Origin of the sequence: Sphingomonas faeni (assembly GCF_024273235.1) — a bacterium.
GTDB classification, from domain to species: Bacteria; Pseudomonadota; Alphaproteobacteria; order Sphingomonadales; family Sphingomonadaceae; genus Sphingomonas; species Sphingomonas faeni_A.
Map to the genome: position 1 here is coordinate 1 of NZ_JANBVH010000037.1, position 42,171 is coordinate 42,171.

Annotated in this window: 39 protein-coding genes and 6 pseudogenes; 19 read left to right on the plus strand and 26 right to left on the minus strand. The window is 64.5% G+C overall.

All coding sequences use genetic code 11. The features are described from left to right. Window positions 1–79: 79 nt before the first annotated feature. Complete coding sequence (locus NLI89_RS17100; protein WP_254688138.1) at window positions 80–1,102, minus strand: IS110 family transposase; 1,023 nt, start codon at window positions 1,100–1,102, stop codon at window positions 80–82. Between the two features lie 109 nt (window positions 1,103–1,211). Between NLI89_RS17100 and NLI89_RS17105 the strand changes: the two are divergent. Next, window positions 1,212–1,574: pseudogene (locus tag NLI89_RS17105) on the plus strand (helix-turn-helix domain-containing protein); the annotation flags it as partial. Between the two features lie 232 nt (window positions 1,575–1,806). Here the strand turns inward: NLI89_RS17105 and NLI89_RS17110 are convergent. Next, window positions 1,807–2,819, minus strand: a pseudogene (locus NLI89_RS17110) (IS110 family transposase). A 221-nt stretch (window positions 2,820–3,040) separates the two neighbouring features. On the opposite strand from NLI89_RS17110, the gene NLI89_RS17115 reads away from it, so the two are divergent. The 3 genes and pseudogenes from NLI89_RS17115 to NLI89_RS17130 form a co-directional block, all read left to right on the plus strand. Beyond that, window positions 3,041–5,365, plus strand: a complete 2,325-nt coding sequence (locus NLI89_RS17115; RefSeq protein WP_254688146.1) for a heavy metal translocating P-type ATPase — start codon at window positions 3,041–3,043, stop codon at window positions 5,363–5,365. 25 nt (window positions 5,366–5,390) lie between these two features. Then, window positions 5,391–5,727, plus strand: a pseudogene (locus tag NLI89_RS17120) (MerR family DNA-binding protein). Between the two features lie 222 nt (window positions 5,728–5,949). Next, window positions 5,950–6,147: pseudogene (locus tag NLI89_RS17130) on the plus strand (KUP/HAK/KT family potassium transporter); the annotation flags it as partial. A gap of 396 nt (window positions 6,148–6,543) precedes the next feature. Here the strand turns inward: NLI89_RS17130 and NLI89_RS17135 are convergent. After that, window positions 6,544–6,933: a cupin domain-containing protein gene (locus tag NLI89_RS17135; RefSeq protein ID WP_254688139.1), complete on the minus strand. Its 390-nt coding sequence runs from the start codon at window positions 6,931–6,933 to the stop codon at window positions 6,544–6,546. A 123-nt stretch (window positions 6,934–7,056) separates the two neighbouring features. Between NLI89_RS17135 and NLI89_RS17140 the strand changes: the two genes are divergently transcribed. Next, a complete protein-coding gene (locus tag NLI89_RS17140) occupies window positions 7,057–8,013 on the plus strand; it encodes a manganese catalase family protein (protein WP_254688140.1) in 957 nt (318 codons plus the stop codon). An 850-nt stretch (window positions 8,014–8,863) separates the two neighbouring features. Here NLI89_RS17140 and NLI89_RS17145 read toward each other — a convergent pair. Next, window positions 8,864–9,382, minus strand: coding sequence for an Hsp20/alpha crystallin family protein (locus NLI89_RS17145; protein ID WP_254688141.1), 519 nt, complete (start codon window positions 9,380–9,382; stop codon window positions 8,864–8,866). An 89-nt stretch (window positions 9,383–9,471) separates the two neighbouring features. After that, window positions 9,472–9,948: an Hsp20 family protein gene (locus NLI89_RS17150; RefSeq protein ID WP_254688142.1), complete on the minus strand. Its 477-nt coding sequence runs from the start codon at window positions 9,946–9,948 to the stop codon at window positions 9,472–9,474. A gap of 757 nt (window positions 9,949–10,705) precedes the next feature. On the opposite strand from NLI89_RS17150, the gene NLI89_RS17155 reads away from it, so the two are divergent. Then, window positions 10,706–11,692, plus strand: a complete 987-nt coding sequence (locus tag NLI89_RS17155; RefSeq protein WP_254688143.1) for an aldo/keto reductase — start codon at window positions 10,706–10,708, stop codon at window positions 11,690–11,692. Continuing rightward, a complete protein-coding gene (locus tag NLI89_RS17160; RefSeq protein WP_254688144.1) occupies window positions 11,689–12,534 on the plus strand; it encodes an SDR family NAD(P)-dependent oxidoreductase in 846 nt (281 codons plus the stop codon). The genes NLI89_RS17155 and NLI89_RS17160 overlap by 4 nt, the downstream gene beginning before the upstream one ends. A 170-nt stretch (window positions 12,535–12,704) precedes the next feature. Here NLI89_RS17160 and NLI89_RS17165 read toward each other — a convergent pair whose 3' ends face one another. The 3 genes from NLI89_RS17165 to NLI89_RS17175 form a co-directional block, all read right to left on the minus strand. After that, complete coding sequence (locus NLI89_RS17165; protein ID WP_116463046.1) at window positions 12,705–13,229, minus strand: RES family NAD+ phosphorylase; 525 nt, start codon at window positions 13,227–13,229, stop codon at window positions 12,705–12,707. Window positions 13,230–13,231: 2 nt separating this feature from the next. After that, window positions 13,232–13,630 carry a hypothetical protein gene (locus NLI89_RS17170; protein WP_116463045.1) on the minus strand — a complete coding sequence of 133 codons (399 nt, stop codon included), beginning with the start codon at window positions 13,628–13,630 and terminating at the stop codon, window positions 13,232–13,234. A 288-nt stretch (window positions 13,631–13,918) separates the two neighbouring features. Beyond that, entirely contained in the window at window positions 13,919–14,473 is a 555-nt protein-coding gene (locus NLI89_RS17175; RefSeq protein WP_116463044.1) for a hypothetical protein, read from the minus strand. A 431-nt stretch (window positions 14,474–14,904) separates the two neighbouring features. Here NLI89_RS17175 and NLI89_RS17180 point away from each other — a divergent pair, with 431 nt between their 5' ends. Continuing rightward, a complete protein-coding gene (locus tag NLI89_RS17180; protein ID WP_115381507.1) occupies window positions 14,905–15,105 on the plus strand; it encodes a hypothetical protein in 201 nt (66 codons plus the stop codon). Here the strand turns inward: NLI89_RS17180 and NLI89_RS17185 are convergent. The 6 genes from NLI89_RS17185 to NLI89_RS17210 all read right to left on the minus strand — a co-directional run bounded on the left by NLI89_RS17185 (window position 15,090) and on the right by NLI89_RS17210 (window position 21,787). Next, the gene (locus NLI89_RS17185) at window positions 15,090–15,497 is read right to left on the minus strand and encodes a hypothetical protein (RefSeq protein ID WP_115381509.1); all 408 of its coding nucleotides are present in this window, start codon (window positions 15,495–15,497) and stop codon (window positions 15,090–15,092) included. The two genes, NLI89_RS17180 and NLI89_RS17185, sit on opposite strands and share 16 nt — an antisense overlap. Before the next feature lie 76 nt (window positions 15,498–15,573). Then, window positions 15,574–16,800: a Fic family protein gene (locus NLI89_RS17190; RefSeq protein WP_116463043.1), complete on the minus strand. Its 1,227-nt coding sequence runs from the start codon at window positions 16,798–16,800 to the stop codon at window positions 15,574–15,576. A gap of 153 nt (window positions 16,801–16,953) precedes the next feature. Continuing rightward, window positions 16,954–19,947 (minus strand): MobF family relaxase, encoded by a 2,994-nt coding sequence (mobF, locus tag NLI89_RS17195; protein WP_116463042.1) that lies wholly within the window; start codon window positions 19,945–19,947, stop codon window positions 16,954–16,956. Further along, window positions 19,944–20,756: a hypothetical protein gene (locus NLI89_RS17200; protein WP_115381515.1), complete on the minus strand. Its 813-nt coding sequence runs from the start codon at window positions 20,754–20,756 to the stop codon at window positions 19,944–19,946. Before NLI89_RS17200 ends, mobF begins: the two co-directional genes overlap by 4 nt. Continuing rightward, window positions 20,753–21,070, minus strand: a complete 318-nt coding sequence (locus tag NLI89_RS17205) for a hypothetical protein (RefSeq protein ID WP_116463041.1) — start codon at window positions 21,068–21,070, stop codon at window positions 20,753–20,755. Before NLI89_RS17205 ends, NLI89_RS17200 begins: the two co-directional genes overlap by 4 nt. Window positions 21,071–21,415: 345 nt before the next feature. Next, window positions 21,416–21,787 carry a hypothetical protein gene (locus NLI89_RS17210; protein WP_116463040.1) on the minus strand — a complete coding sequence of 124 codons (372 nt, stop codon included), beginning with the start codon at window positions 21,785–21,787 and terminating at the stop codon, window positions 21,416–21,418. 77 nt (window positions 21,788–21,864) lie between these two features. On the opposite strand from NLI89_RS17210, the gene NLI89_RS17215 reads away from it, so the two are divergent. Then, on the plus strand, window positions 21,865–22,038 hold the full coding sequence (locus tag NLI89_RS17215; protein WP_162527087.1) for a hypothetical protein: 174 nt from the start codon (window positions 21,865–21,867) through the stop codon (window positions 22,036–22,038). 30 nt (window positions 22,039–22,068) lie between these two features. On the opposite strand, the gene NLI89_RS17220 is transcribed toward NLI89_RS17215, so the two are convergent. The 3 genes from NLI89_RS17220 to NLI89_RS17230 are packed head-to-tail and all read right to left on the minus strand — an operon-like array spanning window position 22,069 to window position 23,638. Continuing rightward, entirely contained in the window at window positions 22,069–22,356 is a 288-nt protein-coding gene (locus tag NLI89_RS17220; protein ID WP_116463039.1) for a hypothetical protein, read from the minus strand. Further along, window positions 22,353–22,748 carry a hypothetical protein gene (locus NLI89_RS17225; RefSeq protein ID WP_115381523.1) on the minus strand — a complete coding sequence of 132 codons (396 nt, stop codon included), beginning with the start codon at window positions 22,746–22,748 and terminating at the stop codon, window positions 22,353–22,355. The genes NLI89_RS17220 and NLI89_RS17225 overlap by 4 nt, the downstream gene beginning before the upstream one ends. Window positions 22,749–22,801: 53 nt before the next feature. Then, the gene (locus NLI89_RS17230; protein ID WP_133177347.1) at window positions 22,802–23,638 is read right to left on the minus strand and encodes a hypothetical protein; all 837 of its coding nucleotides are present in this window, start codon (window positions 23,636–23,638) and stop codon (window positions 22,802–22,804) included. 161 nt (window positions 23,639–23,799) lie between these two features. Here NLI89_RS17230 and NLI89_RS17235 point away from each other — a divergent pair, with 161 nt between their 5' ends. Then, window positions 23,800–24,963 carry an IS110 family transposase gene (locus tag NLI89_RS17235; protein WP_145147057.1) on the plus strand — a complete coding sequence of 388 codons (1,164 nt, stop codon included), beginning with the start codon at window positions 23,800–23,802 and terminating at the stop codon, window positions 24,961–24,963. Window positions 24,964–25,412: 449 nt separating this feature from the next. Here NLI89_RS17235 and NLI89_RS17240 read toward each other — a convergent pair whose 3' ends face one another. Both NLI89_RS17240 and NLI89_RS17245 read right to left on the minus strand, forming a co-directional pair. Then, window positions 25,413–25,781: a protealysin inhibitor emfourin gene (locus NLI89_RS17240; protein ID WP_133177346.1), complete on the minus strand. Its 369-nt coding sequence runs from the start codon at window positions 25,779–25,781 to the stop codon at window positions 25,413–25,415. Further along, window positions 25,778–26,302, minus strand: a complete 525-nt coding sequence (locus NLI89_RS17245) for a hypothetical protein (RefSeq protein ID WP_133177345.1) — start codon at window positions 26,300–26,302, stop codon at window positions 25,778–25,780. Before NLI89_RS17245 ends, NLI89_RS17240 begins: the two co-directional genes overlap by 4 nt. Before the next feature lie 118 nt (window positions 26,303–26,420). Between NLI89_RS17245 and NLI89_RS17250 the strand changes: the two genes are divergently transcribed. After that, window positions 26,421–26,702 (plus strand): helix-turn-helix domain-containing protein, encoded by a 282-nt coding sequence (locus NLI89_RS17250; protein ID WP_115381532.1) that lies wholly within the window; start codon window positions 26,421–26,423, stop codon window positions 26,700–26,702. 562 nt (window positions 26,703–27,264) lie between these two features. Here NLI89_RS17250 and NLI89_RS17255 read toward each other — a convergent pair. The 4 genes from NLI89_RS17255 to NLI89_RS17270 all read right to left on the minus strand — a co-directional run bounded on the left by NLI89_RS17255 (window position 27,265) and on the right by NLI89_RS17270 (window position 31,401). Then, window positions 27,265–27,474: a hypothetical protein gene (locus NLI89_RS17255; protein WP_115381534.1), complete on the minus strand. Its 210-nt coding sequence runs from the start codon at window positions 27,472–27,474 to the stop codon at window positions 27,265–27,267. Window positions 27,475–27,876: 402 nt separating this feature from the next. Then, a complete protein-coding gene (locus tag NLI89_RS17260; RefSeq protein WP_116463034.1) occupies window positions 27,877–29,067 on the minus strand; it encodes a replication initiator protein A in 1,191 nt (396 codons plus the stop codon). Window positions 29,068–29,146: 79 nt separating this feature from the next. Further along, window positions 29,147–30,202, minus strand: coding sequence for a ParB/RepB/Spo0J family partition protein (locus NLI89_RS17265; RefSeq protein ID WP_116463033.1), 1,056 nt, complete (start codon window positions 30,200–30,202; stop codon window positions 29,147–29,149). Between the two features lie 50 nt (window positions 30,203–30,252). Next, window positions 30,253–31,401, minus strand: coding sequence for an AAA family ATPase (locus NLI89_RS17270; protein ID WP_116463050.1), 1,149 nt, complete (start codon window positions 31,399–31,401; stop codon window positions 30,253–30,255). Between the two features lie 93 nt (window positions 31,402–31,494). Between NLI89_RS17270 and NLI89_RS17275 the strand changes: the two genes are divergently transcribed. Together NLI89_RS17275 and NLI89_RS17280 are read left to right on the plus strand one after the other, a co-directional pair. Further along, on the plus strand, window positions 31,495–32,373 hold the full coding sequence (locus NLI89_RS17275) for a site-specific DNA-methyltransferase (RefSeq protein ID WP_238995145.1): 879 nt from the start codon (window positions 31,495–31,497) through the stop codon (window positions 32,371–32,373). A 344-nt stretch (window positions 32,374–32,717) separates the two neighbouring features. Next, window positions 32,718–33,029: pseudogene (locus NLI89_RS17280) on the plus strand (integrase core domain-containing protein); the annotation flags it as partial. A gap of 338 nt (window positions 33,030–33,367) precedes the next feature. On the opposite strand, the pseudogene NLI89_RS17285 reads toward NLI89_RS17280, so the two are convergent. Further along, a pseudogene (locus tag NLI89_RS17285) lies at window positions 33,368–33,481 on the minus strand (transposase domain-containing protein); the annotation flags it as partial. Here NLI89_RS17285 and NLI89_RS17290 point away from each other — a divergent pair. The 3 genes from NLI89_RS17290 to NLI89_RS17300 are packed head-to-tail and all read left to right on the plus strand — an operon-like array spanning window position 33,429 to window position 35,691. Then, window positions 33,429–34,448: an acyl-CoA dehydrogenase gene (locus NLI89_RS17290; protein WP_232474430.1), complete on the plus strand. Its 1,020-nt coding sequence runs from the start codon at window positions 33,429–33,431 to the stop codon at window positions 34,446–34,448. The pseudogene NLI89_RS17285 and the gene NLI89_RS17290 overlap by 53 nt on opposite strands. A gap of 32 nt (window positions 34,449–34,480) precedes the next feature. After that, on the plus strand, window positions 34,481–35,098 hold the full coding sequence (locus tag NLI89_RS17295; RefSeq protein WP_254688147.1) for a PIG-L deacetylase family protein: 618 nt from the start codon (window positions 34,481–34,483) through the stop codon (window positions 35,096–35,098). Further along, window positions 35,095–35,691 carry a class I SAM-dependent methyltransferase gene (locus NLI89_RS17300; protein ID WP_198355651.1) on the plus strand — a complete coding sequence of 199 codons (597 nt, stop codon included), beginning with the start codon at window positions 35,095–35,097 and terminating at the stop codon, window positions 35,689–35,691. Before NLI89_RS17295 ends, NLI89_RS17300 begins: the two co-directional genes overlap by 4 nt. A gap of 95 nt (window positions 35,692–35,786) precedes the next feature. On the opposite strand, the gene NLI89_RS17305 is transcribed toward NLI89_RS17300, so the two are convergent. Continuing rightward, window positions 35,787–37,955, minus strand: coding sequence for a catalase (locus tag NLI89_RS17305; RefSeq protein WP_232474429.1), 2,169 nt, complete (start codon window positions 37,953–37,955; stop codon window positions 35,787–35,789). 274 nt (window positions 37,956–38,229) lie between these two features. Between NLI89_RS17305 and NLI89_RS17310 the strand changes: the two genes are divergently transcribed. Both NLI89_RS17310 and NLI89_RS17315 read left to right on the plus strand, forming a co-directional pair. Beyond that, complete coding sequence (locus NLI89_RS17310) at window positions 38,230–38,529, plus strand: diguanylate cyclase (RefSeq protein WP_232474428.1); 300 nt, start codon at window positions 38,230–38,232, stop codon at window positions 38,527–38,529. A 99-nt stretch (window positions 38,530–38,628) separates the two neighbouring features. Then, window positions 38,629–39,804, plus strand: a complete 1,176-nt coding sequence (locus NLI89_RS17315; RefSeq protein ID WP_116732693.1) for a zinc-dependent alcohol dehydrogenase — start codon at window positions 38,629–38,631, stop codon at window positions 39,802–39,804. Between the two features lie 124 nt (window positions 39,805–39,928). Here the strand turns inward: NLI89_RS17315 and NLI89_RS17320 are convergent, their stop codons facing one another. After that, window positions 39,929–41,827 (minus strand): sensor domain-containing phosphodiesterase, encoded by a 1,899-nt coding sequence (locus tag NLI89_RS17320; RefSeq protein WP_254688145.1) that lies wholly within the window; start codon window positions 41,825–41,827, stop codon window positions 39,929–39,931. 153 nt (window positions 41,828–41,980) lie between these two features. On the opposite strand from NLI89_RS17320, the gene NLI89_RS17325 reads away from it, so the two are divergent. Beyond that, window positions 41,981–42,163 (plus strand): hypothetical protein, encoded by a 183-nt coding sequence (locus NLI89_RS17325; protein WP_116463104.1) that lies wholly within the window; start codon window positions 41,981–41,983, stop codon window positions 42,161–42,163. The last annotated feature ends 8 nt before the right edge of the window (window positions 42,164–42,171 follow it).

Consider the following 42,171-nt stretch of genomic DNA (forward strand, 5'->3'; position numbering starts at 1 on the left):
TCAGACGGGTTGGTCTCACCATTGGCTCGATCGTTACTCATCATCGACTGCCATTACCATTTCGGGTAACCTGGGGTGATTAGGTCAAATTGGCGTAAGGGTGATAGGCCTCCTTGCGGGTCAGCACGACCCAAGCGATCCGAGCGAGTTTGTTAGCCAGGGCCACCGAGACGAGCCGGAAGGGCTTTTTCTCGGAGAGCTTCCTGATCCAGTCCGCCATCGGCGTTGGCTTATCCTTGACGTGGCGCATGACTGCGGTGGCTCCGACGACGAGCAATCGGCGCAGGTATCGGTCGCCCTGCTTGGAGATGCCGCCAAGTCTGGTTTTTCCCCCGGTTGAGTGTTGTTGCGGTGTCAGACCGAGCCAGGCGGCGAACTGTCTGCCTGAAGAGAATTGCTCGGCATCCGTAACGGTTGCAGCTATTGCTGTCGCCGTGACGATACCGAGGCCGGGGATCGTGGCGAGTCGGCGACTGGCCTCACTTTCGGTATGCCAAGTGGCAAGCTGCTGATCCAGTTCCGCAATCTCGGCGCTGACGGCCATGATCTGACGGATCAATATCTCCAATGCCGTACGAGCGTAGGATGGCATGGCATCCCTGTCAGCCATCACCTGCTCGGCCAGCTTGGCGAGGTTGCCGATGCCGGGGTTGGCAACGTGGCCCAGCTCAGCAAGATGCGCTCGCAGGGCGTTGGCGAGCATGGTTCGTTGCCGTACGAGAAGCGATCGGGCGCGATGGGTCATAAGAATGCCCTGCTGCTCGATCGTCTTGACCGGCACGAACCGCATGGTGGGCCGCTGCACGGCTTCGCAGATCGCTTCGGCATCCAGCGCATCGCTCTTCCCCCGCTTCACGTAAGCCTTGACGTACGATGGCGGTATCAGGCGGACTTCGTGGCCCATCGCTGCAAGCGTGCGAGCCCAGTAATGAGCGGTTCCGCAAGCCTCCACCGCGATCAGGCAGGGTGGTAGCTTCGAGAAGAAAGGCACCATCTGCTTGCGGTGCAGCTTCTTTACCAGCACTGTGGTGCCGCTCTCGTCGATGCCATGTGCCTGGAATACGCTCTTCGCCAGATCGAGCCCAATCGTGGTGATCGCCATTGTAAACGCTCCTCTTCCTCTCGGTTGACCGGCCGGCAGCATAGCAACTGGCGGTCGGTGCGGGGGCGTCCACATCATCAGGGTGCTGGCTGGATGGAGGTCGGCATGGATGGGCAAGCCATTATCAATGGATCTGCGTTCGCGGGCATTGGCCGCGGTTGACGAAGGGGTGAGTTGCCGTGCTGCGGCGAGGCGGTTCGGGGTGTCGGCCTCGACGGTGATCCGCTGGCACGACCAGCGTCGCAGCACTGGCGGCTATGCCGCCAAGCCGCAGGGCGGTGACACGCGCTCGCGCCGGATCGAGACGCACCGGGACACGGTCCTGGCGCTGCACGAGGCACGCCGCGATATCACGCTGGACGAGTTACGGCGCGAACTGGGCCAAGCGGGCGTGACAGTGGCGGTTTCGACGCTGCACCGCTTCTTCGCCCGGCACGGGATCACGCGCAAAAAACGTATGGCCCACCCCGTCTGCAAGAGTGAAATTGGACGGCGTGCTGGTCTGCATCAACGTATCCGGTCTCAAGGCATATGCCCTGGCCAAGATGGATCTCGCGCGTCACGGGCCTCATAAAGACGGCGGTGTCGAGCACCACATTTTTGCCCAGGCTGTCGCGACGCGGGGGTCAACCGTTACGCCATCTGTCCTTCACTTCCACAGACATCGTGAGCGGCGTCAGCGCTGAGCCCGCCGCTATTCCTGGTCAGGCTGCCACGAGCGCCTGACTATCAAAACTACGCCCATGCCGCAGCACGGCCACGCGATGCGCGCCAGCTTCGCGGCCAGCGCCACCACCACGACATTGGGATGAGCACGCGCTACAAGCCGGCGCACCCAGTCGCCTGTCGGCGTGGTCTGCCTGGTGAAGTGCGCCATGGCCGCACGCGCCCCGTGGATCAGCTGGACGCGGAGGTATTTGTTACCTCGCTTGCTGATGCCGAGCATCCTGGTCTTGCCACCAGTAGAATGCTGGCGTGGCGTTAGGCCGAGCCAAGCGGCTAGATCTCTCCCCTTCGTAAATGCCGAGGCATCACCGACGGCGGCGAGCAGCGCGGTGGCATTGATGACGCCGATACCGGGGATGGTGGCAAGCCGGCGCGCCTGATCATCGTCACGGGTCAGCGCCGCCAGTTCGTCATCATAAGTCTTGATCCGCCGGTCCATCCTGGCCCACTCATCCCGGAGATCGATGAGCAGCCGGACCGCTCGGTCACTGATCGGAAGCTCAGCGTCCATCAGCTCGTTCAGCCGCTGCACCAGAGATGCCCGGCGTTTGGGCAATATGATGCCGCGCTCGAGGAGCACGGCACGAAGCTGGTTGGTAAGTCGAGTACGTGAGGTCACCAGCCGCTGCCGAGCCCGGTGCAGCACCTGCAGGTCGAGTTGAACCTCGGTCTTCAGTGTCACCAGCCGCATGGTCGGCCGGGTTGCCGCTTCGGCGATCGCTTCTGCGTCACGATCGTCGGTCTTTTGAGCCTTCACGTAGGGCTGGACATACTCCGGCGACATAAGGCGCACCTCATGACCTTGACCTTCGAAGAGACGACCAAGGAAATGGGCGCCGCAACAAGCCTCCATCGCAACGACGCAGCGCGGCAGGTTGGAAACGAACGCGATCACCCGCTCGCGCGTCATCCGCCGTCGTAGTACCACAGCGCCGGTAGCGTCCTGGCCCGCAAGGCTACAGCTGTTCTTACCGAGGTCGATCCCCAGCACAAGCTTTCGGGTCGAAGGAGTCTCACGCCATGAACGGCCCTCAATCCCGCGCCTCTCAAGTCAAGCGCTGCGGCTGCTCCGGAAAGCGCGAAGAAGGGCCTCCGTCGCTAGCGCCGGCCGTCGGGCGTGCGTCCTGCTGTTCCGGTGAATTGGCTGACAAGGCTCTTGCCCTCGAACAAGCTCACGGCAGCGCCAGGCCTGGTGGCTGCTGCTCTGACGGCATGGCCACCGAAGGAACGGCAACGGCCGTGGACCCGGTATGCGGGATGACGGTCGATCCGGCGACGACGGCGCACCACGCGGAGCACGCAGGGCACGCCTATCATTTTTGCAGCGCCGGGTGCCGGACCAAGTTCGTCGCCAACCCCGATACCTATCTCGGCGACAAGCCGAAGCCTGCGCCGACGGCGACGGCGACGGCGACGGCGACGGCGACGGCGATATGGACGTGTCCGATGCACCCGCAAGTCCGCCAGGAAGGGCCCGGGACGTGCCCGATTTGCGGCATGGCGCTCGAACCCGAAGAACCGTCGCGTGACGACGCTCCCAATCCCGAGCTGGTGGATTTCACGCGCCGTCTTTGGGTCGCGGGCGCGCTCACGATCCCGCTGCTCGTCGTCTCGATGTTCACTGAAATGTTCGGGCTGCACGTCGTCAGTGCTGCGGCCTCTCCCTGGGTCCAGCTCGCGCTCACCGCGCCGATCGTGCTGTGGGCGGGCTGGCCTTTTTTCGAGCGGGGGTGGACCTCGATCCGCACCCGTTACCTCAATATGTTCACGCTGATCGCGATCGGGGTGGGCGCGGCCTTCCTCTACAGCGTGGTCGCGACGCTCGCGCCGGGCATTTTTCCCCCGACGTTCCGAATGCACGGGGGCATGGTCCCGGTCTATTATGAGGCTGCCGGCGTCGTGGTGACGCTGGTGCTACTCGGGCAAGTGCTCGAACTGCGCGCCAGGGCAGCGACGGGGCGCGCCATCCGCGCGCTCATGGACCTCGCCCCCAAGACGGCGCGCCGACTGCGCCCTGACGGCTCTGAGGAGGAAGTCGGGCTTGCCGAGGTGGCCGCCGGCGATCGGCTCCGGGTCCGTCCCGGCGAGGCGATCCCGGTTGACGGCGTGGTGGTCGAGGGCCGCTCCTCCGTCGATGAATCCATGCTCACCGGCGAACCCGCGCCGGTCCTCAAGGAAGTCGAGGCGGCTGTGACCGGGGGCACCGTGAACGGCACGGGTAGCCTGGTCATGGAAGCGCGCGCGGTCGGCGCGGATACGATGCTGGCGCGCATCGTCCGCATGGTCGCGGAAGCGCAGCGCAGCCGCGCCCCGATTCAGGCGGTCGCTGATCGGGTGTCGGGCTGGTTCGTGCCGCTTGTCGTGCTGATCTCGGTGGTGACGTTCGTGGTGTGGTCGCTGGTCGGGCCGGAGCCGCGCATGGGCCATGCCCTGCTCAACGCCATTGCGGTGCTGGTAATTGCCTGCCCGTGCGCGCTCGGGCTCGCCACGCCCATGTCGATCATGGTCGGCACCGGAAGTGGCGCGCAGGCCGGCGTGCTGGTCAAGAACGCGGAAGCCTTACAGGGGCTGGAAAAGGTCGATACCCTCGTGATCGACAAGACGGGGACGCTCACGGAAGGCAAGCCCAAGCTGATCGTGGTCGAAACCTTCGGCGCGATCGGAGAGAACGACATGCTCGCGCTCGCCGCGGCTGTCGAAGGGCAATCCGAACACCCGCTCGCTCACGCGATCGTCGTAGCCGCTAAGGAACGAGGATTGCAGCTCGGCACGGTCGCGGACTTCGCCTCGCAGACTGGCATGGGTGTCAGCGCTACAGTGAACGGCCGCTCGGTCGTGATCGGCAACGCCGCGCAAATCAGCCGGATCGGCGCTGACCCCAAGCCGCTCGATGCCGCGGCCGATCGTCATCGTGGCGAAGGGGCGGGCGTTATCTTGGTCGCGATCGACGGCGCTCTCGCGGGTCTGCTCGCGGTCGCCGATCCGGTGCGCGCTTCGGCGCACGACGCCATTGCCGCGCTTCGCAAAGAGGGCCTGCGCGTTGTCATGCTCACCGGCGACAACCGGGGGACGGCCGATGCTGTCGCGCGCGCCGTGGGCGGTCTAGACGACGTGCGCGCCGATCTGCGGCCCGAAGACAAGGCGCGCATCATCGGCGAGCTGAAAGCGGGTGGTGCCAAGGTCGCGATGGCCGGCGACGGCATCAATGACGCCCCGGCGCTTGCCGCTGCGGACGTGGGGCTGGCGATGGGCACGGGAACCGACGTGGCAATCGAAAGCGCGGGCATGACGCTCACGCGTGGCGATCTCTCGGCGATCGTGCGCGCGCGAAAGCTCGCCCGCGCGACGATGCGCAATATCCGCCAGAACCTGTTCTTCTCGTTCCTGTTCAACGGAATCGGCGTGCCGGTCGCGGCCGGGGTGCTCTATCCGGTCGCGGGCATCCTGCTGTCACCGATGCTGGCCGGTGCGGCGATGGCGCTCTCGTCCTTCACCGTCGTCCTCAACGCGCTGCGGCTCAACGCGGTGAAGCTGTGAACATAGGGGCGGCGTCTCCCAACGCATGATCCGCCACTATGAAAAGATCGGGCTGGTGCCCGCGCCAGCGCGGCGCGGGAGCTACCGGGACTATGCCGATGCCGATGTTCACCGGCTGCGGTTCATCGCCAACGCGCGCGACCGGGATTCCCGATCGAGGAAATCCGCACGCTGCTCGGCCTGTGGCCGGATCGGGAACGGTCGAGCGCGGAAGTGAAGGCGTTGGCCGAATCCCGCGCTGCCGAATTGGGCCGCAAGGTGCGCGCCTTGAAGCCATGCGCCGATCAATGACCGGGCTCGCCCAAGCCTGTCATGGCGATGATCGGCCTGATTGTCCGATCATCGAACGCTTGGCTGAATAGCCGAGGCCTTCCTCCGCCCGCTCAAGCGCGACTACGTCCTCGTTAACCGCACGCCCGATGGCCGCACCGTCATGGAGCAGTTGGCCGCCTGGCTGACCCACTACAACGAGGTCAACCGCACAAGGCGCTGGGGTACCGATTGCCCCGCGAGTACATCACGCAAACTCGCGACGCCCCATCAGGCATTTAGGGGCCAAGAAAAGCAACAGGTTGATACGAGCAATGAATAGATCCGGAAGCCACCCAGATGTGGCGCATCGCGACAGGTTCGCACCGTTGGCGCTCGGCGCGATCGGAGTGGTGTTCGGCGATATTGGCACCTCGCCGCTTTATGCATTTCGTGAAGCGTTGGGCCAGGCGGCCGCTACCAGCATAACCGCATCGGACATCCTTGGCGTGCTCTCGCTGGCTCTCTGCGCGCACCGCGGGTGTCGTTCGTGCCTGAGGATGGAACTGCATCATCACAGCACCTCATCAATCAACGGTTGAAAGCGCCACGCATATTGGCCGATAGCCCATCCTACCTGTTCCCAACGACGTTCCGCAACTAGACATCTAGGCGAGATCGGCAAGCGTGTTCTTCGCCTCTGCCCGCGCGATGCCGACGGCGGATGAACGGCGCCATCTGATCCTTCCACACATGCACGATGCGAAGACGGGCGGTGGATTGGCAACGTCGGCATGTGTGGTGGGCGTCCGCATCGGTGACCTTGGGCTTCTTGCGTGGCCCCGGCTGACCCGGCCTATCGACCTCAGCCAGGCCTTGTTGGATCGGCTTCGATAAACGGTGTCCGCCGAACCGGGGCAAGATCTCGCCTAGCCAAGTTGTTCCTCGAGAGTGCGCGTGCGCGAGGTAACCTCGTCGCCGGTGTGCTTAGTGGACGCTGGTTCAATTAGAAGCACCCAGCATTCCTCCTGAGCAACCGGATTGTGGCGTACGCCGCTCGGGACGGTAAGAAAGTCACCTTTCTCAAGATCGACTGCTCCATCCTCGAAATCGATGCGAAGCGAGCCTTTGACGATGTAGAAGAGCTCGTCCTGGCCATCGTGCGCGTGCCAGACAAGCTCACCTTTCAGCTTTGCCGCTTTCAGCAATTGATCGTTCACCTTGCCGATCACCTTCGGCGACCAGTGCTCGGTCACTCGATCGAAGGCCGCAGCGAGCGTTGTCCGGGAGAGCATACAATCCTCCAGCATCAGCGGCATGATCGATCCGCCGATCTGCTGCCGCCCCCCATACCGGCTCCGCGGACGGCTTCAAGGTGGCCGCTCCTTGGAACGCTGTGCCTCTTCGTTCGCTTAAGGCCTGCGATTTCCGGAGCCCGACCCATGTTCATGCACAACAAGCGCCTGCAATACACCGTTCGAGTGTCAGAGCCGAACCCACGTCTGGCAACCATGATGATGGAGCAGTTCGGCGGGGCTGACGGTGAACTCGCGGCGGCGATGCGATATTTTACACAGGGGCTGGGGGAGGACGATGCAGGCCGCAAGGACCTGCTCCTGGACATCGCGACCGAGGAACTTAGCCATCTCGAGATCATCGGCTCGATCGTCGCCATGCTCAACAAGGGTCTCAAGGCACAGCTCGCCGAAGGCACCATGAAGGAAGCCGAGCTTTATCAGATGGTGGGTTCGGCCGGCAGCAGCGCCAAGGAGTCGATCCTGTTCGGCGGCGGTCCAGCACTCTGTGACTCCGCGGGGGTTCCCTGGACGGCGGCCTATGTCGATTCGCGCGGCGAGCCGACAGTCGACCTGCGTTCCAACATTGCCGCGGAGGCCCGCGCCAAGATCGTCTACGAGCGGCTGATCAACATCACGGACGATCCCGGTATCAAGGACGCGCTCGGGTTCTTGATGACGCGCGAAGTCGCCCACCAGAAATCGTTTGAGAAGGCCCTTTACGCGATCGAGAACAACTTCCCCTCCGGCAAGCTGCCGGGCGTCGAAAAGTACGCGAGCATGTACGTCAACACGTCGCAAGGGGAAGGGGACGCCACCGGCCCGTGGAACTCGGGCGACGAATGGGATCGTGTTGATGATCTCGAGCAGGTGATGCCTATCGATGGGGGCGACGGCACCGCCACTGTGAAGCTTGGTTCTGCTGACAAAAAGGTCGGGCAGAAAATGGCGGCGCGGACCATGTCGGATCCATCGTCCGATCCCACCACCGGTGCCGACCTCGGAGCCGGGCCAGGGGCAGGCCGCACCAAGACCGGCGACATGGGCGGTGCTGCGAATATTGAAGAAGCCCCCGCGAAGGCAGAAGCCACGGTTGCCAAGTGAGGAGCATGCCGGCGATCGTGTGAGCGCTGGCCTGTTCATCAAGCGGGGAGGTGAACGGGCGACGGTGGCGGCGCGCTGCATGAATGCTTGGATCTCGCCGGTTGAGCGCGGACGTGTGCCAGCTTGCGATATTGGCCGCCATCACACAACCGGCTACGCACCCGCGCCTCCTGCGGGTGCCGCTACGGGTCGCCGGCGCATGGCGATCCGCGCTTGTCCTCCACGTCCGTAGCGCTGTGAATGCAACCTGTTTGGAAACTGTGATCGCGATCGCTTAGCCATTTCAGGAATTCGGACCTGTCGCTCCGGGTGGTCATCCGTGGCGAACTGGCCGCACCCTGGCTCGAAACTTCCTCGTCCTTCGCCGCGGCTCAGCGACCTGGTCAAATACCGTCGTAATGGCCTTTTTCGCGGCAGCTTCGCTACAGCCGTCTCTGTCGCGACACCCTGGCGATGATGTTCAGGCTATTTGTGCTACCCGTGAAAGCTTCGCGATGGCGAGCCGCGACACAGCGACTGTGCTGGTGAGGCACGCGCCGCTGCCGTCTGGAAGATGCTCGCCGAGCCTTTGAATACGATGGAGGATACGAAACGGTCGGCGGGCTAGCGCCCGATCGGATACTTCGCGGGCCAAACCGTGAAGGATTCAGACAGCGATATCTGAGGCCATGTCGGGCCAGCGGCCCTCACGTTCCTGATTGCAGCAATGGGCCCTTCAGGATGAGGGAGCCGTTTTCGGCTATCGTATGTCGCGCCGGGCTTGATACTTGACTGGAGCTCTCCTGGTGATCGAAGGGATCGTCCGCCATCGAGCCGCCAAGGCCCGGAACCGAAGTCCCGGGCCCGCCGATCACGCCGCTTGCGCGTTTATCGGAATGCGGCGGATATCCTCGTTTGCCGCCTCGGTCTTGGGCAGCGTCACGGTGAGCACGCCGTTCCGGAACGTTGCGCTCGCCCGGTCGCGGTCGATGCCATCGGGCAGGCCGATGCGTCGTTCGAAGCGGCCGTAGCTGCGTTCCGAGTAGCCGCGATCCTTGTCCTCGACCTCGGATCGCTTTTCGCCGCGCAGCGTCAGCACGCCCTCTTCCAGCGAGATGTCGACATCCTTCTCGTCGAGGCCGGGCAGTTCGGCGGTGACTCGGATATCCTGGTCGGTCTCGCCGAGTTCGACGTGCGGCCACGCCAGGCTGCGGCTGACGCCGCCGAGCGACGGCACGCCGAAGCCACGGAAGACATCTTCGAACAGCCGGTTCACCTCACGTTGCAGCGACATGATGGGATGTTCGTCACGGTCGCGTCGCTCGGCGCTGACCGGGGCAGGGGGCCGGTTCTCCTGCCGGCTCCAGGGGATCAGGTCACGGATAGCCATGGTTTCTTTCTCCTCGGCTGGCTTGAGACGCCATGACCCATCGGCCGCCGCCCTGAAGGAGCGGCACCGACGAGCCGGTTGCGTGATGATCAGGCGGCCTCACGTTCTCCGCTTGGCGCCTCGATCCGGTCGTTGGCAGGCGTGCTGCCGCTGATCGCGATCTTGCGCGGCTTCGCCGCCTCGGGGACGACGCGCTTCAGCTGGATGCTGAGCAGGCCATTCTCGAACCGGGCGTCACCCGCCTCGATGAAGTCGGCCAGCTGGAAGCGACGCTCGAACGCTCGGGTCGCGATGCCACGATGCAGATATTCACCCTGCTTTTCGTCCTCGGCGCGCTTGCCGGTGACGGTGAGCTGGTTCTGCTGCGCGACGATCTCGATCTCGTCGGGACGAAAGCCGGAGACCGCGAGCGTGATGCGGTAGCTGTCCTCGCCGTCCTTGACGATGTCGAACGGCGGGTAGCCATCTGCTGCATCGGCGCGAAGGCCGGTTTCGAGCAGGTCGAAGAGGCGGTCGAAGCCGACCGTGGAACGCCGATAGGGCGTGAAATCGAAGTTGGTCCTCATATCCAAATCCTCCAGATGAAGCGATCCGGGCATGAGAAGCGCCAGAGAAGAGCCGGCGCCCTCTATGTCCCACCGGACCCGAACGGCGCCCGGCAACGCTCAGCTAGGCAACGGCTTTTTGTCTTCAAGGCTCCTCCAGCACGATTTTTGTCAAGCGCGGTTCGGATCAGTTGGTGCAGCTTTGGGCAAGCGTATGCACAGTTTGTGGCTGACCGATTGATTGAACGGATGGCCGAAGCGGGATTGTGCCGGACGGGCCGCCCAAGACGCTCTCTGGATCCTCACAGGTGCAATTCTGCCGGACGGCTCTCGACCAGGACAGATTAAGCCGAGGTATCATGGGCGCGGAACCAGTGAGAAAATTGCCGCGTTCATGAGGGCTGATCAGAGACAGGAGGATCCATACTTCGATCGCCAAAACTCTCCGGCACAACGCGCCTGATTTCCAGGGCCGTCGCCCCTTGAGGCTATGGTACGGTTTCAAGGAGCGAGGCCTGCCCACTGCCAGTTTTGCTTTCCCCGCGGGTATCGCGAGCGACATTTCTGACGGTGACCATAAGTCGTCAGCCTAAGTGTGGCCGAAGTGTCGGGGAGCCAAAGCGGCTGGCGCTGCCGGGCGTCCGCCACCGAACGACGATCGATACGCGGGCGATGCAGGCCCCTCCCGTTCTCCTCGGAGGATTAGGACGTGCGCGAACGGTAACGGATACGCGGTCCACCTTTTCTGCTTAATACCATCAACAAAGGAGAATCTGCGATGCGCGTACGCAAGCTTGGACTGGAGGGCCTCGAGGTCTCCGCACTCGGGCTCGGATGCATGGGCATGTCGGAATTCTACGGAGCGCGTGACGAAACCGACGCGGTAGCCACCATCCATCGTGCTATCGACCTGGGTGTTATTTTCCTCGATACCGCCGACATGTACGGCCCGTTCACCAATGAAGTCCTGGTCGGCAAGGCAATTGCTGACCGGCGGGACCGGGTCGTGCTTGCGACCAAGTTCGGGAACGTACGAGGCGAGGGGGGCGAGTTTCTCGGTATCCGCGGGGACGCCGATTATGTCCGGCAGTCCTGCGATGCGTCGCTAAAGCGCCTCGGCGTCGACCACATCGACCTCTATTACCAACATCGCGTCGACCCCGACACCCCGATCGAAGAAACGGTCGGCGCCATGGCTGAGCTCGTGAAGGCGGGCAAGGTACGCTATCTCGGCTTGTCGGAAGCGGGGCCAGAGACGATCCGCCGTGCACATGCCGTCCACCCGATCACGGCGCTGCAAACGGAATACTCCCTGTGGAGCCGGGAGCCCGAAGAGGAGATCCTGCCGACGGTGCGTGAGCTGGGCATCGGCTATGTCGCCTACAGCCCGCTGGGGCGCGGCTTCCTTACCGGGCAGATCCGCAGCATCGATGATCTGGCCCCTGATGATTACCGTCGCCACGCGCCGCGCTTCCAGGGGGAGAACTTCCAGAAGAACCTTGATCTCGTGCGCGAGATCGAAGCGATGGCGCAGGAGAAGGGCTGCACGCCGTCACAGCTCGCGCTTGCGTGGCTGCTTGCCCAGGGAGAGGACGTCGTGCCGATCCCGGGAACAAAGAAACCCGCTCGTCTGGAGGAGAATGTCGGCGCTCTCGACGTGCGGATGACCGACGAGGACCGCGCCCGCATAGACCGGATCCTGCCGCCGGGCGCCGCTGCGGGGACCCGCTACGCCGCGCCGCAGATGCAGGCGCTCAACCGATGAGCGCCGATGCGCTGAAGGGCCAGGTCGCGATCGTCACGGGCGGCGGACGTGGACTCGGCCGCGCCATGGTGCTCGGATTGGCGGCCGGCGGCGTGCGCGTGATCGTGACCGCCGCCCGCGAGGCAACGGAAATCGAAAGGGTGGCAGCCGAGGCCGGTAATGGCGCCATCATCCCGATGATCGCCGACGTCAGAAACGAGCAAGACTGTGCCCACGTCGTCGCCACGGCGCTCGACCGGTTCGGCCGGGTCGATCTGCTCGTCAACAACGCCGGACGCGGCATGAAATATGTCAGCGAACAGTTCCTGACGGAGCCGACACGGTTCTGGGAAACCGACCCTGACGTCTGGCGTATGGTGATCGACACCAACGTGACCGGGCCTTTCCTGATGACGCGGGCGGCTGTTCCCGCGATGATTGCCGCAGGTCGTGGTCGGATCGTCAACATCACGATGAATCACGCGACGATGCGCCGCCGCGGCTTTTCGCCTTACGGACCGTCAAAAGCGGCGCTGGAGTCCGAGACCATCATCTGGGCGCAGGATCTCGAGGGCACCGGCGTGACCGTCAACGCACTGCTGCCAGGTGGCGCCACGGCAACGGGCATGATCCCGGACAGTCTCCCGCAAGAGGCGCGCCAGGGATTGCTAGATCCGCGCGTGATTGTTCCGCCGCTGCTATGGCTTGCCTCCGAGGCGTCATCAGGCGTGACCGGCCGGCGGCTCGATGCTGCGCGCTGGGATCGAGATAGGCCGGATGCCGAGGCCGCAGCCGCAGCCATGGACGACGCAGGCTGGTCAGGCGCCGGATCACGACAACTGCCGAGCTTTTCGGCAAGCTAGCCGATACGAGGATGCGCGATCATCGCCACTTTGATACGATCGATCCCGAGCCCTAAGACCGTATGACCGACCCTCAGCATCAGATTGATTTTACATAATCTATGTTATCGAACTTCGTTGCCGCCGTAGCTTTTGCGTTAATTGCCCTCTCAACTCGGAGCAGCTCGCCTCTACGGGTCCCACGAGCGCTGATCTCTCGGCAGCATAGCGTCAGGGTCGTGCACCGCAAGCCGATCAGCAGCGGTCAGGTTGGCGCTGAAGATCACGAGGCTTGTGCCACCGGGCTGATGGGTTGACGGAAACAGCAGACCCGCAGTACCCGACCGGATCGCCTCATCGCCAAGTTTCCACGACGGTGGCACCTTGTGCTCAACCCTCGCGATCCAGCGCCAATCGCAGTCCCAATCTGCCCAATGAGGCGTCCAATAATCCGAATCGTAGCCGGCCGACAGGTCGACGACGTCGTGTAGATCTAGCTCATAGGCGGCAAGGGTTGCCGGGCGTGGCAGGCTGGAGCCTTGCTTGTACTCGGCTAGCGCGGTCTCCGGCTCGGCCGAAAGGTACAGGGCTTCGACCCCAGGGCGATTGAACCTGCCGCCTGCGCCTGCGGCTCCAGCGCCACTGAGCGGCAGATAGGCCCATTTCGGCGTAAGACAGCGATAGAAATGCCTGGAGCCGGTCGCGATGTGGAGCACGACTACCCGTTCGCGCCGTCAACCAGTTCGGACAAATGAGTCATGACCGCGTCGCTGTGCCCTGCGGCAACAAGCTCGGCAGCCGTTTGGCGCTTGAGCGTTACAATCGGTTCGTTCCTGAACCAGTAGACCGCCTGCTCGATGTCACCTGTCAGCTCGCTTGCAGCCACGATCACGCGCACCATGTCCCGTAACCGATCCTGAAGCCGCTCCGACGCGGGATTGGAGAGCGTGTTGCGGTGGACGCCGGCGATCTCCGCTAGCCGGGACAGTTGGACGCCCAACACATGCGCGACGCGCTTGGGTGAGATATAAGGGGTCTTCGGCTCCTGCAGGCTTGCAACGAAGCCGGAAGCAAGCCGCGTCGCGCGTTGCTCGTCAACTAGGAAGGCGGTAGCCATAACGCGTCTCCGCTGGATTAATGCACAATATATGCACATGCCCTCGTATGTCAACGATCGACGGCTGCGTGTGCTCGCGGAGACTGCCCGGTCTTAGATGATAAGCAGGAGCCGCCGAGCGCGTACGCTCAAGCGGCTCCTGGCCTGGCAAGCAATCCCTGCCAGCGGGTCCCGCACTGGTACTGCTAGCCACGGGCAAACTCAAGTGCGTCACCTCGCCATACGACCGTGATTCAGGATAAGTTAATTGGAAGACTGCGGTTTGTCATTGCCAGCACGGATACAGCTCTACGCCTTGCCTAATGCACGCATCGTATCAGGCAACAGCGTGTACACCGCCTCACGCCGGGCGCCCCGATTGTGGTGATCCACGCGCCAGCCCTCATAGTGGCGCCGGACCAGCCCTGCCCGGACCAGCTCCGACACTGCCCGGCTGACATTACACCGGCCGGAGCGGCGCACCCGCTCCAGCACTATCTGGTCCACTAATCGTGACGCTGCGTCAGGGTCTCCGGGCAGTTGCCCCTGCTCTGCTAGTTCCACCCTCACCTGCTCGGCCAGCGCCACCCGCTTCGGATCGCGGGCTGCCATCGGAGCGAGCGCGTCGCACAACCAGTCGCGCAGCCGAACGGCCCGCCCCTGCTGGACGACGTAGGGTCCTGCCTTGCCCCCCTGCCCTGCCGCACGCGCGATCAGATTCAGGACCATGAAGGCGTAGCGCGGCCGGGTCGACACCTGCGCAATGACATCGATGATCGACGGCAGACCCTCAGCCAGGGGTAGCTGGGAGGGAAGCTGCAGCGGGATTGCCGGGGATGCGGAGAACAAGTCACCCTGGATCATGGGAACAGGAGAAGCACGAAACGCGAATCGTGTGAATCCCATCCGGGCCGGCCGGCGACGTTTCTGTCAGCTGCGACACTTTGCCGCTGGGCAGAGTGTCACCATGGGCACTTCGTAGCTAGCTGTTTCGAGGCGCTCACACCCCCAATCGGCGTTCTCGCAATCAGGTCCCGGCTGCCGTCGCTCCGACCAGCTACGCTTCTATGGGAAGCCGCACCCGCTGCACCTGGTGCTCGATTTTGAAAACGTCGACCGGAACAATGGCTGCATCCGCGTGGCAAGCCAAGATCAGGTAGCCACTGCCCTCACCTTCGCGTGAACACGAGGCCGGCTCCCCGGTCATCCACTGCTATCGCGGTGTCGGTCGCTCTGCCGGACTGGCACTAGCAGTCGTCGCGGACCGGATCGGGCCGGGCAGCGAAGACGAAGCGATGAACCGGCTGCTAACGATCCGTCCAGAGGCGACGCCCAATATCGTAATCGTCAACCATGCGGACGCGGTGCTCGGCCGCGACGATGATCTGCTGCATGCCGTGGCTGCCTGGGAAGCGAGAACACCGGAAGCCGTTCGGCTGCGTGAGGTCCGCCGTTCGTTCGTCGAGCAGCATCCCGAACTCTATGGCAGGCGCTGACTGTCGTCGGGCACCTCACGGGTGTCTGCGGCGTCCGGCTCCAAGCGCCTCCACGACCATCCAGCTCCCGCGAGCACCTCCTCAATCCACTGCGCGACCTGCCCCGGCTCGCCGCTGCAATACCAGGTGAGGTCGTCCCCCTCCTCGCGCACCCAAGCCACGGCATGACCGGCCCGCCGAAAGCCGTAGGAGACCTCCACTCCATCCGGCCCGAACCAACGAGTGTTGGTGAGCGCGCACCAGAGGTCGACGCCGCACGCGCCGTCCGCTCTCACCTGCTCGCCGAGAAGACGGTCGAGAACGGCCTCGAACGCCTTGTAGGGCCGGTAGGCGCGGCTGCTGGGCTGACCTTGAAAGTCGGTGCGGCTAAAGAACGGAAAGGCTGCCTCCATACGTTGGTCCGCACTGGCGCGGTCCCAGGACCATATCACCTTACGCCTTGCGCCACACCGCCGATCGCTCGGGCGGCTAACGCCGGCTTCCCGCGTCCGGAAACAACCCCGGCATCCAGTTCCCCGCCAGCTTGGCTGGAAAGGCGATCTGGAGAGGTGCCCGGGAGCTGTCGGCCGTCAGCACGCCGAGGCTCGTCAGCGCCGAGGTGACCCGGCGCGCCTGGCGTTCGCCGGTGCCGACGATGCTCTCCACCTCGCCACGCGGGAGCTCGCCTCGGTACAACGCTGCGTCGATCACCTGGATGGCCTTGGCCGGCAGCCTTCCCCGATCCGTCTCTTCGGCCGCCCAGCGCCGGATGCGACTGCGCAGCTGCTCGGGCTCGACCAAGCCGGCCATGAAGTCGACCTGGTCGATACAGGTTTTGAGGAAGAAGGTTGTGAAGCTCGCCAGCTCCTCCTCGCTCAGCGTGCCCCTGCCATCGAGGTCGTTGCGGCGGGCCAGGTCGCAGGCGGCAAGGTGTCGCTTGTAGGCCTGCACGTTGCGGCCGAGGCCGCGCGCGATCGACCACACGCCGCCCGTGTCGAACGCATCGAGCAGCATGGCATGCGACATGAGGCGGGCGACCCGACCGTTGCCGTCGAGAAACGGATGGATCCAAGCGAACCGGTGGTGCGCGGCCGCCAGCAATACGATGGCGTCGGTTGCGCCGCGCTTCTGATACGCCCAGGCGAAGTGCTCGAGGAAGCGCGGCACGGCCCCGGGACTAATCGCAATGTGCTGCCCGACCCGGACATCGCGGGTCCGCAAGGCACCGGGCTCGACCGGAACGCGCTCGCCGCCGTCGACCGGTTCGATCCAGAGCATCGACTCGGGCAGATGCTCGCAGAAGCGCCGATGGACCTCACGCAGGCCCTCCACGCTCGTCGCGCGGCCCTCCAGCCCTCCCCCATCAATCCAGCCCTGGACTGCGATGTGCGCGGTCGCTTCCAACTGGAGGTCACGCTTGGCCGGGTCGGCGCTGAAATCGTTCTTCAGCGCCCGTTCGATGTCGACGGGATGAGTGTCATGCCCCTCGATCAGGTTGCTGTAGTAGCAGTTCATCGCCCGGACGAGGTCGGCGAGCCCCATCCGCATGGCGGGTGGCAGGCTGCTGCGGAACGCGGCAGATTTGGCGGTCAGTTCGAGCGCGAGATCGACGGCTTCACGGTATCGTGAACCGCCCTCCCCTATCTTCATGGGCTGCATGGCCCCGATGCCCTCGCCCCGGTCGGCGACCGCCTGGATGTCCGGTTCTTTGGCCATGTCCCGCAGCCTCTAGATCACTCTCTTGCCTCGCTAACGTTGTCCTATGCACGTGATACCGGGCCGCTACAATGTCCGGTTTGGAGGCCGGCAAATCAGTGAACATTGAAAAGAACAAAGCTGGTCCGCCCGCCCATATCGCCTTGCGATCCCTCACATGTCGAAGTCGTAATCGTGGTCGATTTCGATCTCGGGCTCCTTTATCAGCTCTTTCACGGGAACCGGCGCTTGCCGGATAGCCTCCGGGGCTGGTTTGGTAGGCTCGCTGCCAATGGATCGGAGGGCGGCGCTCATTGCGTCCAGCTGGCGACGATCGCTTGCGCCTGGATCGTCCAGTCGGGGCAGCTCGCCCGTGGCTGGATCGAACCGCTCCCTGCCGGAAAGTGAGAGCTCGGGTGCCACGTCGCTTGCGTGCGGAACGTCACCACGATGCGCCTCGATCGCGCTAGCGAGTGCTTTCTTGTCGTCGGTGTGCAGCGACACGTCCTCGCGCGCGCGGGTCTGGAGCACGTAGTAGAGGCTCTCGCTGTTGAGCAGCCTGTCGCGGCTGTCCATCACCGTGATCGCGCGATCGACCGTCATCCCTTGCGCACGGTGCATGTTGATCACGGCGCCATGGCCAAGCCGCTCGCGCATCGGGTCGTCGGGCCCGATCACATGATTCCGGTCACGGCCGGACAGGTGGAGCGTGTCGCCATCGATCGCAGTAAGGGTCACTGCGGCACCGTTCGACATCCCACGCTTCAGGTCGCTGGCCGTAAAGACCAGGCGATCACCCTCGCGCACCTCGATCTCGCCGGGAACGGAGAGCGCGGCCCCCTCCCCTCCCGATCGGAGGCTCTTGGGATCGAAGAGCCCGGTGTGACCGTCACGGGCGAGCTCGAGCATACCGCTCGCCCGATCGATCAAGCCAACCTCGTAGGATCCCGGCACAAGCCCTGACTGGTGGCGGTAGATGTCGAGCCGCATACCCTCAGCCCAGTGCCGGATCTGGCGCAGCTCCTCACGGGTAAGGTTCAGCGTATCCCAGCTCCGCAGGCTCACGGCATCCTCGCCAAGCTTGCCCTGAGCAAGCAGCTCGGCCCTGACCGTTTCCAGCACGGCTTCGCGCAGGACGTGGCCTGAGGTGAGCAAGGCGGTGCGGTCGCGCTCCTCGGGCAAAAGCTTCAGATACTCGACGACGGCCGCTCCCGCCGGATGAGCGCTCTCCTGCACCTTGTCCGCGAGCCGTTCGAAGGCGGCAACGACCCTGCCCTCGCGCGCAAGGGAAGCGGCATCACGGAGCACATCGGTCTTTTGGCGCCGGTTCTCGGTGAGCCGCACCGTCGGAGCTCCCGCCTCCTGCAGCAGCGCGAAGGGTCGCCCCGCCTCAACCGCCGGGATTTGCTTCACATCGCCTACCAAGACCAACTTGGCGACGTCGCCGTTCCGGGCGACCTCGAACAGCCCGGCAAGCTGACGCGAGGACACCATGGAGGCCTCCTCCAGCACCACAACCTTGCCCTTCATCAGCGCCGAAAGTTGCTCGTTCGGCTTGGCCGGGCCGGCGCGGCTACCATGCTCCTTCAGCACGGATGCGAGCGAGCGCACCTCCAGCCCCCGTCCGGTCAGGTCATCCAACAACTTGTTCTGCGGGACCAGTACCAGCATCCGCGCCCCTACTTCCGCGCCAATCTCCCGTACGAGTTCGAAGAGGAACGACTTGCCGGTGCCGGCATCGCCTTGGACGACCTGGATGCGGTTGGTGCCGGACAGCATGGCGTGCGCCGCAACGCGCTGTTCAGCGGAAAGTGTGACCTCGCGCCGATCGGCCGCGCGGTCGAGTGCGGTGTCGACCGAGGCCGCATCGAGGATGGGTGTCCCCTGCCCCACCCCGCCATGCGCGGCCGCAACCAGCGCCTTTTCCGTCACCAGCATGTCGCGGGTCGTGAGCCGGTCTGCGTGCAGGCTGCCACGCGGCCCCGAGATGAGGACACCCGCCTCGCGCAGCCGCTCGATGCGCGCCTCGATACCGCGCACCGTCGCGCCCTTCTCGGCCAGATCGAGGCTGCTCTTCAGCAGGTCCGCGTAGGTGAAGCTCGCTTCTCGCTCGCCGAGGTGCCGAACGCCGGCCGCGACCGCGTAGCCGCTCGCCAGTTCGCCGCTCCGGCGCACCGCATCCGTGCCGTGGAGCAGCGGCTCGGGTCGTGGTCCGAAGGCATGGGTGATGCGCTCGAGCAAAGCGGCACCCCAGGCACGCACAGTGCTCAATACCGACCGCGGCCGCTCGACTCCTCGCGCGGCGTCCACGACGGCGGAGATGGCGGCACCATGTACCTCGGCCTTCTCGGCCCACATGGCGCGGGCAACCGTGGCATCGCCCGCCTGTTTGGCATCGCGGGTACTGACCGCGATCGTCTCCATCGCCTTGGGGCCGGAGGCGCCGAGCTCAGCCGCCCGGCTGAGGATCTGTTCGCGCCGGGCGCTAAACGCATCGATTGCGGCACGCGGTATACCGCTGATCTCGAATTGGCCGTGCTTGCCGGTGATCTCGGTCCGGTAGCCGAGCTGCTCCAACCGGGCACGGAAGTCGGCGTGGAAGACGGCACCGATGGTGCTAGAGTGCTTCCACAGGGCCGGATTGTGCAGGGCGACCCAGCGGCCGTCGCCGCGTTGCGCGGCGTTCGCCACGACGACATGGGCATGTGCCTGCGGATCGAGCTTTCGGCTCAGGTCATGGTGAAAGATCGCGTACACCAGGCGACCGGGCTCGATCACCGCGCCGGCCTTGCCTGACCGCACCTCCCCGAACCGCTCCTCGGCCCACGCCATGGTGCTCCGAATAGCTTCGGCAAATGCCGGCATGACCCGCTCATCGCGTCCGATCAAGGCGACCAGCGACACTGACTTCGGCGCGCTGAACGTCAGCTCGAAACCCGGCGCTCGCTCGCCGTTGCCGCCTCTTGCAATGACGGCCCCGTTGGGCAGTTTGCCGTCCAGCACCTCGGAGAATGTTCCGGCATCCACGGTGCCGGACAGACCGAGTTCCTCGGCCCCTCCCCCGCCCCATTCTGACGGTCCCGCCTGCTCGCCGGTGTAGTAGTTGTCGGCCGCGTAATAGCTCGCCGCATCCCCGCCGCCGGCGATCGAGTTTGGGCGAACGGTCACGGCGTCTTGCTTTCCAGAGGCGGAAAGGTGAGCCGGCAGGGAAACGGCTTCTTCATGCGCTTAGCATGGGCCGCGCACTCGGCGTACCGGACCCGAAATGTGTCACTGGCGAGAAGGCCTTTTGTCTCCGCCATGAGCTCGCCAGTCGTGCGCCCATCGCCTGCCAAGCTCCATGCCGCAGGTACCGCGTCACTTTCACCCAGGAGACGAATTGAGAGCCAGCGGGTAGGTGCGGTATTGGCGAACAGCAGACAGATCAGAACAAGTCCAGCGATGCCAAGGGCGGCACCTACGCCAAGCTTTGTACGCGTATCCGACTGACGCTTCTCAATCCGGTCGAGCTGCTTTCCGAAGCCCTTTGCCTGCTCCTCGACGGCTTTAGTGACATTGCCAACGGAGACGGCGAGAGCACCCTGCGCTTCCTTGAACAGGACCGTGAAGTCGGTCTGGAACTTCGCGATCAAATCGCGGAGATGTCCGGTCCCGCCGGTCTCCTTGATGGTGGTCTTGATCGCGTCGAAACCTGCGTTCAAGGCGCCGGGTAGGTCCTTCGATTGTTGGGCGATCAGGGCCGAGACGCGACGGGTAACCTCGCCGATTTGAGCGGTCTGTTCCTCCATCCGATCGGCATGGCGGCGCTCGCGCTGTTGACGCACGGACAAGGCCGCTTGGGCCTCCCTGTCGAACATGGTGGTGACCGCCTGTTCCACGAGATCACGGATGGGGATGTTGCGCCGCTTGGACTCGGCGTCCAGCCGGCTGTGGACGTCACTCGAGACGTCGATGCGCCTGCGACCAGCGTCGGTCATCGCCGCAGTCTCGAACGCGCTTCGGCCAGCATGCGGGTCGCCAGCTCGGCCCGTCGTTGCCGCAACTCGGCAAGACCCTTCTTGCTGTCGGGGCCACGCCCGACCTGCGCTTCCGCGACGACCTCCAGGCCGGCACGGACCTTGGTCAGCTGGTCGAGAAGGATCTCGTCCAGCGGCAGCAGCTCGTCTTCGAGTGAGCGCACCAGCGTGTCCGCTACCCAGGCGCTGCGCGTCTTGCCGACCTGGCCCGCGCGGCGCTCAATGCCGGCGAGCTGGTCGGGTTGCAGGTACACCGTGATCGGTACGCGCGCCATGCGGACACCCCTTCTGCCCGGTAGCGAGTGTGCATTGCGCCTACGGAGCGCGCAAGGAGGAAGTGCAGAGCAGCGCAAGCAAAAACTGCGGGTTTCCTTGCCCTATCCGCTCTGTGGACCAGGACGGACCAGATGGTCCGGGCGCAGTATCCGCATAGGACCATGCGGCCGGAACGACGCAAATCTGCCCTTTTCTGCACCCCTTCGGGGTGCATCGGGTGTGCCCCCTAACCCCTACTTCTCAGGTCGCTGGATGTTGCTGCTGTTCGGCTGTTCGGGGCTGATCCGGCGTCCGGCGGGGCAACCAGGCCGGCGTACAAGCCGGCCAGTCGGATCAGTACCGGCTCACCTTGTCGAGACTGCCCGTAAGGCCGCGAGGGTCTCCCCGTCCATCGCTTCAACCCTTTGCACCAATCGATCCCGCATGGCGCGGCGCGCTAACCGGATGAGCAAGGCCAACTCCGGCGCTTCGAACGGGTCGTTGATCGCCAGCTCGCGCGACCGCTCGCCGGCGGTGATGGTGAGGTGGAAGATGCGGGCGTCGGCTGCCGGCAACGCCGGGTCGGGCCGCGTAAAGAAGTCGATCGCATCGGCATGAGCGACGAGATTGAACCAGTCCTCCGGCGTGATTTCGTCGAGCCTGCGACCCTCCTCATGGTAGAGGGTTCCGTGCGCAGTGAACCAGCCCGAGATACCAAGGGTGACGGCGTTCGTCATGAGCTTGTACCCTCCCCTATTCCAGCACCACGCTGATGGTCATGATGGTCGGATTCAGCACCCGGCGACTCAGTTGAATGAAGCGGCATCGCCGCGTTCCCCGGGACGGCTTCGACCGTGTCGATCGCGTGCTGAAGCCGGGCGGCGGCAAGGGTGCATCCTGCCCGATCGAGCAGCGCCATGGCCATGCGCATCAGGGCCAAAGCCGTCCTGGTATACCGGTGCTCGACTTCGCTCATCGGGTCGCGTGATCCAGTCTGTCGGGAGGTCACGGACGCCAGTCAGCGGTCCTGCTCGGCGACGGGTCTCAACGTCAGATGCGGCATCAGGTTGCGCCGGATCTCGTCGTCACTGCCTAGGCCGTACCAGGTCGCGCAATGCTCTTCTTCGGAAAACCGATGCCAGGCTTTGAGCGCCACTTCCTCGCTGATCGCGATGCCGTCGGAGGCCATCGCAGTCACGATCCGGCGCAGGTCGTGCCGACCGTCGACAAGCATCCGCTGCTCCCACTCGAGAGGCTTCAGAACCGCTTCATAGCGCAGCCGTTCGTGTCCGGACTGATGGGTCATCCGGCGTCTTCCGAACTCGTCATCGTCGCAGGCATTCCGAGCCGTTCACGCTGCTCATCGCGGGTTACGTAGCGGTCGGACTTGGCGCCCACGATGTCGGATTCGGAGCCATACCCAGCGATCACGAGAGCGGCCCGGATGAGCTCGCCAATGTCATGCGACCCGGCCTTCGCTTCGAGGCTCGCGAGCATGGGGTAAGGCAGGTCCAGCTTGACCCGGATCATCCAATCTCCCGCCGCGGTTCGGGTCGGATAACCGCCATGTCCGGGCTCGCTCCAGTCGGTGCCGGCAAAGATCAGCCGCAGGTCCGTAGAAGGGTCCGCCGACGCATAGGGCGGGGTCTCATGGGAGGGCAGAGGCGTCGGTTTAAAGTCGCTCAGGTCGAGGGTCATGATGGAGCTCCATTCAGTGTCTCAGTCGTATGCGAATTGGGCGGATCGACCCCTCAGAGTCCGTAAGTGCAGGGCGTCGAGAAGGTCGGTGCCAGCGCGTCGCGCCGCGACCAGAAGGTGGACTTGCCGTTGGGCGTCAGCCTGGTCGCAGGCACCGCGATCTCGACCATGGGTCCGCGGATCTGGATGACCGTGCCGCAGTTGGTTACGGTGCCGATCGCGAGCTCACGCCGAAACGTCTCGCGGTGCTTCTGCTCGGCCTCGCGATCGGCGACGTAGCTGTCCTGCGCGCGCTGGAACCATGCCGCCGAACGGATCTGGTCGGGGCGGTAGGCGTAGACCGCGGTGCGGGTCGGGACCATCGACACGCGGCTCATCAGCCGGCTGCCGAGGTCGCCTTTGGTAGCGACTTCGGTCGTATCGTAGGTGATCGCGACGAAGCCGCCGAGCACCTGGTCGGCGCCGCGCGAGCACACCGCCGAGCTGCCGGACCAGAAGTGCTTGGACTCGCCCCGGGGCGGCAACCTGCGACCGAGCGCGCGATCACGGAAGGTGCGCGCCGCGTCGCCGTCTTCCGGTTCGATCCGACCGCCCTTGGCGGCGCATTCCTGCGCGAATGCATCGCGGGCGCGCTCGGCCGTCGCCGAGCCGTTGGCGGTGATCTTTTCGGAGAAGAAGCGGTAGCCGATGATCTCGTCGGCGTCGTCGAGCAGCGGAAAGACCTGCGGCGACGGGCGGGTCCGAAGCGACCCGCTCGTCTTCATGTCGGTATCGCCGCCGATGGTGATGAGGAAGCCGGCAATACCGGGTGACTGCTGCGCCATGGCCGGAATGCCCGCCAGAGCCGCTGTGAGCGCCGCTAAGGCCTGAAATGCACCCTGCCCTGCCATAACTGCCTCCTCGTCGTCTGGAGGCGTTCTCCGGCCCGTAAGCCGGGTGTTAGGAACCCGGGCTCTCGCGCGAGCGCTGCCGCTTGTGGGTTAGCTGCTGCCCAGGCGACGGCGAGAGGCGTATCCTTTTTCGACCAACGGTGACGGGAAGGGAGCAAGTCATGTCGAAGAAGATCGTGGCGCCGGCCTATGTCGCGGCGATGGCGCGGGCGGAGGCGGATCCGGCGTCAGCGCGGTTCTGGGTGGGGCTGGATATCGGGTTCAAGAGCACGGCGGTTTGCGTGGTCGATGTCGACGGCGCAGTGGTCCACCAGGTGTCGATGAAGAGCCACGCGACCGAGATCGGCCGCTACCTGCGCCGCAACTTCAAGTCGCATGTGACGCTGATCGGCATGGAGACGGGCGGTTTGTCGCCGCACCTGGCGGGCAAGCTGCGCGAGCAGGGCTTCCAGGTGGCGGTGCTCGATGCGCTACAGGTCCACCGGGTGCTGTCGGTGAAGCGCAACAAGACCGACACCAACGACGCGCGCGGCATCGCCGAGATCACGCGCAGCGGCCGCGACTATCTGACCGAGGTCTACGTCAAGTCGAACCTGTGTTTCGAGGTCCGGGCGTCGCTGATCATGCGCGACCGCCTGGTCAAGCAGCGGCGCGAAACCGAGGCGATGATCCGCGGTCTGGTCCGGGTCTATGGCGGACGGATCGAACCCGGCAGCGACAGCCCGGCGACGTTCCGCGAACGGGCCATCGACCAGCTGTGCCTCATCGCCGACACCGAAGGCGTCGACCTGCGCCCGCGCATCATCCCGCTTCTCGACCTGTGCGAGCGCTTCTACATCGAGGCCGGGCGGATCGAGCGCGAGCTGGACCTGCTCGCCGCGTCCCATCCGGTGTGCAAGCGGTTCATGGAGATCCCCGGCATCGGCACAATCACGGCGCTGTCCTTCTACAGCGCGATCGAGGACCCGACCCGGTTCCGGCATGTCGACGATGTCGCGGCCTATCTCGGCCTGACGCCGCGCGTCTACCAGTCGGGCGAGAGCCTGACGCACGGCGGGATCAGCAAGATGGGCAACCAGCTCACCCGCACGCATCTGGTCGGCGCCGCGACGGTCATGCTGGCGAACACCAGGTCGTTCAGCACGCTCAAGGACTGGGGCATGAAGCTCAGCAAGCGCGTCGGCTTCAACAAGGCCAAGGTCGCGCTCGCCCGCAAGCTGGCGATCGTGATGTTCAGCCTGTGGCGCGACTGCACCCATTTCATGGCCAAGGCCGCCGACGTGGGGCCGCACCGCGACCTGATGCGGGCACGCGCCAGCGCATAGACAATTTCAGGGTCACACCAGGTTCGTCCGCACAAGAGCGGCGAAACCATCCTCCCGGGAGGCGGAGGGACAGGAGACTTCGGGCCTAAAGGTGAGGTGGCGACAACCTCGTGATGCTTGTTGAAGCTCCACCCTTTGCACGTAAATGCCCATAATGCGGCAGGCGACAGGCCTAAAGGCCACGCCACGCGCCCGACCGCGAAGAGACTGTTGCACTCCGGGAGCGATGACGGATGATCTTGCAAAGATCCGACAAGGAGCAGATCATGAGGTAGCGGAAAAAGTCGGGATATTCCTCACACCGAGGGGCAGCAGCTAGAGACTTTAGGCGGAGCCCTGGACATGCGCGACAGCCACCCGGCCGACAAACATGTCGACCGGCCGAGAGACTCTGAGGTTCCTACGCCTCACCGCCAGGACTGACCGGGCGGCGCGCGGATGCTATCACGTCATTGGCACGGGGAAAACGGGAAGGTTGCTCGCTCCCCTGCCCTACAGCGGCGCACGGTCCGGACCAGTTGCGCCAGCTCCGGTGCCTCGAACGGCTCAGGCACCGTCAGCAGCCGCGAGTGACCGCCATGGACGAGGCGGATGCTGTACGTGCGAGCGTCAGGGCGGAATGATGCAGCCCCATTCAGATCCGGGCAGGTGAACAAATCACTCGCCTCGGCCGCGGTGAGCAGCTCGGCGACCAGTGTCGGATCGAGATCGGCGAGATGGCGAACCCGCTCGCCAGCCCGGCTGGGAAAGTGCGCGATCCCGCCGAAGATCGTCACGCCGACCAGATCCCCGCCTGTTTCCGGCTTAGAGCCGGTCACGCAGGCGCCCTGCCCTGCCTGGCGGCACGCCGCTCGCGAGCTCGACGGCGTCGTTCCTCGTCGCGCGCGACCTGGGCGGCATCGATCACCGGTGCTTCGACAAGACGAAACCCTTCCGCTCGCCGAGCAGCTTCCCTCCGTCGGACTCGCTCTGCCTGAACCTCGATTCTCAGATCGGAGCGGGTGACCACGTAATCCAACTCGTGCTCATGCTGCCTGATCAGCGCGGCCAGCGCATGGACGGTCACCTCGTGGCCCACGGCCGCATCCACAGCTTGTAGCCAGCGAGGTGACGCATATCGGTGCCGTTGGACCCAAACATCGCGGCCGAGTTCCAGGCCTACTACCAGCGCCCACGCGACCGCATAGAGGCGGCTCGCCACCACAGGCGTCGTTCCGGTCACCTTGTCGACGACGGTGAGCGCGATCAGCCCGGCCCAGAAGGTTAGGATGCTGACGACCGGACATGGGTAGGTCCGGCTGACCTCCAGGCGAGCGACGAAGCGATCCAGCACCGGCACGGACTCTTTCCTGTCCGCCGATGCACATCTTTTAGCATTTCGGTCGTTTTCCATCGGATCACGCTCGCAAAAAGCTAGTCACGCGATATACGCTTTACGTATACTAGGCAAATGGTAGATGCCTGAAATGCGTTCTCCTGCCTCGTCTGACCTGCATGGTCGCATCGTGCACCTGCTCACAAAGGCACGCCGGGATGCGAAGCTGCGGCAGGTCGATCTCGCTGGGCGGCTTAGTTGGCAACAGGCTTACGTGTCGCGGTATGAAACCGGCGAGCGACTGCTTGGCGTTGACGAGTATGTTGCCGTGGCATTGGCTATCGGAGTCGATCCGGTCATGTTGCTGAAGCAAGCTCTCGAGATTGCAGTTGGTAAGAGGGTTGATGAAAGACCAACTGAATAGCCGGCATCCGCTTAGTTGGTCGCGCCGGTGCGATCGACGAGCTGCGAGTCATGGACACGGTTCGTTGAAGACGCCGATATCACCCCACCCGTCCTTCGTCACCGCGCCACTGCACTGACTGGGGCCTGGATCGAGCAAGTCGCTGCCCGGTCCTGACGATTTACGCTAGCGCACGGCACTGGGGGTGAAATGCGACGCCAGAGCCTGCCTTTCTGAATCTCCAAAATTCAAAGAAAAGCATCTCGCGGGGTTAGAGGGTTCAATGAGAGGTTAAGAGGTTAAGGGTGCCGCTGTAGCTGCTCAAGTCAGCGACTTTCCACGATTCGTTATGGAAGGTGCGTTCCCGGAGTATCGTTGCAGCGTTCCTGAAGGATCAATGCTCGCGTTCCCGATGTATCGCCTCGCCGTTCCGGGAGTGTCGATGAGCGTTCCCGGAGTATCGATGATCGACGGACGGGTGGGAAATGAGCGCTCTGATTGAATCAGTTTGTGATGGCGTTGCGCCGGCGACGTTCAAATTGTCCGGGTCTGCGGTGCGCGACGAGGCCGTAGGGAGGATCAGTCACTCGCCACGCGATACATCCGGAACGCCATCGTCCTTGCGGATAATCTCGATGCCCGTGGAACGCGGCTTTTGCGGGACCAGTCTGCTGCAATGGACGTCGACCTCTTGCCGCTCTTTGGATACCTCCACGACGCGGCAACAGCTCTCGCCCACCAGGATCAGTTCGGCGCCCTGCAAATCCAGGCTGTAGCGGAAACCACCGTACATTCCGGGCACCGGGAACTATCAATCCCCGGAGGTCTCTAGCATGGGTGCCAGTCGTGGCAGGCGGAGTCCGCTTTTTGCCTCCAGATCACCGACGCGGCCACGGATGACGGCGTGAAAGTTCGCGCAGGCTCCGCCAAGCGCCCCGTGTGATCAGAGCCATCGTTACGGATGACGGTCCATAGCCATGCGCCACCTGATGCAGCGGCGCGAAGCCGGATGTGCCGCCCGGCCAAGAAGTGTTGGCGAGCGCCGGCATTGTCCGGGCCATTTCAACAACCGTCGTTCAGTTGTAGCTCCGTGCCGCGTTTGCCAAATATCGCGTTGCTGCTCGATGTTCGGACGCAGAACTCCGCGCTTGCCGACGCCGTCCCACTCGGTAGCCATGACTCGGAGGTGACCTCGTTACCGCAGCGTATGTCGGTTCTTTGCATCAAAGCGCCGGACATAGCCGATGAAGGCGTTCTGGTAGCTCACCGGGGTTCGGCCTGCGTCCGCTTCGATCCAGGTGCGGAAGTCTGCGTGGAGTGTTTGATAGTCCCAGCCCGGGCATTCGGCGCGCAGCGTTGCCAGCGTGGCGTCGGTGATCTCGCCGAAGGTCGAGCGGGTGGAAAGGCTTTTCACGCTGCGGCGGATCAGCGCTGCGGCATCGACGCCGGGTTCGGCCGCAGGCTCCGCAACGGCATCGGGCTGCGGTGCGGGGGAGGATGCCTTGCCTGCTTTCGTCGTTTTGGCTGACAGCAGTGCCTTCGTTTCGCCCTCGCTTCTCCGACGCATGCGCAGCGCGGGCTCGCGCTTGCCCTCTGGCTGCTCAATCAACAGCGCATAGCCGGGCAGCTCGTCGCGCTCGGCGATCTTGGCGATCTCGAACTTGAAGCGGCGGTACTGCCCCTCGGCGCCCGACTTCTCGAACAGCGTCGGCATGGAGATGGCAAAGCCAGTCTCGCCGGCGCCGCCCGCGTGTTTGCGCGCGACCTTGTACAGCCAGCGCTCGCGCCCGCCGGTGATGTCGAAATAGGCGCGGTCGATCGACAGCACGCCGCCGGTCATCATCACGCCCTCCCAGAACCAGTTCGATAGCTCGATGGTCATACCGCGCGAGCGCTCGGTCTTCTCGTCGACCAGCTGCGTCCAGCCATCGAGCCAGCTGAACGTCGCCTCACGGCGGTTCTCTGCGCGAATGTTGGTCTTGACCGTGGTCGACACGAGCCGGTCGAGTGCCTGGCCGAGCAGCTCGTAGGCGCGCCCGGTCGGCTGCCGCCCGATCGCGCGCAGCAGGTCGTAGGGCATCAGGTGGAGCTTGCGCGGCACGTCGTTGACGCCGCGGCGCGCCATGTCGGCGAGCATCGAGGCGCAGTAGATCAGGATGTCCGCGTCCCAGATCGTCGCCATGCCGTAATCAGGATTGGCCGAGACGTGGACCCACAGCTTGCCGTCCGGCGATCGGTAGTCAATCGGCTTCACCCGCTTCGACTTGGCTAGGCTGAAGAATGGCCGCTCCATCATCTCGCGCTGGTCACGCAAGGGCAGGTCGGCGAGATAGGGTAGGAACAGCTCGAACTGTTCGGAAACCGCCTCGCGGCGCGCGCGCGTCACGCGATGTTTCCCCGGGGAAACATCGACCAGCGGTTTACAAAACCGATGCTCTGCCCCTGCGTGTTTCCCCGGGGAAACATCAGCGCTGGAGTCCCTTCCCGGTTGCCTCGAGGTGGGCGAGCGCGTCGCGCAAGGCGGTCACAAGCTCGTCCGTGTCGGCGCCCGATCCCGCGTGCAAGCGGATCGTCACGCCCTGCCGGTTGGCCGATTGCACCGTCAAGGCCGTGCGACCGTACTTGGTGGCGTAGCGGTACGGCTCTGGCTTCTCCTCGCCCGCCATGGGCTTCGGCGCGTCGAGCAGCCGCCGCAGCACGTCCGCGGCAGGGTAGGGAAGGTCACCCGCTTCGCGCCGCGCCGCCTGTTCCTTGGCGACCTGCCGCGCCATGGCGGTGATCGCCTTGCCCGTATTCTTGTCGTCGAGCGCCTGGGCGAGCGAATAGGCCGGCTTCAGCTGCACGTCGCCCGGGGACGCGAAAGCTGAGATCACCACCTCGGGGATCGTTGCGACCTTGAGCATCTTGGACAGCCAGCCCTTTGAGAGCTTCAGCCGCTCGGCCATCCGCGTCTGGTGGTTGCCGTAGTGTGCCTTCAGCGCGTCGAGGTAATTGCGCGCCCGCTCTAGGTCGGACACGTCGGCGCGCGCGCGGTTCTCGAGATCCGCGAGCCGGAACGCGGCCTCGTCGTCGAGGCTGGCGACCTGTGCCACGAACTGCATGTCAGGATAACTGTGCGAGCGCAGCCAGCTGATCGACCAGTGCCGCCGCGTGCCGGCGATCACTTCGAACTCATAATCGGCATCGCCGTCGACGCGCCGTACCACCGCGGGCACCTTCTGCCCGCCCTCGGCGACGATCGAGTCGATCAGCTCGCGGCAATTCTCCTCTGAGAGGTGCGCGTACGTGCGAGCGTTGCCGGGCCAGATGCGCACGCGGGCAGGATCGAGAAGGAGTTGCGTGACCTGCCGCACCTCGCCGCTCGCGACGCGCGCAAGCGCAGACTCGCGACCGAGCAGCGTAGTGGCCCGTGGGCGCTCCGGTTGAGCCTCGCGCGCTGGTGCAGGGGAGGGGGCCTCGCCTCGCTCGGCCGTGTCGTCCGCGAGCAGCGCCGCCAGATAGTCCGATTGCTTACGCGCCATGCCGCACCTCCCTCGCAGAACGTAAGCAGAACATTGTGCAATAGGAAAGGTTAGGCCGCGGCATGAATAACCGCCTCCTCGCTAGCCGGTTCGACCCGCCCCCAGCCCTGGCGGACCAGCTGCTCCACCTGCCTAAGCGCCTCGTCCAGATTGGCGCGGCTGCGCTTGTGCGTCTTGGGCGTGCCGATCGGCTTTTCCAGCTCATACACGGTCATCATTCGCATCGCCGCGTGGCTGATCTCGGCCGACTCCAGGATCGGAACGGGAAGGAGGGCAGGGCCGAAGCTCTGCTCCATGATCGCGCGCACCATGGCGTGGCTGGGATCGTTGCCGTCGAACTTGGAGCAGATCAGCCGGACAAATTGGTAATCGACCTCGATGCCGGCCCCGGTCAGCTGGTGCAGCACCTGATCCATCATCGACAGGAACTGCACGGTCGAGCAGAAATCCGGCGTCGTCGCCGCCAGCGGCACCAGCAGAGCGTTTGCCGCCTGCATCACTGCCAGGCTGATCGTGCCGAGGGCAGGGGGCGGGTCGAGCAGAACGATGTCATAGTCGCGCGCGAGATCCGACAAACCGCGCTTCAGCTTACGGAAGCGTGCCGCCAGTACCGATCCGCCGTCGCTGCCCGCCGCGGCGAGCTCATACTCCACGTCGAACAGCTCGAGGTTGGACGGGATCAGGTCCACGTTCGGCCATGGCGTCCGCTTCACCGCGTAGAGCAGGTCCGCCTGGGTCGGGTCGATCGAGAGATAGGGGTAGAGCGTCTCGTCGCGCTTGATGTTGAAGTGCGGGTTGAAGCCGAACAGCGTCGTCGTCGTCGCCTGGCTGTCGCAATCGACCACCAGCACGCGATAGCCCTGCACCGCGAAATAGTGCGCGAGGTGCGTGGTAACGGTCGACTTGCCGACGCCGCCCTTGAAGTTCTGCACCGCGATGATCGCCGGCACGTCGAGCGGCGCGCGGGCAGGGGAGGCGCCCAGCACCTCGCGCATCCGCAGCATTTCCTCGACCGTGTAGCCCAGCCGGCGTCCGCTTTCGGAAGCCGGGGCAGGGGGGAGCCGCCCGTCATCCTCCGCCATGCGGATGCGGTTGGTGGAGCAGCCGAGCAACTGCGCCGCCTCGGCGATGCCGAAGCGCACATTGAGGCCCTTGCGGCTCTCGGGCAGAAACGCCTTGCGTCGGAGGCGCTCGATCATCCGCTCGCCGGCATCGGCTAGGTCGCCGATCTGCGTCAGCACTGCACCATCCTGCGTCAAGACAAAGCCCCTTGAACCTTTTCACGCGCGACCTTGCCAGATTTCATTCAGGACGGCAAGAAAGCGGCTGAAGGGGAAACAATGCTGATCCTGCACTGGCTGACACGCGACCGCGACGTGAAGGCGGCCGATGCCGTACCGTACCGCCTGCTGGAGCGCGACGCGGCGCTTTCCGCGGGTGCGCCCGGCAGCGGCAACATGCTGATCCACGGAGACAATCTGGAGGCGCTCAAGAGCCTGCTGCCCTATTATCGCGGGCAAGTGAAGTGCATCTATATCGATCCGCCATACAATACCCGCAGCGCGTTCGAGCATTACGACGACAATCTGGAGCACAGCCAATGGCTGGCGATGATCTGGCCGCGGCTGGAGCTGCTGCGCGAGCTGCTGAGCGAGGACGGCAGCATTTGGGTGTCGATCGACGACAATGAGAGGCACTACCTGAAAGTCATCATGGACGAGGTGTTCGGGCGCGCCTCTTTTCTGTCTACTATGATCTGGCGCAAGAACTACTCACCTAAGTCAACAGCTCGCCACTTCTCGGAGGATCACGACTATATCTTAGTCTACGCGCGGAGTAGCGGCGTATGGCTGCCGAACCTTATGCCCCGGTCAGAAAAGCAGGATAGGGCGTATAGGAACTTGGACGATGATCCGCGAGGCCCCTGGAAAACAAGCGACCTATCTGCACGCAATTTCTACAGCAAGGGCAAGTACCGGATCGTGGGTCCGTCCGGCCGGGTCATCGAAGGTCCCCCGGGTGGTAACTACTGGCGTGTGTCCGAAGAGCGATTTTGGGAGCTTGATGCGGATAGACCTTGCGCCCTTCCGTATTCTCCACGCGCAAAGTCTGGATGGTGGCGACGAACACGCACAGGTGGCGCGACAGGTCGGCGGTGGTCAGCCGGGTGAAATCGGCGATGTCGAACACCCGCACCGGCTCGCCGAAGACTGCGGCCAGTGCCTGGCGATAGGGATGGCGCGGGTTGTTCAGCGCATCCACGGTCTGCCGGCGGATCGTCGTGGTCGGCACCAGCCACAGCACCGGCGGATAGTCGCGCCCGATCCACGCATCGCGCGCGACGGCGATGCTGTGCGCGGCGAGCAGCGTCTTCGAGATGAACTCCGGCCCATAGCACATCGGGAAGCGTCGGAACGGGAGCCGCCAAGGCCCTGATGAAGCCTGCGGCCGCTACGCGGCCTTGTCTTCATCAGGGCCATAGCGGCTCCCAAACCAGCGCTTCCCAATGTGCTACGGCACCGAACTGACCAGTCATGCCGTGCTCGCCTGGTGTCAGGATACCGGCGTCGAGTGGCATTATATCGCGCCCGGCAAGCCGCAGCAGAACGGCTTTGTAGAATCGTTCAACGGTCGCTTGCGCGACGAGTGCCTGAACGAGCACCTGTTCCCATCGCTGGCTGCGGCGAGACGGATCATCGAGGCATGGCGGACGGACTACAACACCGTGCGTCCGCACAGCAGCCTTGGCGGGTTGGCACCCGCCGAGTTTACGAACCGCCCCCGCCAGGGGCATATGGACACCGAAGCTAAGTTATCAGCGGCCTGAAAAGGGGGAGCAGGTCAATATTGTCTGGGGTAGCGTGATATCCATCTACCGCTTCGGCAGGCGGAATGTTGCCGTGAGCTCCAGCAGCTGGCGATGGTTAAGCGAGTCACGCCTCTAGAGAGGTGTACTCATTACTCGAAAAATGTCTGGAGCCCGTGGCGATGGATGATGGCGTTACGGACGCAACTGTGTTCGATGCAGGCTCGGTTCGTTCATCGAATAGGTGCCGTTCCCATGCTCTAGCTGATGCCTCGTGGAGATTACCGTCCCGATCGACGCAGTCTGCCACACCTGGTCTGCCTCTATCTAAGCCGTAAGCGTCCGGTGACGGCGTCACATCAAGCGGGCCGGTAGTTCCACGGCAGCAGTTCAGCGACCCGGCGGGCCGGATGGTCTGCGATGCGTCTGATGGTGTCGGCCAGCCAGGCCTCGGGGTCGACGCCGTTGAGCCTGCGTCATGGGATCGTCGCGGCGGGGTGGGCGACCGATCCCGCCGGCGATCCGACGACGCCCAAGGCATATCTGGACCTGCTCCGCCCTCTTTACGCTGCGGGACGCCGGGATCTCCCCATCGGGCGCCTGCTTGAGGGGCATGTCGATGCGGTGCAGATCGTGTTTCGATACGGCACGTCGTCCCAAGTCGCTGCGTTGCGGGCGCGCATCGCTGCGGGAGCGACGTTGGGTGTTTGGAATGCGGGCCTGCCGGGTGAGCCGCTGGTGCTTACCGGCGGACGGCTGACCGGCGGCAAGGGCTATGCATCGGGGGCGGGGATACTGACTCACGCGCTGGTAACCGCGAATAGCGAACGCGGACCGCAGCTGCTCCTGCTCGACCTCGAGGCCGATCCGCCTGCCATCGATCGGGAGTGGTGGCAGACGATCGGCATGCAGCGCTCGGAGACACATCTGGTGCGCTGGTCCGGCTCTGTGATCGGTGAAGACAGCCGTATCGGCGAGTCCGGCAGCTATGCGCGGGAGCCGTTCTTCAGCGGAGGCGCGCTGCGCTTCGCCGCGGTTCATGCCGGCGGCATCGCCGGCCTGCTCGATGCAGTGCGTGACCACCTGACCACCCACGAGCGCGCTTCCGATCCGTTCCAGGCATCGCGCCTCGCCGACCTGTTCCTGCTTGCCCAGGGTGCAGCGGCGAGCATCCGCGACACGGCGGGCGCCTGGTTCAGCGGGACGGATGCGGAACGCCTCGCCCGGGTGTCCGCTGCGCGGCTATCGATCGCCGGCTCTGCCGAGCGCGCCCTCACGATCGCGCAGGAGGCGGTGGGGCTGCCGGGATTGTTCCTGTCGCATCCGCTGGCGGCAAAGATCGCCGATCTCATGGTGTACCTGCGCCAGCCTGCGCCCGACGCGCATCGCTTTCGCGTCGGCCAGGCTGTCGCCGAGCACATCCTCGACCCCATTCTGTGAGGATCCCGCTGCGAAACGTACGTGTCGCGCTGGTGATCGCCCCGCACCCGGATGACGAGGTCATCGGCGCGGCAGGCCTCATTGCGCGGCTTCGCCGCCATGGAGCTCGGGTCCGGGTTGCGGTCGTGACCGATGGTGCCGCGTCTCACCGGGGCAGCCGACAATGGCCGAGAGCGCGACTGGTCGCGGCGCGCCAGCGTGAGAGCCTTCATGCGCTACGTCGTCTCGGCATCGTTGCTGGCGACGTCTCGTTCCTCAATTTGCCCGATGGCCAGTTGCCCTCGATCCCGGGACGCTGTTATCGCGCGCTGCGCCGCCAGGTCGCACGATGCCGGGATCTCGATCTCATCGTCGGACCGGCCTGCGATGACGACCATCCCGATCACCGCGCCGTAGCAGCGGCCGTCGCCCGATGCCCGGGTGGCGCCGGTCGGCTGACCTACCGCGTGTGGCCGCCTCGCCCGGACAGGTCCGGACCGGCATGGCGCATCGCTGTGCCCGGAGGAGTTCCGGTTAAGCGGTCGCTGATCCACGTCTACCGGACGCAGCTCGGCGCCGTTTCCGATGATCCAGCAGGTTTCACGATCGCGAGACACGAGCTTGCGGCCTTTGCTCGTCCGGTCGAGCGCTACCGGCCGGGTTCGAGGTGACGAGCCCGATCGATCTTGCGGGGTTCGCCGCCAAGTTTGCCGGCGACGACGATCCCTGGCGCACCTTCACCGCCCGTGACGAGGCGGTGAAGCGTACCGCGATCCTGCGCGCAATAGGTGACCGACCGGTCGGACGGGTGCTGGAGCTGGCCAGCGGCAACGGCTCCAACAGTGCCGCGATCGCGAGGAAGGCGTTGCGCCTCGATGCGACCGAGGGCACGAGGGAGGGGGTCGACCTGACGGCACGTGCCGTCGCTGCCTGGCCTCGCGCGTGCGCATCGCTGCTCGTGCTCCCCGGTCGACCGCCACGTGCCGTCTATGACGTGATCGTGATCGCCGAGGTACTGTATTACCTCTCAGCGCGAGACATGGCCCGGGTTGCGCGTGAGATGGCCGCCCGCCTGACGCCAGGCGGCACCATCGTGCTCGCGCACCACAGGATCGACTTCTACGACTTCGCCCAGCACTCGGCAGGGATCCACGCCCGGTTCCTCGCAGAGACCGGGCGTCGTTGGACGGTTCGCACCGTGCGCCGCACCCGCCGCTGGGTCGTCACCGCGGCTCGCCCCGACGATGTGCCCCGATCCCGTTGAACGCGAGCGAGGCAGCGCGTACCGCGTCCGGGCGATATGAAGTTCGCGGGTAAGTGGAGCGGCAGGACGTCCACCTGCCGCTCCCGCCAGGGTCGTCAGGCCGCCGCGTCGAGATCGACCTTCATTTCCCGAGCCCAGAACCTGAGGTCACGACAGGTCGTGACGAACGCCTTGACGTCCTTGCTCTTGCTTAGGGCTACGAAGCCATTGTCAAGCTCCGGCACCCGGGCGGCGTCGAACAACGTGGCGGCCGCATCGGTGTAGCCGATGAACTTGCAGTGGCCGAACGCGTCCGCCACGAAGTCCTTGGAGGCCGCATCCTTGGCGAGCAGCGCAGCCCCTTCCTCGGACGGGAGCACCGCGACGGCATCGAACAGGACCGAAGGTCCGCCGTCGATCTTCTGCTTGGCCGCGACCTTGGTGCCGTCGTCGAGCGTGACCCCGCCGATCTTCGGCGCGACCACCTCCCAGACCGCGCCTTCGGCTTCCAGCGCCTTGGTCAGCGCATTGAACAGCTCGGCGCTCGACCCATCGGTCAGCAGCAGGCCCATCTTTCGCCCGGCGAAATTCGCCGGGCCGTTGGCGACGATCGAGAGCGCCGACGATGTCGGCAGGTCTAGCGTCGGCTTGGCCGCCTTGGCGGCGTCCGGCAGGTCGAGGCCGAGCCCGTTCGCAACGGTAGCGGCGAGATTCTCGTCGATGTTGCGCAGGTGGCTGACCGCCCGGGCCCGGATGTCGACACGATCTACCTTCGACAGCTCGAACACCAGCGCGTCGCCGATGTGCTTCTGCTCGATCGGCTGCTGGCTGAGATAGAACTGCCGCGCCTGGCTGTAATGATCGGCAAAGGTTTCGGACCGAATCCGCTGTTTGGTCCCCTGAACCTCAGCGGGGAAGCTGGTGAAGCCGATCTCCGGGTTCTCGCGAGGACCGCCTTCCGCGCCCCAGCTGTTCGGCTCATAGTTCACGCGCCCCTTCGGATTGCGCATCGCCATGTGGCCGTCCTGCTGGAAGTTCATCACCGGACAGCGCGGGGCATTGATCGGCAGGTGGGTGAAGTTCGGGCTGCCGAGCCGCTTCAGCTGGGTATCGAGATAGGAGAAGTTGCGGCCGTGCAGCAGCGGGTCGTCACTGAAGTCGATGCCCGGCACGATGTTCTGCGTGCAATAAGCGACCTGCTCGGTTTCGGCGAAGAAGTTGTCGACGTTGCGATTGAGCGTGAGCGTACCGACGATGCGGACCGGCACGTCCTCCTCGGGGATCAGCTTGGTCGAGTCGAGATGGCCGAAGGGAAGCTTGTCGGCGGTTTCCTGATCGAACAGCTGGACGCCGAGATCCCATTGCGGGAAGTCACCGCACTCGATCGCCTCCCAAAGATCGCGGCGATGATAGTCGGGATCGGCGCCGCTGATCTTGACCGCCTCGTTCCACAGCACCGACTGGAGCCCCTGGCGCGGCTTCCAGTGGAACTTGACGAAGGTCGACCTGCCTTCCGCGTTCACCAGGCGGAAGCTATGGACGCCGAAGCCCTCCATCGTCCGGAAGGAGCGGGGGATCGTGCGATCGGACATGATCCACATGATCATGTGCCAGGCTTCCGGGGTGAGGCTGGCGAAATCCCAGAAATTGTCGTGTGCGGTTTGCGCCTGGGGGAACGCCCGGTCGGGCTCCTGCTTGGCCGCATGGACCAGATCGGGGAACTTGATGGCATCCTGGATGAAGAACACCGGGATGTTGTTGCCGACGATGTCCCAGTTGCCCTGCTTCGTGTACATCTTGACGGCGAAGCCGCGCACGTCGCGCGCCAGATCGCGCGAGCCCTTGTTGCCCGCTACCGTTGAGAAGCGGACGAACACCTCCGTCTGCTGCCCGACCGTGCTCAGCACGTCGGCGCGGGTGTAGTCGGCCAGACTGTCGGTCAGTTCGAACACGCCGTGCGCGCCATAGCCGCGTGCGTGGACGACGCGCTCCGGGATGCGCTCGTGATCGAAATGGAAGATCTTTTCGCGGAGGATGAAGTCCTCGAGCAGCGTGGGGCCCCGCAGACCCGCCTTCAGACTGTTCTGGGCGTCCGCGATCGGGATGCCCTGCTGCGTGGTCATGGTAAGTGCCGCGTCCGAAGTCGTCTGGCGGGTTTCGCCGCCATGGCCCTGCTGCTCGGCATAATTCGTCGGCTGGTCGGCACCCGCCGGCAGCGGCGGTGCCTTCTTGGCCGTCTCGCCCTTGAGTTTCACCGCGTCGCTTTTGATGCTCTTGCGTGCCATGGACGTAATCCTCCGATCACGCCCTTAATGCCACCAGCGCCACGGCGGTGCGAGGCATAAATCTTTGTAGCGACTGGGAACCAACCCGGAGGAGCGAAATCAAGTTATGTCAGTCGAGCATGGTAGCCGGTTCGGACGACAGGCGCGGGCTCGGCAACGTAAGTGTTCATGGCTGCGCAGAACCCGACTGCGGCTTCCTCGGTCCTGGATCACAGCCAGGGAAAGCCGATATGAACCGGTTGGGGATGTCTTGAAGCCTTGCCGTTAGCCGAGCATGATGTACTCCCAGGTCGTACAGGTTTTCGACCGCGTCCGGCACGACCATGATCCGTGGTTGGTGCTGCTCGCCGGCCTGGTTTGCCTCTGCGGAATCTATGCGTCGTTCGCCCTGGCCGCCCATGCCGTACGCTCCGGACGTAAGACTCGCCGCCCCTGGGGTCCTGTCAGCATCGTGTCGGCCGGCTGCACGGCTTGGGCGACCCACTTCATCATCTGTCTGGCTTTAAAGCCGGGCATGCCGTCCGCGTTCGACCCGCTGGCCGTACGGCCGTTTTACGGCCGCTCGTTGATGTGAACGATTTAAACGGACGGGGACCCGTGCCGCGGCTCAAGGCGTTGAGCGTCATAGAAATGGCCCTGACGACAGGGACATGCACTCAGATGAGGAAACGACATGCGCGCACTATGCTGGCACGGTAAAGGCGATGTCCGCGTCGACACCGTCGCGGATCCCGAGATCAAGCACCCGCGCGATGCGATCATCAAAGTAACCGCCTGCGCGATCTGCGGGTCGGACCTTCACCTGCTGGATGGCTACCAGCCCACCATGGAGGCCGGCGACATCCTCGGCCACGAGAACATGGGCGAGGTCGTGGCGCTCGGGTCCGAGGTCACCAACCTCAAGATCGGGGACCGGGTGGTGGTGCCGTTCACGATCAGCTGCGGCGATTGCTGGTTCTGCAAGAAGGGTCTGTTTGCGGCCTGCGATCGGACCAATCCGAACGCCGAGATGGCCGCCAAGGCGATGGGCCATTCGCCCGCCGGGCTGTTCGGCTTCAGCCACATGCTGGGCGGCTACTGCGGCGGCCAGGCGGAGTATCTCCGGGTGCCGATGGCGGATGTCGGTCCGATCAAGATTCCCGACAACGTAACCGATGAGCAGGCCCTCTTCCTATCGGATATCTTCCCGACCGGCTACATGGCCGCCGAGAATGCGCAGATCGAGCATGGCGACACCGTCGCGATCTGGGGCTGCGGTCCGGTCGGCCAGTTCGCCATCCGCTCCGCGCTGATGATGGGCGCCGGCCGCGTGATCGCGATCGACGAGGTGCCCGAGCGACTCGCCATGGCGGAGGCCGGTGGCGCTGAGACGATTAACTTCGCCGAAACCGATGTCTATGACGAGCTGCAGGCGCGAACCAAGGGCCGGGGCCCCGACAGCTGCATCGATGCTGTCGGCTGCGAGGCGGCCGCGCACGGGGCGGCGGACGCGGTCATGGACAAGGTGAAGGCAAGCATGATGCTCGCCACTGATCGCGTCCACGTCCTGCGGCAGGCGATCATGAGCTGCCGCAAGGGCGGCACGGTCTCCGTGCCCGGCGTCTACGTCGGGATGGGTGACAAGCTTCCGATCGGTGCAGCGATGAACAAGGGGCTGACGATCAAGCTTGGGCAGACCCACGTGCAACGTTACACCAAGCCGCTACTGGATAAGATCGTCGCGGGCGCGATCGATCCCAGCTTCGTGATCACGCATCCGGCCAGTCTTGAAGACGCGCCAGAAATGTACGCTAAATTCCGCGACAAGGAAGAAGGTGTAATCAAGGTTGTCATGCGGCCGCACGGCTGATTGGCGGAACAACCGGGAACAGGACGCTTATCGATGCCGATCGCCACCGCCGCTGTGGATTATGTTCAGCGGCGGTGTCGATCAGCTTGAGACCAAGTATGTCGACGGACCTAGGCAGCTGCCTTTAGCCGAGCGTGCCGCCTGGTCGAGTAGATCGGTGGCCTGAGCCGGCGAGAGCGGCTTTGCGAAAAGATAGCCCTGGATCGCGTTGCACCCGGCTCGGGCCAGGATGTCCGCCTGCTGCTGCTTCGGATGCGGTGGCGGTCCTCAGCGGCAAACTGCGCGAAGCAACCAACCACTGCCGGAAATCCTCCGCCTCCATTGGTCGTGCGAAGTGGTAGCCCTGTGCTTCCTCGCACCCCATCCCGGCCAGCATCGTCGCAGCGGCGGCGCTCTCAACGCCTTCGGCAACGACGCGGTAGCCCAGATCGTGCGAGAGGGTGATCATTGAACGAACAAGGGCTTGCTCCCGCTCTTCCTCCGCCAGGTGCCGGATGAATGACTGGTCGATCTTGACCACCCGCGCCGGTAGGCGCTGGAGATAGGCAAGGCTGCTATAGCCCGTGCCGAAATCGTCGATTGCCAGCGGCACCCCGGCGGCTTTCAGCTCGCGAAGCTGCGTCATGGCGCGACCGCCATTCTCCATCACGGCACTTTCCGTCACCTCCAGCTCGATCGCATCCGGGCGCAGCCGGTGCTTCAGGAGATAGAGCTGCACGCGTCCGGCGAAGTCGCTTTCTTCGAGATTGGCCGCAGAGACGTTGATCGAAAGCTGAAGGTCGAGCCCCTCTTTCCGCCAGGCTGCAAGCTGTCGCATGGCCGTATCAAGCACCCATGCGGTAGTGGGCTTCGCAAGCGAGGTCTGCTCGATGATCGGAATGAACTCTCCGGGTGACACTTCCCCCAAGCGAGGATGCTTCCAGCGGAGCAGCGCCTCCGCCCCGACGCACTGCCCCGAGGCGACATCGACCCGCGGCTGAAATACGAGCCTGAGCTGACCCGGCTGGTCGAGCGCGGCACCAAAATCGTTGAGGAGCGTGAACCTGCGACCGTGAACGCGGTCCTCGTCGGGTGAGTAGAGGCTAACGGCGTTCTCTGACGCACGGGCGTCCTGGGCGGCGCTATAGGCGGTGCGCAGCACATCGCGCGGGTCCGCCTCACCAAGAATGACGGACGTGACGCCAATCGCGGTGGTCATGGCGAACCGAACGACGGAAGCATTCTGGGCTGTCGCCAGCATCGAGCCGAGCAACGCCAGATATGCGTCCCGCTCCGGCTCAGGCGGGGACAGGAACGCAAACTGCGTTGCAGCGACATGGTAGGCCGTTCGTCCGGGGCCGAGTGCTGCCCGGAGCGACCTGGCGGCATCCTGCACCATGTCATCGACGAACGAAGGCCCCCTCACGCGCAGGCCGTTGTTGAGCTGGTCGTTACGGGCAAGGTCGAGCAGCACGGCATATCGCCGCTCGCCAGGCGCATCCCGACCAAGGTCTTCAAGATCGTCGAGAAACTGGGTGCGGTTGGGAAGGCCGCTGAGGGGATCGATGCGCCCGAACGCGTGCTGCATCTCGATCTGCACCATGACCATATCGGCCAGATCGCTCAGGCCGGTCATCTCCACCTCAGACACCGTTCGCGGCTCCGTGCCGAGCACACAAAGCGAGCCGAGGCCGAATCCTTCGCGGGTAACGAGCGGAACGCCAGCGTAGAAGCGAACTCCTGTTTCCGCCAGGAGGCTCGTCGCATAGCAGTTGTCGGCGAGAAGGTCGGGGATGACCAGCACCTCGGTGGTCTCCGCCACCTGCGCGCACGGTGCCTTGTCGCGCGGTATGGAGCTATGTTCGACCCCGACACGCGATTTGAACCACTGCCGGTCCCGATCGGTCAGTGATACCGCCGAAATAGGCAGATTGAAGATCTGGCTCGCCATGCGCGTGATGCGATCGAAGCTCGCGCTCGGAGGCGTGTCGAGCAGGTTCAACTGGTACAGCGCGTCAAGTCGCGCTTCTTCGTTCTGTTTCACGATCCGTGCCTCTTCGCCCCGGACCTAGCCGGCGAATCGATACCAAACCGCTAACACACACGCTCCAAGGGTTTTGGAGTCGACTCGCTTCCGCAACAATCATGTGCTATTGTCGTGGATGCGAGCGGGGGCGCACGCACCGGGACATGGCGCATGGCGCTGATTCAAGGAGCTGCGATAATGGATCAGGCCACGACTGACTATTACGTGAAGCGCGAGCAGCAAGAACGCGAGCTGGCCGCGTCTGCGGCCGACCCAGCAATTGCAGCAATTCACCTGAATATGGCAGAGCGCTACGCAAAGCTGGTGCATGCCGACTCGAATCGGGGGCGGTGAGAGGATGG

Coding starts and splice junctions, on each gene's coding strand:
- NLI89_RS17290 (WP_232474430.1), top strand. CDS start 33,429: ATGCGTCTGATGGTGTCGGCCAGCCAGGCCTCGGGGTCGACGCCGTTG.
- NLI89_RS17205 (WP_116463041.1), bottom strand. CDS start 21,070: ATGGCGCGCGTACCGATCACGGTGTACCTGCAACCCGACCAGCTCGCC.
- NLI89_RS17150 (WP_254688142.1), bottom strand. CDS start 9,948: ATGAGGACCAACTTCGATTTCACGCCCTATCGGCGTTCCACGGTCGGC.
- NLI89_RS17135 (WP_254688139.1), bottom strand. CDS start 6,933: ATGCCGCTGATGCTGGAGGATTGTATGCTCTCCCGGACAACGCTCGCT.
- NLI89_RS17170 (WP_116463045.1), bottom strand. CDS start 13,630: ATGGCTACCGCCTTCCTAGTTGACGAGCAACGCGCGACGCGGCTTGCT.
- NLI89_RS17220 (WP_116463039.1), bottom strand. CDS start 22,356: ATGACCCATCAGTCCGGACACGAACGGCTGCGCTATGAAGCGGTTCTG.
- NLI89_RS17190 (WP_116463043.1), bottom strand. CDS start 16,800: ATGGCCAAAGAACCGGACATCCAGGCGGTCGCCGACCGGGGCGAGGGC.
- NLI89_RS17200 (WP_115381515.1), bottom strand. CDS start 20,756: ATGACCGACGCTGGTCGCAGGCGCATCGACGTCTCGAGTGACGTCCAC.
- NLI89_RS17185 (WP_115381509.1), bottom strand. CDS start 15,497: ATGGAGGCAGCCTTTCCGTTCTTTAGCCGCACCGACTTTCAAGGTCAG.
- NLI89_RS17215 (WP_162527087.1), top strand. CDS start 21,865: ATGAAGCGGCATCGCCGCGTTCCCCGGGACGGCTTCGACCGTGTCGAT.
- NLI89_RS17310 (WP_232474428.1), top strand. CDS start 38,230: ATGATGTACTCCCAGGTCGTACAGGTTTTCGACCGCGTCCGGCACGAC.
- NLI89_RS17210 (WP_116463040.1), bottom strand. CDS start 21,787: ATGACGAACGCCGTCACCCTTGGTATCTCGGGCTGGTTCACTGCGCAC.
- NLI89_RS17225 (WP_115381523.1), bottom strand. CDS start 22,748: ATGACCCTCGACCTGAGCGACTTTAAACCGACGCCTCTGCCCTCCCAT.
- NLI89_RS17235 (WP_145147057.1), top strand. CDS start 23,800: ATGTCGAAGAAGATCGTGGCGCCGGCCTATGTCGCGGCGATGGCGCGG.
- NLI89_RS17140 (WP_254688140.1), top strand. CDS start 7,057: ATGTTCATGCACAACAAGCGCCTGCAATACACCGTTCGAGTGTCAGAG.
- NLI89_RS17155 (WP_254688143.1), top strand. CDS start 10,706: ATGCGCGTACGCAAGCTTGGACTGGAGGGCCTCGAGGTCTCCGCACTC.
- NLI89_RS17175 (WP_116463044.1), bottom strand. CDS start 14,473: ATGATCCAGGGTGACTTGTTCTCCGCATCCCCGGCAATCCCGCTGCAG.
- NLI89_RS17180 (WP_115381507.1), top strand. CDS start 14,905: ATGAACCGGCTGCTAACGATCCGTCCAGAGGCGACGCCCAATATCGTA.
- NLI89_RS17315 (WP_116732693.1), top strand. CDS start 38,629: ATGCGCGCACTATGCTGGCACGGTAAAGGCGATGTCCGCGTCGACACC.
- NLI89_RS17250 (WP_115381532.1), top strand. CDS start 26,421: ATGCCTGAAATGCGTTCTCCTGCCTCGTCTGACCTGCATGGTCGCATC.
- NLI89_RS17115 (WP_254688146.1), top strand. CDS start 3,041: ATGGCCACCGAAGGAACGGCAACGGCCGTGGACCCGGTATGCGGGATG.
- NLI89_RS17265 (WP_116463033.1), bottom strand. CDS start 30,202: ATGGCGCGTAAGCAATCGGACTATCTGGCGGCGCTGCTCGCGGACGAC.
- NLI89_RS17325 (WP_116463104.1), top strand. CDS start 41,981: ATGGCGCTGATTCAAGGAGCTGCGATAATGGATCAGGCCACGACTGAC.
- NLI89_RS17160 (WP_254688144.1), top strand. CDS start 11,689: ATGAGCGCCGATGCGCTGAAGGGCCAGGTCGCGATCGTCACGGGCGGC.
- NLI89_RS17230 (WP_133177347.1), bottom strand. CDS start 23,638: ATGGCAGGGCAGGGTGCATTTCAGGCCTTAGCGGCGCTCACAGCGGCT.
- NLI89_RS17255 (WP_115381534.1), bottom strand. CDS start 27,474: ATGTACGGTGGTTTCCGCTACAGCCTGGATTTGCAGGGCGCCGAACTG.
- NLI89_RS17270 (WP_116463050.1), bottom strand. CDS start 31,401: ATGATCGAGCGCCTCCGACGCAAGGCGTTTCTGCCCGAGAGCCGCAAG.
- NLI89_RS17100 (WP_254688138.1), bottom strand. CDS start 1,102: ATGGCGATCACCACGATTGGGCTCGATCTGGCGAAGAGCGTATTCCAG.
- NLI89_RS17305 (WP_232474429.1), bottom strand. CDS start 37,955: ATGGCACGCAAGAGCATCAAAAGCGACGCGGTGAAACTCAAGGGCGAG.
- NLI89_RS17145 (WP_254688141.1), bottom strand. CDS start 9,382: ATGGCTATCCGTGACCTGATCCCCTGGAGCCGGCAGGAGAACCGGCCC.